General features: G+C 70.2%; 42 protein-coding genes, 2 tRNA genes, 2 pseudogenes and 1 riboswitch (2 of these 47 only partly in view). Of the genes and pseudogenes, 20 read left to right on the plus strand and 26 right to left on the minus strand.

The annotated features are described in order from the left end of the window. The 10 genes and pseudogenes from ABDJ40_RS10395 to ABDJ40_RS10440 all read right to left on the minus strand — a co-directional run. On the minus strand, nucleotides 1-65 hold the 5' portion of the coding sequence (locus tag ABDJ40_RS10395; RefSeq protein WP_347609375.1) for a TonB-dependent receptor domain-containing protein. It extends 1,879 nt beyond the left edge of the window; 65 of the gene's 1,944 nt are visible here — the first part of the coding sequence; its start codon is at nucleotides 63-65; its stop codon lies off the left edge, out of view. A gap of 76 nt (nucleotides 66-141) precedes the next feature. Next, a riboswitch (cobalamin riboswitch) is annotated at nucleotides 142-377 on the minus strand. 355 nt (nucleotides 378-732) lie between these two features. Continuing rightward, nucleotides 733-1,251, minus strand: coding sequence for a hypothetical protein (locus ABDJ40_RS10400; protein WP_347609377.1), 519 nt, complete (start codon nucleotides 1,249-1,251; stop codon nucleotides 733-735). A 337-nt stretch (nucleotides 1,252-1,588) separates the two neighbouring features. Further along, a pseudogene (pth, locus tag ABDJ40_RS10405) lies at nucleotides 1,589-2,212 on the minus strand (aminoacyl-tRNA hydrolase); the annotation flags it as partial. Nucleotides 2,213-2,261: 49 nt separating this feature from the next. Continuing rightward, a complete protein-coding gene (locus tag ABDJ40_RS10410) occupies nucleotides 2,262-2,627 on the minus strand; it encodes a carboxymuconolactone decarboxylase family protein (RefSeq protein WP_347609379.1) in 366 nt (121 codons plus the stop codon). 327 nt (nucleotides 2,628-2,954) lie between these two features. After that, entirely contained in the window at nucleotides 2,955-3,578 is a 624-nt protein-coding gene (locus tag ABDJ40_RS10415) for a 50S ribosomal protein L25/general stress protein Ctc (protein ID WP_347609381.1), read from the minus strand. Nucleotides 3,579-3,714: 136 nt separating this feature from the next. Then, entirely contained in the window at nucleotides 3,715-4,677 is a 963-nt protein-coding gene (locus tag ABDJ40_RS10420; RefSeq protein ID WP_269630218.1) for a ribose-phosphate pyrophosphokinase, read from the minus strand. A 66-nt stretch (nucleotides 4,678-4,743) separates the two neighbouring features. Continuing rightward, nucleotides 4,744-4,820 (minus strand) — tRNA-Gln (locus ABDJ40_RS10425). Nucleotides 4,821-4,858: 38 nt separating this feature from the next. Further along, entirely contained in the window at nucleotides 4,859-5,869 is a 1,011-nt protein-coding gene (gene ispE / locus ABDJ40_RS10430) for a 4-(cytidine 5'-diphospho)-2-C-methyl-D-erythritol kinase (RefSeq protein WP_347609384.1), read from the minus strand. A 70-nt stretch (nucleotides 5,870-5,939) separates the two neighbouring features. Then, a complete protein-coding gene (locus ABDJ40_RS10435) occupies nucleotides 5,940-6,557 on the minus strand; it encodes a lipoprotein insertase outer membrane protein LolB (RefSeq protein ID WP_347609386.1) in 618 nt (205 codons plus the stop codon). Further along, a complete protein-coding gene (locus ABDJ40_RS10440) occupies nucleotides 6,557-8,341 on the minus strand; it encodes a tetratricopeptide repeat protein (protein ID WP_347609388.1) in 1,785 nt (594 codons plus the stop codon). Before ABDJ40_RS10440 ends, ABDJ40_RS10435 begins: the two co-directional genes overlap by 1 nt. A gap of 160 nt (nucleotides 8,342-8,501) precedes the next feature. Here ABDJ40_RS10440 and mutM point away from each other — a divergent pair, with 160 nt between their 5' ends. The 3 genes from mutM (at nucleotide 8,502) to ABDJ40_RS10455 (ending at nucleotide 10,815) form a co-directional block, all read left to right on the plus strand. Then, the gene (gene mutM / locus ABDJ40_RS10445) at nucleotides 8,502-9,320 is read left to right on the plus strand and encodes a bifunctional DNA-formamidopyrimidine glycosylase/DNA-(apurinic or apyrimidinic site) lyase (protein ID WP_347609390.1); all 819 of its coding nucleotides are present in this window, start codon (nucleotides 8,502-8,504) and stop codon (nucleotides 9,318-9,320) included. A 4-nt stretch (nucleotides 9,321-9,324) separates the two neighbouring features. After that, entirely contained in the window at nucleotides 9,325-10,386 is a 1,062-nt protein-coding gene (gene mutY / locus ABDJ40_RS10450) for an A/G-specific adenine glycosylase (RefSeq protein WP_430765634.1), read from the plus strand. Nucleotides 10,387-10,488: 102 nt separating this feature from the next. Next, nucleotides 10,489-10,815: a hypothetical protein gene (locus ABDJ40_RS10455; RefSeq protein WP_347609394.1), complete on the plus strand. Its 327-nt coding sequence runs from the start codon at nucleotides 10,489-10,491 to the stop codon at nucleotides 10,813-10,815. Nucleotides 10,816-10,842: 27 nt separating this feature from the next. Here the strand turns inward: ABDJ40_RS10455 and ABDJ40_RS10460 are convergent, their stop codons facing one another. From ABDJ40_RS10460 to ABDJ40_RS10475, 4 genes are read right to left on the minus strand one after another with little or no spacing between them, the layout of a single operon-like run. After that, entirely contained in the window at nucleotides 10,843-11,196 is a 354-nt protein-coding gene (locus tag ABDJ40_RS10460) for a DUF3147 family protein (RefSeq protein WP_269630542.1), read from the minus strand. A gap of 34 nt (nucleotides 11,197-11,230) precedes the next feature. Then, nucleotides 11,231-12,148 (minus strand): RNase adapter RapZ, encoded by a 918-nt coding sequence (rapZ, locus tag ABDJ40_RS10465; RefSeq protein WP_347609396.1) that lies wholly within the window; start codon nucleotides 12,146-12,148, stop codon nucleotides 11,231-11,233. Continuing rightward, a complete protein-coding gene (gene recN / locus ABDJ40_RS10470) occupies nucleotides 12,145-13,842 on the minus strand; it encodes a DNA repair protein RecN (RefSeq protein WP_347609398.1) in 1,698 nt (565 codons plus the stop codon). Before recN ends, rapZ begins: the two co-directional genes overlap by 4 nt. A gap of 56 nt (nucleotides 13,843-13,898) precedes the next feature. Continuing rightward, nucleotides 13,899-14,774 carry an NAD kinase gene (locus tag ABDJ40_RS10475; protein WP_183103798.1) on the minus strand — a complete coding sequence of 292 codons (876 nt, stop codon included), beginning with the start codon at nucleotides 14,772-14,774 and terminating at the stop codon, nucleotides 13,899-13,901. Between the two features lie 68 nt (nucleotides 14,775-14,842). Here ABDJ40_RS10475 and hrcA point away from each other — a divergent pair, with 68 nt between their 5' ends. The 4 genes and pseudogenes from hrcA to ABDJ40_RS10495 form a co-directional block, all read left to right on the plus strand. Next, nucleotides 14,843-15,859 carry a heat-inducible transcriptional repressor HrcA gene (hrcA, locus tag ABDJ40_RS10480; protein ID WP_269630209.1) on the plus strand — a complete coding sequence of 339 codons (1,017 nt, stop codon included), beginning with the start codon at nucleotides 14,843-14,845 and terminating at the stop codon, nucleotides 15,857-15,859. Between the two features lie 88 nt (nucleotides 15,860-15,947). Further along, nucleotides 15,948-16,024 (plus strand) — tRNA-Ile (locus ABDJ40_RS10485). 968 nt (nucleotides 16,025-16,992) lie between these two features. Beyond that, nucleotides 16,993-17,334 carry a hypothetical protein gene (locus ABDJ40_RS10490; protein WP_347609401.1) on the plus strand — a complete coding sequence of 114 codons (342 nt, stop codon included), beginning with the start codon at nucleotides 16,993-16,995 and terminating at the stop codon, nucleotides 17,332-17,334. 92 nt (nucleotides 17,335-17,426) lie between these two features. After that, a pseudogene (locus ABDJ40_RS10495) lies at nucleotides 17,427-17,618 on the plus strand (class I SAM-dependent methyltransferase); the annotation flags it as partial. 98 nt (nucleotides 17,619-17,716) lie between these two features. On the opposite strand, the gene ABDJ40_RS10500 reads toward ABDJ40_RS10495, so the two are convergent. The 3 genes from ABDJ40_RS10500 to ABDJ40_RS10510 all read right to left on the minus strand — a co-directional run bounded on the left by ABDJ40_RS10500 (nucleotide 17,717) and on the right by ABDJ40_RS10510 (nucleotide 19,980). Next, a complete protein-coding gene (locus ABDJ40_RS10500; RefSeq protein WP_347609403.1) occupies nucleotides 17,717-18,427 on the minus strand; it encodes a diguanylate cyclase domain-containing protein in 711 nt (236 codons plus the stop codon). A 37-nt stretch (nucleotides 18,428-18,464) separates the two neighbouring features. Then, nucleotides 18,465-19,181 carry a Crp/Fnr family transcriptional regulator gene (locus ABDJ40_RS10505; protein ID WP_347609405.1) on the minus strand — a complete coding sequence of 239 codons (717 nt, stop codon included), beginning with the start codon at nucleotides 19,179-19,181 and terminating at the stop codon, nucleotides 18,465-18,467. A 64-nt stretch (nucleotides 19,182-19,245) separates the two neighbouring features. Continuing rightward, entirely contained in the window at nucleotides 19,246-19,980 is a 735-nt protein-coding gene (locus ABDJ40_RS10510; protein ID WP_347609407.1) for a Crp/Fnr family transcriptional regulator, read from the minus strand. Nucleotides 19,981-21,023: 1,043 nt separating this feature from the next. Here ABDJ40_RS10510 and ABDJ40_RS10515 point away from each other — a divergent pair. Genes ABDJ40_RS10515 through ABDJ40_RS10525 form a run of 3 tightly spaced genes read left to right on the plus strand, consistent with a single transcriptional unit; the run spans nucleotide 21,024 to nucleotide 29,698 of the window. After that, nucleotides 21,024-21,188 carry a DUF1328 domain-containing protein gene (locus ABDJ40_RS10515; RefSeq protein WP_347609409.1) on the plus strand — a complete coding sequence of 55 codons (165 nt, stop codon included), beginning with the start codon at nucleotides 21,024-21,026 and terminating at the stop codon, nucleotides 21,186-21,188. Between the two features lie 3 nt (nucleotides 21,189-21,191). Next, a complete protein-coding gene (locus ABDJ40_RS10520; protein ID WP_347609411.1) occupies nucleotides 21,192-21,383 on the plus strand; it encodes a hypothetical protein in 192 nt (63 codons plus the stop codon). A 41-nt stretch (nucleotides 21,384-21,424) separates the two neighbouring features. After that, complete coding sequence (locus ABDJ40_RS10525) at nucleotides 21,425-29,698, plus strand: GH36-type glycosyl hydrolase domain-containing protein (RefSeq protein WP_347609413.1); 8,274 nt, start codon at nucleotides 21,425-21,427, stop codon at nucleotides 29,696-29,698. Nucleotides 29,699-30,074: 376 nt separating this feature from the next. Here ABDJ40_RS10525 and ABDJ40_RS10530 read toward each other — a convergent pair whose 3' ends face one another. Next, complete coding sequence (locus ABDJ40_RS10530; protein WP_347609415.1) at nucleotides 30,075-31,289, minus strand: hypothetical protein; 1,215 nt, start codon at nucleotides 31,287-31,289, stop codon at nucleotides 30,075-30,077. A 158-nt stretch (nucleotides 31,290-31,447) separates the two neighbouring features. On the opposite strand from ABDJ40_RS10530, the gene ABDJ40_RS10535 reads away from it, so the two are divergent. After that, nucleotides 31,448-32,365 carry a helix-turn-helix domain-containing protein gene (locus ABDJ40_RS10535; protein WP_347609417.1) on the plus strand — a complete coding sequence of 306 codons (918 nt, stop codon included), beginning with the start codon at nucleotides 31,448-31,450 and terminating at the stop codon, nucleotides 32,363-32,365. Between the two features lie 272 nt (nucleotides 32,366-32,637). Continuing rightward, entirely contained in the window at nucleotides 32,638-35,358 is a 2,721-nt protein-coding gene (locus ABDJ40_RS10540) for a TonB-dependent receptor plug domain-containing protein (protein ID WP_347609419.1), read from the plus strand. Nucleotides 35,359-35,377: 19 nt separating this feature from the next. Here ABDJ40_RS10540 and ABDJ40_RS10545 read toward each other — a convergent pair whose 3' ends face one another. After that, on the minus strand, nucleotides 35,378-35,515 hold the full coding sequence (locus ABDJ40_RS10545) for a hypothetical protein (protein WP_347609421.1): 138 nt from the start codon (nucleotides 35,513-35,515) through the stop codon (nucleotides 35,378-35,380). A gap of 348 nt (nucleotides 35,516-35,863) precedes the next feature. On the opposite strand from ABDJ40_RS10545, the gene ABDJ40_RS10550 reads away from it, so the two are divergent. From ABDJ40_RS10550 to ABDJ40_RS10585, 8 genes are all read left to right on the plus strand, one after another. Next, nucleotides 35,864-36,097 carry a tetratricopeptide repeat protein gene (locus tag ABDJ40_RS10550; protein WP_347609423.1) on the plus strand — a complete coding sequence of 78 codons (234 nt, stop codon included), beginning with the start codon at nucleotides 35,864-35,866 and terminating at the stop codon, nucleotides 36,095-36,097. 243 nt (nucleotides 36,098-36,340) lie between these two features. Next, nucleotides 36,341-37,006 carry a response regulator gene (locus tag ABDJ40_RS10555; protein WP_347609425.1) on the plus strand — a complete coding sequence of 222 codons (666 nt, stop codon included), beginning with the start codon at nucleotides 36,341-36,343 and terminating at the stop codon, nucleotides 37,004-37,006. Beyond that, the gene (locus ABDJ40_RS10560; RefSeq protein ID WP_347609427.1) at nucleotides 37,003-38,442 is read left to right on the plus strand and encodes a sensor histidine kinase; all 1,440 of its coding nucleotides are present in this window, start codon (nucleotides 37,003-37,005) and stop codon (nucleotides 38,440-38,442) included. Before ABDJ40_RS10555 ends, ABDJ40_RS10560 begins: the two co-directional genes overlap by 4 nt. Before the next feature lie 109 nt (nucleotides 38,443-38,551). Then, on the plus strand, nucleotides 38,552-39,556 hold the full coding sequence (locus ABDJ40_RS10565; protein ID WP_347609429.1) for a tripartite tricarboxylate transporter substrate binding protein: 1,005 nt from the start codon (nucleotides 38,552-38,554) through the stop codon (nucleotides 39,554-39,556). Between the two features lie 189 nt (nucleotides 39,557-39,745). Then, entirely contained in the window at nucleotides 39,746-40,789 is a 1,044-nt protein-coding gene (locus ABDJ40_RS10570) for a porin (RefSeq protein WP_347609431.1), read from the plus strand. 24 nt (nucleotides 40,790-40,813) lie between these two features. Then, the gene (locus ABDJ40_RS10575) at nucleotides 40,814-41,908 is read left to right on the plus strand and encodes an ABC transporter substrate-binding protein (RefSeq protein WP_347609433.1); all 1,095 of its coding nucleotides are present in this window, start codon (nucleotides 40,814-40,816) and stop codon (nucleotides 41,906-41,908) included. A gap of 26 nt (nucleotides 41,909-41,934) precedes the next feature. Next, entirely contained in the window at nucleotides 41,935-43,677 is a 1,743-nt protein-coding gene (locus tag ABDJ40_RS10580) for an ABC transporter permease (protein WP_430765630.1), read from the plus strand. After that, nucleotides 43,670-44,734, plus strand: a complete 1,065-nt coding sequence (locus tag ABDJ40_RS10585; protein WP_347609435.1) for an ABC transporter ATP-binding protein — start codon at nucleotides 43,670-43,672, stop codon at nucleotides 44,732-44,734. The genes ABDJ40_RS10580 and ABDJ40_RS10585 overlap by 8 nt, the downstream gene beginning before the upstream one ends. A gap of 23 nt (nucleotides 44,735-44,757) precedes the next feature. On the opposite strand, the gene ABDJ40_RS10590 is transcribed toward ABDJ40_RS10585, so the two are convergent. From ABDJ40_RS10590 to ABDJ40_RS10620, 7 genes are all read right to left on the minus strand, one after another. Further along, the gene (locus ABDJ40_RS10590) at nucleotides 44,758-45,357 is read right to left on the minus strand and encodes an RBBP9/YdeN family alpha/beta hydrolase (protein WP_347609437.1); all 600 of its coding nucleotides are present in this window, start codon (nucleotides 45,355-45,357) and stop codon (nucleotides 44,758-44,760) included. Between the two features lie 10 nt (nucleotides 45,358-45,367). Continuing rightward, complete coding sequence (locus ABDJ40_RS10595; protein ID WP_269630158.1) at nucleotides 45,368-45,586, minus strand: TOBE domain-containing protein; 219 nt, start codon at nucleotides 45,584-45,586, stop codon at nucleotides 45,368-45,370. A gap of 162 nt (nucleotides 45,587-45,748) precedes the next feature. Next, a complete protein-coding gene (locus tag ABDJ40_RS10600) occupies nucleotides 45,749-46,696 on the minus strand; it encodes a CysB family HTH-type transcriptional regulator (RefSeq protein ID WP_347609440.1) in 948 nt (315 codons plus the stop codon). A 132-nt stretch (nucleotides 46,697-46,828) separates the two neighbouring features. After that, a complete protein-coding gene (locus tag ABDJ40_RS10605; RefSeq protein ID WP_347609442.1) occupies nucleotides 46,829-47,383 on the minus strand; it encodes a hypothetical protein in 555 nt (184 codons plus the stop codon). A gap of 31 nt (nucleotides 47,384-47,414) precedes the next feature. Next, nucleotides 47,415-48,176 carry a helix-turn-helix transcriptional regulator gene (locus tag ABDJ40_RS10610; protein WP_347609444.1) on the minus strand — a complete coding sequence of 254 codons (762 nt, stop codon included), beginning with the start codon at nucleotides 48,174-48,176 and terminating at the stop codon, nucleotides 47,415-47,417. A 358-nt stretch (nucleotides 48,177-48,534) separates the two neighbouring features. Continuing rightward, nucleotides 48,535-52,845, minus strand: a complete 4,311-nt coding sequence (locus tag ABDJ40_RS10615; protein ID WP_347609446.1) for a thioester reductase domain-containing protein — start codon at nucleotides 52,843-52,845, stop codon at nucleotides 48,535-48,537. A gap of 25 nt (nucleotides 52,846-52,870) precedes the next feature. Beyond that, nucleotides 52,871-57,186: the 3' portion of a condensation domain-containing protein gene (locus ABDJ40_RS10620; protein WP_347609448.1), read on the minus strand. Its footprint extends 265 nt past the window's final position; 4,316 of the gene's 4,581 nt are visible here — the last part of the coding sequence; its start codon lies beyond the right edge, outside the window; it ends in the stop codon at nucleotides 52,871-52,873.

Below are 57,186 nucleotides of genomic sequence, written 5' to 3' on the forward strand. Positions count from 1 at the left end.
CGGACGGAGGCAGGCAGGCGCGCAGGCGAAGGCTGGCGTGCAGCACGCAAGAAGGAAGCGGACATGAGAAAAACGGGACTACGAGGCGGTCCAGGTGCCAGCTTCCCCGCAGGCTCCTGTGAAAACGAGGCGCTGCTTGCGCAGGCACCTCACCCGTTGGCCGGTATCCGGGCTGGCGGATCGCGTCGCTGCATCCTTCCCAGTGCCGGGGCACCAGTGGATTCATGTGCAGCAACTGAAGGCCTTGCAGCCTTGTCCGCTTACCGTTGCGGGGACAGCTCAGGTTGGGGCGGCCTCGTGGAGGCGTTCCTTTCTGATTCCCGTTTAACTGCCCTGACCGATGGGTCGGGGCGAGCACCAACAGCGCGCATTCTAGTCCAGGCTGGCCGAGTGATCGCTGAAAGCGTGGCTTGACCGGGCTCAAGCCGCCCCGGCGCCACGGGCCGGGCGCCGTCAAGCCTTGCGGCGGGACCTCCGCAGCGGGCGCACCCGGGAGCACTCAGGAGCACTCGGGGGCGCCGGCGACGGTCGAGGCGTAGGGGCCGGTGTGTGACCCCGGGCAGGGGTGACGGAGCGCGATGAAGGGGGTGCATTGCGCATGCCGTGGGCATGCGCATGGGCAGCGCCCGGACGAAGGCCCGAGGCATGGGCATGGGCCTGCCCGTCTGCCCGTCTGCCCGTCTGCCCGTCTGCCCGTCTGCCCGTCGCCGCGGCCCCGGGCCGCGCAGGGCGCTAGGGCGTTTGCGCGGCAGGGCCTTGCGGTGCCGGCTCGACGCCCTTCTGCGGTGGTGGCAGCGGCTCCGGCTTGTGCTGCGTCTTGTTGGGCGTCTTGCCTAGCGGCCTGCCGTGGCGGGCCCCGGCCCGGCGTTGCGGGGCTGGCGGTGCCGGCGCCGCTGTGGCTGCGCCCAAGGGCTGAGCCTTGGACCCCATCGACACCCCTGGGTCTGCTCGCTCCACGGCGCGGCGCTCGGCACGGTCCCGCGCTTCGCGTTCGCGGGCCTGCCGCTCGATCAGCAGGCCTTCCCGGCGGATCCGCTCCTGCGCGGCCGCCGCGGCCTGCGCATCGCCAGGGTCGTAGTGCAGCACCTGGCTGGCGCCGGGCTCCTGAGGGCAGGGCGTGTTGCGCAGCTCGCGCCCCTGTGGCCCGCACCGGTAGAGGGTGAGCTGGCCGGGGCCAGCCTGGCTCACCGCCGCGAGGGGGGCCAACGCCAGCGTGCCGAGCAGCAGGGCCAGGATCGCGCGGGGCGGCATCGTCTGCATGGTGCGGCCCCGGCCAGCGGGGTCAGGTCTTGTTCCTGCCCAGGGCCGAAGCCAGGGCGGAGGACAAGGCGGAGGACAGCGCCCCCGCCGCCTTGGCCGGGGACGGGGCGGTGCGGGGGGCGGCCCCTGCGGCTGGCGCCTGCGTGCCTGTCGGCGCGGTCTGGGAAGACGTTGCGGGCGAAGCTGGCAGTGCCGTGGCCAGCGAAGGTGCCGCCGAAGCTGCGGGGGACGTCGGCTGTGGGCCTGGCTGCGGGCCGGCCACGACTGCCGATGAGGCTGCGGCCTTTGGCGCCGGACTGCCCGGCGCCGACAGTGCGCCGGACCCTGCGGGTGCGCCCTCGGCGGGGGCGGGGCGCGGTGGCTTGGGCCGGGGCGGCTTGGCATGGATCTGGGTCAGGGCCTTGGCCATGTCGCCCTTGAGCATGAGCTCCACGGCATCCAGGCTCTTGGCGATGCATTGCTCGACGCCGATGCGCTCATCAACCGGCGGCTTGCGCAGCACATAGGCGGCCACCTCGCCCTTGTGACCTGGATGGCCGATGCCCAGGCGCAGGCGCCAGAAATTGCCCGAGCCCAGCTGGGCCTGCATGTCCTTGAGACCGTTGTGGCCGCCGGTGCCGCCGCCCTGCTTCATCTTCATCTCGCCGGGGGGGAGGTCCAGCTCGTCGTGGATGGCCAGGATCTCCTCGGGCGTGATCTTGAAGAAGCGCGCCAGCGCCGCCACCGACTTGCCCGAGAGGTTCATGTAGGTGAGCGGCTGCAGCAGCCAGATGGGGCCGCTGGCACCGGGGGCGTTGTTGATGCGGGCCACCATGCCGTAGTAGCTCTTGTCGAGCTGCAGGCTGCCGCCCAGGCGCCGGGCCAGCTGGTCTATCCACCAGAAGCCGGCGTTGTGGCGGGTGTCCTCGTATTCAGGGCCTGGGTTGCCCAGGCCGACAAAGAGTCGAATCATGGGGCTGATTATCCCAGCCCCGATGTCCGCCCCGCATCCGCAGAGCTGCTCAGGCCTGCGGTGCCGCGCCTGCGGCAGGCGCGCCCAGGGACTCGTGCAGGCGCAGCGCCATGAGGCCGTGGGCGAGGGTGGCCCCTCCCTTGACGGCCGCGGCCACCGCGGCCACCTCAGCCAGCTCCTCGGCCGTGCTGCCCTGGCGCCGCGCGCCGCGCACATGCACGTCGATGCAGTAGGCGCACTGCGTGGCGAGGGCCACGCCCAGGGCGATCCATTCGCGCTCCTTCGCGCCGATGCGGCCGCCCTCGCGGAAGACGGCATGGTCGAAGGCCAGCCAGGCCTGCGACTCCAGGGGCACCTTCTCGGCGAGCTGGCGGGCCAGCAGCAGGTCTTCGGGGGTCTGGTAGCTCGAGCTCATCGGAGGTCTCCCTGTTGCGAATGCGTGTGCTGGCGCCGATGTTCGGCGATGCTGCCACGGTAGGACAAGACCTGACCCCGTGTACCGAACGGGTCATTGACACGGGCGTGCTGGGAGCCCAGCACCGGAAGGAAGAACATGGAAAGCTCCTTGGCTTGGACACCGGCGACATGCCGGCGCTCAGCCTCCAGAGGCCTGCCGGGGCCGCCAAGGATTCACGATGTCAGGACGACCGTGCGATGGGCGCTCACCACCCGTCGCAGCCCGGCCGTACAGACGAAAAAAAGCCCCGCCAGGGCGGGGCTTCTTGCGCAAGGCGGCGAAGAATTACTTCTTGCCCTTCTTGCCCTTCTTGTCGTCGGCGGCCGGAGCGGCAGCCACGACGATCTCTTCCACGACCGGGGCCACGGCGGTGGCGACCACGGGGTTCGGCTTGCCGTGGGTCACGATCTTGACGTGGGAAGCCACGACCAGGTCGTTCACGTGCACCGAGTGGCCCAGGGTCAGCTTGCTCAGGTCCACTTCGATGAACTCGGGCAGCTGCTCGGCCAGGCAGTTGATTTCCAGCTGGGTGATCACGTGGTTGACCGTGCACTTGTCGGTCTTGACGGCCGGGGACTCGGCTTCGCCCACGAAGTGCAGGGGCACCTTCTTGGAGATCTTGGTGGTGGCATCCACGCGCTGGAAGTCGATGTGCTGGACTTGCGGCTTGTAGGGGTGCATCTGGAAGTCACGCAGCAGGACCTTGGTCACGGTGCCGTTCAGTTCCATCTCGAGGATGGAGCTGTGGAAGGCTTCCTTCTTCAGGGCGTGATACAGGGCGTTGTGGTCCAGCTCGATGGTGGCGGGTTCGCCAGCGCCGTAGACGATGCCAGGCACCTTGCCAGCGATACGCAGGCGGCGGCTCGCTCCGGTCCCCTGCAGCTTGCGCTCAAAAGCGACGAATTTCATAGGTTTCTCCAAAAATGGATGGATGCCCGCGACCAGGCACCCGTGGATGCGACCCGAAGGCCGCTGACAAAAACCGGCCCGACGGGCCGGTCACAAACAAGCGGGCGCTCCCTTGCGAGGAGCGCCCGGCATCAGATCAGAAATTGTTGTTCTGCTCGGAGAACAGCGAGGTCACCGATTCGCCGTCGGAGATGCGACGGATGGTCTCGGCGAACAGGAAGGCGACCGACAGCTGTCGGATCTTGCCGCAGGCCTTGGCGGCCTCCGACAGCGGGATGGTGTTGGTGATGATCACTTCGTCCAGGGCCGAGGTCGTGATGCGATCGATGGCCGGGCCGGACAGGATGGGGTGGGTGCAGTAGGCAAACACGCGCTTGGCGCCGCGGTCCTTCAGCACCTCGGCGGCCTTCACCAGGGTGCCGGCGGTGTCGATCATGTCGTCCATGATCACGCAGTTGCGGCCGTCGATGTCACCGATGACGTGCATCACCTCGGAGACATTGGCGGCGGGGCGGCGCTTGTCGATGATGGCGAGGTCGCAGCCCAGCTGCTTGGCCAGGGCGCGGGCGCGGACCACACCGCCGACGTCCGGGCTCACCACCACCAGATTGCTGTAGTTGCGGGCCTTGAGGTCCGACAGCAGCACGGGGCTGGCGTAGATGTTGTCGACGGGGATGTCGAAGAAGCCCTGGATCTGGTCGGCGTGCAGGTCCATGGTCAGCACGCGCTCGACGCCCACGGTCTCCAGCAGATTGGCGACGACCTTGGCCGAGATGGGCACGCGGGTGGAACGCGGACGGCGGTCCTGGCGGGCATAGCCGAAGTAGGGGATGACGGCGGTGATGCGGCGGGCGCTGGCGCGCTTGAGCGCGTCGACCATCACCAGCAGTTCCATCAGGTTGTCGTTCGTGGGGGCGCAGGTGGGCTGGACCACGAAGACGTCGCGGGCGCGGACGTTTTGCTGGATCTCGACCGCGACTTCGCCATCAGAGAAACGGCCGACCGAAGCCTTGCCGAGTTCCAGACCCAGATGGGTGGCGATTTCTTGGGAGAGCACCGGGTTTGCGTTGCCGGTGAAGAGGACGGTATTCAGCAGCACAGGCCATCCTTTGAGTCAGTGGCCCCGTGGCCTACCCAGCGGGTCCGGGAGGTAAGCAATGAAATTTGGCAGGGGAGGAAGGACTCGAACCCTCGCATGTCGGAATCAAAATCCGATGCCTTAACCAACTTGGCGACTCCCCTACACAGGACGCTGCAGAGCTGCAACACCCTTGTACTCTTCAGTCTTCAGCCCATCCGCGAAGCGGGTGCTGGGCCAGACTGCGGCACACCTTGCCAACCCATCCCGGAGGCAGCTCCGGTAATGTCGCCATGGGCTGGTTCGACATGCCATCTTTCCCTTGAACAGTAGCGAACACCGCACTGCCTGAACCTGTCATCCGGCTGTTGCCGAATCTCGATTCGAGCAGGGCGAGGGCCTGCGTCACTTGACTGCTGTACTGCTCAGCGGGTTTCTGGAGATCATTTCGCAGCGCGTTGTTCAACTTGCTGTTGATTTCCAGAAAGCCTGCGATTCTAGCACAACTTTCAGCGTTCAGTTCCACTCGCGAAGCAGATTTTTGTGCATTTTGCGAAGTGCCGGCAACAAGCTTGCTGTTGCTCTCACTTGGCTCGGTGCCTTTTTTGCTGCCGTGCTCAGGAAAGACCGCAACTATAGCCAGACTTTCGGAGCGCTGCAAGAGGGGGCTCGAAAAAATATCCTTGGTCGGGATGCTGACGTCGGGCTTGACGATGGCGAAGGTCTGCTCCGGCAGCTCGATGGGGGTCAGGTCTTCACCGATGCCCTGTACGAAGGCATTGCGGCCGCCCAGGAAGAAGGGCACGTCGGCGCCCAGCTTCAGTCCCAGGGGCAGCAGGCGCGACAGCGGCCAGTGCAGGCCCCACAGCCGGTTCAGCGCCAGCAGGGTCGAGGCCGCGTCAGAGGAGCCGCCGCCCATGCCGGCGCCGCTGGGCAGGCGCTTCTCGATGTGGATGTCCGCTCCCAGTGTGCAGCTGCTCTCGGCCTGCAGCAGGCGGGCGGCGCGCAGGCACAGATCGTCTGCGGGCAGGGCGTCGCCGCGGTCATGGCGTTGCAGCAGGCCATCGCCGCGCCGCTCGAAATGCAGGGTGTCGGCCCAGTCCACCAAGGCGAAGACCGATTCCAGCAGGTGATAGCCATCCGGCCGCTTGCCCACCACATGGAGGAAGAGGTTGAGCTTGGCCGGGGCCGGGACGTCGTAGAGCGCTTGCATGGGGTCGGGAGCAGAAGGGGAGGCCAAGGAGGCCGCCAGGCGAGCAGTATGCCGGCTCGCCGATCAGCGATCAGTCTTCGCGAGCCAGTCTCACCCGCAGCGTGGCGGCGCGTCCGCCCTGCTGCTGGGCGACGAGCAGGCCCTCGGCCAGGCGGTCGGTCTCAACCCGCCAGCCCAGCTGCTCGAAGCCCTGCGCAGGCGCCGGCAGCGTCGCCGTGGCGGCGCCGGCCCAGGGGCGTCCGCGCAGCCAGTCGAAGAGGGCGGCCACGGGCACCGCTTCGCCCAGCAACTCCAGGGTCAGCGCATCCAGGCTGTCAAAGCTGCGCTGCTCCCTGGGCTGCTCCAGGCTGACGCTGGTGGGGCTCCAGCGCACGCGGGCCAGCAGCGAGCCGGTGGGGGTCGACAGCTCCAGCTGCCCCTCGCCGGCATCGCCCAGCAGCTCGAAGCTGCCGCTGCCGCCCTGGGCGACGCGCTGGCCCGGCTGCGCCGGCACCTGCACGCTGAGCTTGCCGCTGAAGCTGCGCGCCGGTACGGCGCCAGGGTCAGGTCTTGCCTGGGCCGGCGGAACGTCCGCGTGGCGCGGACCGTGAGCACAGGCGCCCAGCGCCGACACCAGCGCGGCGGCGAAGGCCGCCGGGGGCAGGGCACGCATCAGGGCATGCGACAAGGCACGCAGGCGAGCACGCATCAGGGTGCCGCCTGCAGCCGCTGGCGGGCCTCCTGGATGGCCTCATTGCCCGGCTCACGCTTGAGGCCCTCAGCCCACACCTGCCGCGCCTTGTCCTTCTGTCCGGCCTGCCACAGGACCTCGCCCAGGTGGGCGGCGATGTCGCCATCGGGGCGGCTGGCGTAGGCCTCGGCCAGCCAGCGCTCGGCCTCCTGCAGGCGGCCCAGGCGGTATTCCACCCAGCCCATGCTGTCGACGATGGCCGGCTCCTTGGGGGCCAGGCTCAGGGCCTTGACGATGAGCTCACGGGCTTCGTCCAGGCGCAGCTTGCGATCGGCCAGGGAATAGCCCAGCGCGTTGTAGGCATGGAAATGCTTGGGGCTGATCTCGATCGTGCGGCGCAGCTGCTGCTCCATCTCGTCCAGCCGGTTGAGCTTCTCGGCCATCATGGCCTGCTCGTACAGCAGGTCGGCGTCGGCCGGCAGGCGGGCGGTGGCCTGGCCCAGCAGCTCGTAGGCGGCGGGCCACTGCTGCAGGTCGCGCAGCAGCTGGGACTCGGCCATGAAGCGGGTGCGCAGTTGCTCGTCGGTCTCGCCGGGCAGCTCGTGGATCAGCTGGCGGGCCTGGTCCAGGCGCCCCTGCCGGGCCAGCAGCAGGGCCTTGCGGTAGCTGAGGTCGGCGCGCGGCGTGGCTACCTCGATGCGGTCCAGCCAGGCCTGCGCGGCCTTCCAGTCCTTGCGCTGTTCGGCCACGCGCGACAGCAGCAGCCAGGCCTGCTGGCGGGCCTCGCGGCCGGACTCGGTCAGCTCGCCGCTGCTGGCGGACTCCTCCAGACGCTTCAGGAAGGTCAGCAGCGCGGGTTCGGCGCGTTCGGGGTGGCGCAGCTCCAGCTCGAGGGAGCCCAGGGCATACCAGGGCGTGGGCTGATCCGGCTGCTCGACCGTCAGGCGGCGGAACTCGGCCGCGGCCTCGACCAGGCGCTGCGAGCGTGCCAGCGCGCGGGCGTAGGCCTGGCGCAGGCCGTGGTGATCAGGCCGGGCAGCCAGGGCGGCTCGCACCGGCGCTTCGGCCGCGGGCTGGCGGTCCATCAGGTCCAGGGCCAGGCCCAGGGCCTCTTCCTGGGCCGGCTCCTGCTGCAGCACCTGCTCGGTGAGCGTCCAGGCCGGTGCTGCATGGCCGGCGGCCAGCTGCAGCCGTGCCTCGCAGAGCTGCGCGCCCTGGCGCAGGGCCGGGTTGCGGGCGGCGGTCTGCAGCGTCGGCTGCAGGGCGTCCAGTACGCGCTGCGGCTCGGGCGCGCGGGTAAAGAGCCCCGGCAGCGTGCGCAGCAGATGTTGCGACTGCGACTCGCTGCCCAGCTTCAGCAGGCTCTGCACGGGGCCGGCCAGCTCCTGGGGCTTGTTCAGCAGGGCCAGCAGCTGCAGCGTGGTCTGGTGGGCTTCCAGAGAGCCCGGCACGCCGTCCCGCCAGGCCTTGGCGGCGACCAGCGCCTGCTCGCCGGCGCGTCCCTGCACGGCGATCTGCACGACGCGTTTGTAGAGGGTCTCGTCCTGTGAGCGCCGGGCCGCATCCAGCAGCACCTGGTAGGCCACGCCGACCTCGCCCGAGCGCAGCTCCATCTCGCCCACCAGCAGCTGGTAGAACATGGGGGCGTCCATGGTGGAGTTCTGGACCGGCAGGGCAGGGGCTGCGGGGGCCGTGGCCGCGGCTTCGTCGGCATGCGCCGACAGGGCGAGGGTGCCCAGGCTCAAGGCGCAAGCCAGGGCCAGCCGAGAAGGGCGAAGCAGCGGGAACAAGGAACGAGGCATGAAATCTCCAGAGGACGCAGGCCGCCCCGGGAAGGGCTGCCGACCCATTCTAGGCATGGCGGGGGGCCCATCCCTTAGGACACCCTGAGCGGCCCTGCCGCCCGGGCTCGTCCGGCGCCTGCGCCGGCGGGCACCGAGGCGGCTGCGTATCATGCCGGCCATGCCCGAGCTGCCCGAAGTCGAAGTCACACGCCGCAGTTTTGCCGACGCCATCCACGGGGCGACGGTGCTGGCCCTGCGCCTGGGCAAGCCCCTGCGCTGGCCTCTGGGCTGCGCCGTGGATCACCTGGTAGGGCGGCGCGCCGGCCTGGCCCAGCGCCGCGGCAAGTACCTCTGGCTGCCCGTGGGCGAGGAGGGCCTGCTGCTGCACCTGGGCATGTCCGGTTCGCTGGCCTTCGGTCGCGACCTCGGGCCCGCCGGGCCGCATGACCATTTCGAGCTGCAGACCGACCGCGGCCTGCTGCGCCTGCATGACCCGCGCCGCTTCGGTGCGGTGGTCTGGTCTACGGGGCTGGATGCGCCGCCCGTGTCCACGCTGCTGGCAGGCCTCGGCCTGGAGCCCTTCGATGCGCGCTTCACCGGCACCTACCTGCACGAACGCCTGCGGGGCCGGCGGGTGGCGATCAAGCAGGCGCTGCTGGTCGGGGACATCGTCGTCGGCGCCGGCAACATCTACGCCTGCGAGGCCTTGTTCCTGGCCGGCATCCACCCGGCGAGCCCGGCCGGCCGCATCAGCCGGCCCCGTGCGGAGCGCCTGGCCGGCAGCATTCGGCAGGTGCTGGCCCAGGCCCTGGAGGCGGGCGGCACTACGTTGCGCGACTTCAAGGACGCCCACGGCGTGGCCGGCAGCTTCCAGATGCAGGCGCAGGTCTACGGCCGCGAAGGCCAGGACTGCCGGCACTGCGGCACGGCCATCCGCCGCCTGGTCCAGGGCCAGCGCTCGACCTTCTTCTGCCCCCGTTGCCAGACCCGTTCCTGAGCCGATCTTGACGCCCACCCCCGACACCTCAGCCGCCACCGCCACCGCCCTGGCGCCCGACTTCGCCCTGCGCCTCGTGGCCTGGCAGCGCCAGCACGGCCGCCACGCCCTGCCCTGGCAGCAGACCCGCGACCCCTACCGCGTGTGGCTCTCCGAGATCATGCTGCAGCAGACCCAGGTGACGACGGTGCTGGGCTACTACCAGCGCTTCCTGGAGCGCTTCCCGACCGTGCGCGAGCTGGCCGATGCGCATCTCGACGAGGTGCTGGCGATGTGGCAGGGCCTGGGCTACTACAGCCGTGCGCGCAATCTGCACCGCTGCGCCCAGGCCGTGCGCGACCAGCACGGCGGTGCCTTCCCACCCTCGGCGGCGCAGCTGGCCGGGCTGCCCGGCATCGGCCGCTCCACGGCGGCGGCCATTGCCTCCTTCTGCTTTGACGAGCGTGCGGCCATCCTCGACGGCAATGTGAAGCGGGTGCTGGGCCGCCTGCTGGCCTTCGACGGCGACCTGGCCTCCAGCGCCCAGGAAAAGCGGCTCTGGCGTCATGCCGAGACCCTGCTGCCCGCCGCGGAGGCCGACATGGCGGCCTACACCCAGGGTCTGATGGACCTGGGCGCCAGCCTGTGCAGCACGCGCTCGCCGCAGTGCCTTCTGTGCCCCGTGCAGGACCTGTGCGAGGCCCGGCGGCGCGGCACGGCCGAGCAGTTCCCGGTGCGGACCCGCAAGCTCAAGCGCAGCCGCCGCGAGCACTGGTGGCTGTGGCTGGAGCACGAGGGCCGGATCTGGCTGGAACAGCGCCCGGCGCGCGGCGTCTGGGCCGGGCTGTGGACCCTGCCGCTGTTCGAGGACGAGGCTCAGCTGCTGAGCCAGGCCCGGCTGCTGTCGGCGCAGGCGCCGGAGCCGCTGCCCCGTATCGAGCACGCGCTGACGCATTTCGACTGGGTGCTGCACCCGCGCCGCCTGCCCCTGCAGCAGGCGGCCCGGCCGGGCGAGGGCGCCTGGGTGGCGCGCGAGGAGCTGCCGCGCTACGCCCTGCCCGCACCGCTGAAGAAGCTGCTGGGCTGATCAGGCCTTTCCCTAGGGCCAGGCGCGCCCAAACCTTTGATTGCGCCCGGCGAATGCGCGTATGCTTGCGCCCCGCCCGATCCGCAGGAAACGCCATCCACCATGAACGCCCAGGTCAAGAACGCCCTTGAGTCCGCCCTGCTGGCCGCACTGGTCTTTGCGGTGTGCCTGTGGCTGGTGCTGTCCGCCGAGGATTCGGGCAGCGCGGTGCGCGCCATCTTCGGCGGCATGGGCATGGGCGTGGGCTACATCGCCCATATCGCCTATGTGGGCGTGGGCCTTCACCGCGCCGGGCGTTCGGTCTGGCCCTGGACGGTGGCGATGGTGCTGATCCCGGGGGTGTCGGTGGTGGCGATGGTGCTGCTCAGCAGCGCCGCGGGCGAATCACCCGAATCGGCCGACGCCGGACAGCCGCCCCGCGCCCGCTGATCGGCGGCCTGGCGCCGGCCCGGGAGCTCAGTCCAGCAGGAGGATGCCCAGCGGCCGCACCGCCCAGGCCGTCAGCACGAAGCACAGCACGGTGAGCACGGCAGAGCCGGCCAGCGCGCCCCAGAAGCCCCAGCGCGAGAGCATCCAGGGGAAGGCCAGGAACATGGGCAAGGTGGGCAGCACGTACCAGAAGGTGTACCAGGCGTGGTTGGCGATGCGCTCGGCCGGCTGGCGCTCCACATAGAGCCAGACCAGGGTCAGCAGCGTCACCAGGGGCAGGGCCGCCACCAGGCCGCCCAGGCGGTCGCTGCGCTTGGCCAGCTCGGAGATGCCCACCACCAGGCCCGCGGTGATCAGGTACTTGGTGATCAGCCAGCTCAGGCTGCCCATGGCACTGGCGTCCCTTCGCGCGGGCTCACTTGGCGTCCAGCTCGCGGTGCCGCTTGAGCACCTGGCCGTGGTAGGCGAACTGCCTGCACAGGGTCTCGACGAGGTAGACCGAGCGGTGCTGCCCGCCCGTGCAGCCGATGGCCACGGTGAGGTAGCTGCGCTGGTCCGCCGAGAAGTTGGGCAGCCACTGGGCGATGAAGGCGCTGATCTGGCTGAGCATCAACCGCACCTCGGGCTGCGCTTCGAGGAAGCGGGCCACGGGCTCGTCGCGGCCGTTGAGCGGGCGCAGCTCGCGGTCGTAGTAGGGGTTGGGCAGGACCCGCACATCGAAGACGAAGTCGGCGTCGCTGGGCACGCCGTGCTTGAAGGCGAAGGACTCGAAGACCAGGGTCAGCGAATCGCCCGAGACCACGACGAGGTCCCGCACCCAGGCGCGCAGCTGGGCGGGGCGCAGCTGGCTGGTGTCGATCACGGTGGACTCGACCCGCACCGCCGCCAGCAGCTCACGCTCCAGGTGGATGGCGTCCAGCAGGGCGCGGTGCTCGTCCTCGCCGCTCTCGCCGGCCGGACCGGGCACGGCCGGGTGCTGGCGCAGCGGGTGCGGGCGGCGCGTCTCGGAGAAGCGCCGCATCAGTGTCTCAGTGTTGGCGTCCAGGAAGATGGAGCGCAGGGCCACGCCCTCGCTGCGCAGCTGCTTGATCAACGGCAGCAGATGGGGCAGGGAGCCCGCGCTGCGCACATCCACGGCGATGGCCACGCGGCGCTTGCCGCGCTGCTGCTCCAGTTTCAGGAAGTCCAGCAGCAGCTCGGGCGGGAGGTTGTCCACGCAGAAGAAACCGGCGTCCTCCAGCGCATGCATGGCGATGGACTTGCCGCCGCCGGACACGCCGGTGACCAGCACCACATCGCTCTGCTCGCGGGCCTCGGGCTTGGCTTTCTTCATGGCTTGGCCTTTCGTGGGCTGGCGGTGCCGGGCCGGGCGGCCTGGGCGGAGAGCTCCAGCATCTCCTGCGCATGGGCCAGGCTGGTGGACGAGAGCCGCTCGCCGCCCAGCATGCGGGCAATTTCGGCCACGCGCTGCTCGCCGGCCACGGGGCGGACGTCCGAGCAGGTGGCGCCGTCCTTCAGGGCCTTGGACACCACGAAATGCTGGTCCGCGCAGGCGGCCACCTGGGGCAGGTGGGTGACGGCCAGCACCTGGCGGTCGCGCCCCAGCTGCTTCATCAGGCGGCCCACGGTCTCGGCCACAGCGCCGCCCACGCCGGCATCGATTTCGTCAAAGATCAGCGTGCCCGCGCCGCCGCTGTGCTGGCAGGTGGTCACGGCAATGGCCAGGGCGATGCGCGAGAGCTCGCCGCCCGAGGCCACCTTGGCCAGCGGGCGCGGCGTGCTGCCGGCATGGCCCGCCACGAGGAACTCGGCGGACTCCAGCCCGAAGCTCTGCGGATCGACCTGAGGCAGCAGGGCGATCTCGAAGGCGCCGCCGGCCATGCCCAGCTGCTGCATGGCCTGGGTGACGGCCGCGGCCAGCTTGGGCGCAGCGGCCTTGCGTGTCTTGCTCAGCGCAGCGGCCTGGGCGTCGTAGGCCTTGCGGGCGGCGGCCAGCTGGCGCTCCAGGGCATCGAGGTCGGTCGCGGCGTCCAGGCGGGCCAGCTCGTCCTTCCATTCCCGCTGCAGGGCGGGCAGCTCGGCGGGCTGGCGGCGGTAGCGGCGCGCCAGCTGCACCCAGGCCGAGAGGCGCTCGTCCAGCTGCTGCAGACGTTCGGGCTCCAGCTCGGCGCCATGCAGATAGGTGCTGAGGGTATGGGCGGCGTCCTGCAGCTGGGCCTGTGCGCCCTGCAGGGCCTCGACGGCCGGGGCCAGGCTGGCGTCATAGCTCAGCACGTCCTGCAGACCGTCCAGAGCCTGCTGGGTGAGGGACTCCGCATTGATCTCTGCCTCGCCCAGGGCCTCCAGGGCCTGACGGGCGGCGTCCATCAGCGACTGCGAATGCGAGAGCCGCTGGTGCTCGCCGTTGAGGCCGTCCCATTCGTCCTCGCCGGGCGCCAGGCGCTCGATCTCGCCCAGCTGCCAGCTCAGGCGCTCGTGCTCGCTGGACAACTGGGCCTGCTGGCTGCGGGCGGTCTCCAGGGCCTCGTGGGCCTGGCGCCAGGCGGCGTAGGCCTGGGCCACGGCGCGGGTGTCGGCCTGGGCGTAGCCGTCCAGCAGCTCGCGCACGGACGCCGCACGGGTCAGGCCTTGCCAGGCGTGCTGGCCGTGGATGTCCAGCAGGTGGTCGGCCAGCTCGCGCAGCTGCGCCACAGTGGCGCTGCTGCCGTTGATCCAGGCGCGGCTCTTGCCCTGGGCGTCGATCACGCGGCGCAGCAGCAGGGTGTCGGACTCCGGCTCGAAGCCGCCTTCCTCCAGCCAGGCCATCAGCGTGGCGGGGCGGTCGAACTCGGCGCTGATCTCGGCGCGTGCGGCACCTTCACGCACCACACCGGCATCACCGCGCTGGCCCAGGGCCAGCTGCAGCGCATCAATGAGGATGGACTTGCCGGCGCCGGTCTCCCCGGTCAGGGCGGCGAAGCCGGTGCCGAAGTCCAGCTCCAGCGCGGGCACGATCACGAAATCTCGAAGGCTCAGGCGGCGCAGCATCGGGCGGGCTCAGTCGGTGGTGTCAGTCGGGGTGTCAGTCAATGAGGGAAGGGCGTTCAGCTCACGCCCTCGTACCAGCGCAGCTTGCGGCGCAGCGTGGCGTAGTAGCTCCAGCCCTTGGGGTGCAGGAAGGACACCTTGTGCGCCGAGCGCCGCACCGTGATGCGGTCGCCGTGCAGCAGGCTGGCGAGGCTTTGCATGTCGAAGTTCACGCTGGCGTCGCGGCCGGCCACGATCTCCAGGCTCACCTCGCCCAGGTCCGGCAGCACGATGGGCCGGTTGGAGAGCGTGTGCGAGGCGATGGGTACCAGCACCCAGCCGGCGATGCTGGGGTGCAGGATGGGGCCGCCGGCCGAGAGCGAGTAGGCCGTGGAGCCCGTGGGCGAGGCCACGATGACGCCGTCCGCCCGCATATTGGCCACGAACTCGTCGCCCACGTCCACCCTCAGCTCGACCATGGAGGCCGTGGCGCCGCGGCTCACCACCACGTCGTTGAGGGCCACGCCTTCGAAGATGATGGCGTTGTCCCGCCAGACCTCGCCTTCCAGCATGGCGCGCTGCTCGGCGTCGTAGTCGCCGGCCAGGATGGGGGAGAGCGCCTCGCGGAAGTGCTCGATGGAGATGTCGGTGATGAAGCCCAGGCGGCCCTGGTTGATGCCCACCAGCGGCGTGCCGTGGCGGGCCATCTCGCGGGCGAAGCCCAGCATGGTGCCGTCGCCCCCGACCACGATGGCCAGATCGCAGCGCTGGCCGAGTTCGTCGTTGTCCAGCGCGTCATAGGCGGTGATCCCCGTGTTGAGCGCCGTGTCGCGCTCCAGGGAAACCTCCAGGCCTTGACTGGCCACAAATTGGGCAATCTCCTCCAGGACCGGCCGGATGCCGCGTGCCTGGTGCTTGCCCACAATCGCCACATGTTGGAATCGTTTGGCCATGCGCAGAATTACACCACAGGGCTCCCGGGCCGAATGACGGGTTCGCCCATGTCCGTACAATGAAAACCATGCTCGACGAGCGATCCAAATCCCTGCTGAAAACCCTGGTCGAACGCTATATCGCGGACGGCCAGCCCGTGGGCTCCCGCACCCTGTCCAAGGCTTCGGGGCTGGAGCTGTCTCCGGCCACCATCCGCAATGTGATGGCGGACCTGGAAGAGCTGGGCCTCATCGCCAGCCCCCACACCAGCGCCGGGCGCATCCCCACGCCGCGCGGCTACCGCCTGTTCGTGGACACCATGCTCACGGCCAACCCCGGCCTGCTGGGCGCCGAGCCCATCGCCCTGGACGCCCACCTGCAACCCGACCAGCCCCAGCGCGTGATCACCAGCGCCGCCCAGCTGCTGTCCAATCTGTCCAGCTTCGTGGGCGTGGTGACCGCGCCGCGCAAGCCCAGCGTCTTTCACCACATCGAGTTCCTGAGGCTGGGCGAGCGCCGCGTGCTGGTCATCATGGTCTCCCCGGACGGCGACGTGCAGAATCGCGTGATTTTCACCGCCCAGGACCACAACCAGGGTGAGCTGGCCGAGGCCAGCAACCGCCTGAACGCGCAATACGCCGGCCTCAGTCTGGAGGCGGTGCGCGAGAAGCTCAAGACCGAGGTCGACGCCTTGCGCGGGGAGATCGCCCTCCTGATGAACGCGGCCGTGCAGGTCGGCACCGAGGCCAGCGCCCAGGAGGAGCAGGTCATCATCAGCGGCGAGCGCAACCTGCTGACCGTGCAGGATTTCAGCCAGGACATGAACAGCCTGCGTCGCCTCTTCGACCTCTTCGAGCAGAAGACCCAGCTGATGCGCCTGCTGGATGGTTCCAGCCGCGCCGAGGGCGTGCGCATCTTCATCGGCGGCGAGAGCCAGGTCGTGCCTTACGAGGAGCTCTCCATCGTGTCCGCGCCTTACGAGGTCGACGGCCAGGTGGTGGGCACCCTGGGCGTGATCGGCCCCACCCGCATGGCCTACGACCGCATGATCCAGATCGTGGACATCACCTCGCGCATGGTGTCCAACGCCTTGTCTCAGAAGTAGCCGGGCCTTCGAAATCCACCCCGTACAATCCGCGCTCCCGGCTCCCCGCCGGGTTGTCTGAAGGCGCCTCCCGGCGCTGAAAACACGGGGGCCGTTAGCTCAGTTGGTTAGAGCAGAGGACTCATAATCCTTTGGTCACAGGTTCAAGTCCTGTACGGCCTACCAATATCCATCGGGGTTCTCTCGATTTTTGGATTCCTCGGAAGCAGTTGGGAGCTGTCTACGCGGCGTAGACAGCGTGCGCTCGTTTCTGCATCGGAAAGCGGAGCGCCTTCCGTAGGGGGCTGCAGCGGTATGCGTATGCGCATATATGTTGTTGATTTATTCAGAGAAATTGTCCGCTAGTGGCCAGCATCGGCCGTAGTGACCCGGCAATTCCTGCGCCCAAGCCTGAGCGCCAAATCCGACTTGCACGGGAAGTCGCCGCCCTTGGACACAGCTGATGCCATTGCCGAATTCCGGAACGCCTGAGAGCCCTCCCGTTTTCTGAAAGCGGGCGACCCGCGCCCGGCGACGCGAGGCGCGGCGGGCGTCATACCGATTGTGCGGTGGCGCACTGTCAGGGGCTCCGGTCATTGGCAGGATCGGCGCCATGACAGCCCGCTACCCAGATGAACTGCACGCGACGGGCGCTCCACCGGATAACCCTGGCCATCCGAACCTCAGCGCTCCCGCGCAGGTGGCGCGCATGGGAACACGCCGGCATCGAGGCGAGGCCGCGGTAGCGACAGGGCGTTTGGGAACGCCAGTTGCCGGTCGGCGGTGAGGACAACGTTGGCGAAGCTCTACAGCCTCGTTCCCACCACGGAAACCAACGCGGCAGCGCCTCCGGACCAGATGCCGCGCCTGCACCTTGCCATCTTCCACGGAGGAGCCTTCCATGGTTACCTGCTGCCCCGCCCGCATCGCCCGTCCGATTCCCTACCTGGGTGACGACGGACGCCGCCGTGTCATTCCCTGCGGCCCTTGCCTGGTCGAGCCTCTGCCCGGCCACCGGGTTTCCATCATCTGGGGCGCCAGCGGCCAGCGCTGCACCGACCTGCGCTCAACAGACGTTCTGAACGCTCGTGCGGACGGCTGCCTGATTCTGCTGAGGTGAATCCAGGCTTCAGACGGATGCCAACGGCGGGCCCATGCTGGCCCAGCCCGACGCGAAGCCAGCCCTATCGCCCGCCCAAGGGGACGCCATAGACACGCCATCAAGCCCATCCTCGGCAAGGCCCGGCAAACTGGGCAGCCGGCCATCCGCCCTGCGAATCCTGGCCCGCCTGCTGCGGGACCTGCCTGTGCGTGCAGAAGTCAGGCAGCAAAGTGGACAGGCCCTGCGTGCAGGCTGCGGTGCCCCCATCTTTGCGCTGCTGCTGAAGGACACGGGACTGCTGCACCATCTGGTGACCACACGCCGTCCGCTGTCGCTGGTGGATGCGTACGTACTGGGTTCTCTTGATGTGGGCGGGGCCAGTATGTGGCGCTGACGCTCAAGGCGCACTTCGAACGGCTGACGATCCCCTGGCGAGACCGGCGGGCGCTCTTTGTTGGAACAGGCGCAACGGCAGAAGCTCGATCCACCAACCGCTACGTCTTCCCCGATGGCGAGTTCGACTGCCTCAGCAACCTCCAGCTCGGCATGGAGCGTGCCGGATTCGAGATCCACGATGTCGAGGCCTTGCGACGCCACTACGCACTGACCCTGCGTCACTGGGTCGCCCGGCTCGAATCCCGGCGCGAGCTCGCCGTTCGGGAGGTCGGCGAGACCTCTACGGCCCGGCGCACGATGGGGCCGCCACTGCACCCCAGCCTTGAGCGCAGTGGCAGCTCAGCAGGGGCACGCCGGACGCCCGGAGCCGCCGCCGTGACTCAGGGGCCGCCCGCCACGGGCGAGGAGGGCGCAGCGGGCTGTCCGCAGCTCAGCCGCGCCCGCTTGGCGAGATACATGGCCGCATCGGCGCGCGCCAGCAGCGTGTCCAGGTCTGCTCCGTCCTCAGGGCATCGTGCGAAGCCCAGACTGGCAGACGTGGTGATTCGATGTGCCGCCAGCTGCATGGGCGCCGCAAAGACCGCTCCGAGTTTGGCGTCGAGCACGGAAAGCTGCTGAGCGTCTGCGATACCCGTCAGCAGGCAGGCGAACTCATCTCCACCCAGGCGGCTGACCAGATCACCTGCCCTGAGCACATGCACCAGGCGCGCCGCCACGATACGCAACACATCATCTCCGGCGGCATGCCCGAGGCGGTCGTTGACCTGCTTGAAGTCGTCGATGTCCAACAGCAGGACGGCGTGTCCGCCCGGGGTCTGGAGCGCCCGGGTCGCACGCTCCCGGAACGCCGCCCGGTTCAGGAGGCCCGTCAGGTCGTCATGTTCGGCACGGTGCTTGTGCCGCTGCTCTCTGCGCAGACCATCGCGGAGCTGCAGCTCCAGACGATCGCAGTGGCGCTCAAGGACCCGCAGGTGCTGATGCGCCTCCTCCAGCTGCCGACGCAGGGAAGCCTCGGCTCCAGCCTCGGGCGGGAGGACGCCATGGCCAGCGGCGCCGTTCATGATCTTGCCGGAGTTCGAATCGATCATCATGCAGGCTCCTCCATCGAGTGGGCAAGCGGTACGAGGGTCACCCCTGGCGAGATCGTGCAGCGGGTGCAAAGCGCATGCCCTGTAGGTACATCTCACGGTCCTCCTCATAGCAGCTGCAGGACGCCTCCTGCAGGCCCCAACGATCCAGGACATCAACGCGACCACGCTGGTACTGAATCAGGCCGGCATCCTGCAGGCTGCCGGCCGCGACGGTCACGCCCACGCGACGAACGCCCAGCAACTGCGCCAGCAGCTCGTGTGTTGCCTGGAAACCGCGGCCATCTACCCGATCCAGGACCATGAGCAGACACCTGGCGAGCCGTGCCCGAAGCGAGTGGAAATGCAAGCAGGCCGCCATCGTGACCGTCGCCCTCATCTGAACCATCAGGTAACGCGACAGCAAGCGCCGCAGCCCGGGGTTCTCCAGCAGGGCTCTGCGCAGGGCTGTAGCTGGCAGGCGCCAGGCCTCTCCCCCTTCCTGCACCACAGCTCCCACAAGGCAGACTGCTTGGCCCAGAAGCAGGTGAGCCCCGACGGCCCCTTCTGCTCCAACCATGCCCAGCTGCAGCGATGCGTGGCATTCGAGTCTTGTGACCAGGCAGATGCAGCCTTGCAGGGGGAAGTGGATGCCACTGCACCGCTGGTTCTGAAGCGTGATGTCCTGGCCGGTGCGCAGTTGGACCGATGATCCGATGGGAAGCAATCGGCTCAGTTCCTGGGTGGGCAGGTGATCGAGCAGGTGGTTTGCATGCATGGCGCAGTGTGGTCCGAGTCGTGCAGCACCACTGTGCGCCAGCGCACGCATCACCTGGGCGTCGCTAGTTCCGTCCGGGCGGGCGCGGAGCCAGAAGCCGATCGTATTCGCGCTTGACCACGGCGTAGCATTCGCAGCTCCGACCCTCCAGACCTGGACGGTCGATCACCTTGATATGCCCTCGTGTGTACTCGATCAGGCCCTGCCGCTGCAGCTTCAGTGCCGCTTCCGTGACACCCTCCCGCCGAACACCCAGCATGTTGGCGATCAGCTCCTGCGTCATCACGAGCTCGTCCCCGGGAATGCGATCCAGGCTCAGCAGGAGCCAGCGACACAGCTGCTGCTCCAGGAGGTGGTGCCGATTGCAGACAGCGGTCTGGGCCATCTGCGTCAGCAGCGCCTGGGTGTAGCGCAGCAGCAGATGCATGCCCTCCGCGTACCGGTTGAACTCGGTCTTCAGCGCTGCTGCCCTCAGCCGGTGGCACCCCCCAGCGCTCTGCACCACGGCACGGCTGGGCGTAGTCTCACCCCCCATGAAAATGGCGACGCCGACCACGCCCTCGCATCCCACCACGGCGATCTCGGCCGATGCGCCATCCTCCATCACATAGAGCAAGGACACGATGGCGGTGGTGGGAAAGTACACGTGCGTCTGGGGGCGGCCGGACTCGTACAGGACTTGTCCCAGCTGAAGAGGGGTGTACTCCATCTGGGCGATCCAGCGCTCCTGCTCGCTGGGAGGAAGGGCGGCCAGCAGGTGATTCGCCAGTGGATCGCGGGGCTCTTGCGGTATCGCCATGGCGGCTCCTGAATCGCATGGATAGATGGGGCGGACACCCTCGCGCTTCGGAGCGCCGGCGTATGTGCGCATGCGAACATAGCACCGCAGCGGGCGCTCATGTCCCTGACCCGCTGAGACCGCCAACACGGCAAGCGTCGTGCCCGCCTGGTCTGCGACGCATGCCGCAAAGCCTCGATGCCTTGGGCTCCGGCATGTCGCATGGCATCGCCCGCCAGCACCAGGGGGCTCGGTTCGGTGCCACACCCAGGCGCCAGCGATCAGCGGGGCGCCGGCCCCTTGGTGCGGTGTCGAACAGACAGAACACGGCGGTATCCGCAGGCTGGGCGTTCGACAGCGGCAAGCGCTGCTGCCTGCACCTCCTCCTGCTCATGCGACATCCCCTCCCTCCCGCCCCTTCGACCTGCAGGTCTGCAAGCGCGCCCCGCCATGCGATTGCTGAACTTTGAGCCAGGGCCGGCGGTCTACCGCGCAGACTTCCTCCGCTATGCCACCACGCTGGCATTCCTGGGGCTGGCCCTGCTGACGCACCCGCTGGATGGCGCCCTGCTTGGCTGGATGGCGCCCTGCTTGGCTGGGTGGCGGCGGGCGTCGCAGCCTGGACGCTCCTGGAGTACCTGCTGCACCGCTTCGTGCTGCATGGCCTGAGCCCCTTCCGGGATTGGCATGCCGAGCACCACAGCCGGCCCGGCGCCCGCATTTCCGCCCCAACGCTGTTGACGGCCTGCCTGTTCACGCTTCTGCTGTTGCCCATGGGCTGGTGGCTGGGACGCTGTCCGGCCATGGCGCTCCCTGCTACTCCGGCAGCGCCGCTGGCACGCGCGGCACCACCAGCGGGTCTCGTCCGCCTGCAGCGATCCGCGCAGGCCCGGCCACTATGGGGTCACGAGTGCCCTCTGGGACCCCATCTTTCGTACCGGTGACCGGCGGTGGCCGCGCCCTCGACGCGGCGTCTGAGGCTGACTGTCTGATGGCGCACAGACGGGGCTGCCGCCGGCGCTGACCATGAGGCGACATCCCTGTGTCCAGCCATCGGAGTCTCCATGCTGCACTACGCCTTGCTCTTCTTTCTCGTGTCCCTCGTCGCTGGGGGACTCGGGCTCGTGGCCATGCCTGGTGAGGCGGGCAGCCTCGCCCGCCAGCTGGCCGTCGGGGCCAGCCTGCTGGCGCTCATGGCGCTGGCCCTGGGCCTGAGGTCGGGACGCTGAACCATGCGAACAAGCTGCAACCGCGTGGTCCCTGAGGCGCTGTGCGAGCATCTGCAGGCCTGCCGCCACACGCGAGGGGCCCGCCATCGGCTGGCCGGGGGCGCCCATGCCTGTCACGCCTTCCTCCGGCCGCGCCTGCATTCCTCGCTGCTGCTGCTCCTGCTGCTGGTCACGGCGGCCCTGTGGCTGGCCTGAGATCCCTGTTCCCCGGTCGAGCAGGTGCGCTCGACTGGCGATTGCTCGACCCCTCCGCCGGGCTCCTGGCCGAGCCCATCCGCGCGGAAGTCCTGGGCGGCGAAGGCTTCACGCAGCTTGGGCACCACCTCGCGCGCTCGCACGGCCCGCCGCATGAGCCGGGCTCCAGTTTCGCCTTCGTGCCCCGCCTGCAGGAGAACCTGCGCGTCCTGCGCCACGCGCAGCGTGTCCTCGCGATCCAGTCCGACGGACAAGCGGCAGAGGGGCCTGCCGCAGCCTGGCTACAAGACAACCTCCTGGATGTGATTGCCCAGACACAGGCGCTGCACATGGAGTTGCCGCGGAGCTACTACGAGGATCTGCCCGCGCTGCGGGTGGAGGGGCAGTCAGGGCTTCCGCGCATCTACGCCATCGCCTGGCACTACCTGGCCCATGCCGACGGAGAAGTCGACCTGTCCCTGCTGGGCGACTTGCTGAACGCCTATCAGCAGGTGCACCCCTTGCAGCTGGCCGAGCTGTGGGCGCTGCCCACGACCTTGCGCGTGCTGCTCACCGAGAACCTTAGGCGCCTCTCCGAACGGGTGGCTGCCGATGCCGCCGCCCGCCGTCTGGCGCATCGACTGTGCGATGTCCTCCGGCAGTCCGCCCCGGCCCAGGCACCGCTGGCCTGCTTCACCTGGATGAAGCAGCGCGGCACCGCCGACACCTTTGCGCTGCAGGTTCTGCAGCGGCTGCATGCAGACTCGGACACGGGCTCCGTGCAGGGGGCCGCGGGCCGGGAAGCCCTGCGCGCCTTGCTGGAGGCGGCATTGCCCGATCCCGCCGCGGCCCTGGAGTCCCTTCTGGCGCATGCAGCGGCTGACTCTCTCAGCGTGAGTCGCAGCATCGGTGCGCTGAACGAGCTGGCGAGAGCAGACTGGCGCACCATGATCACGCGGTGCAGCCCGCTGGTGCGGCAGCTGTCGGACTGGCCGCCCTTTGCCGCTGAGGACGTCCGGACACAGGATCGGACGCTTCACGAGATCGAGCGTCTGGCTCGGCGAAGCGCCTGCACGCAAGCGCAGGTCGCCGAGCAGCTGCTCGCACTGGCTACGCAAACGCCACCCGCACCCGACGGGGAACCGGTCGAGTCGCTGGGTTATTGGCTTGGAGGCCGAGGGGCCCCTCTCCTGCAGGCGCGCCTGGGCCTGCGGAGCCGTGCCGTGCGCCGCTCGCCGGCGATGCGCGTGGCGGCCCTTCTCACGGCCTTGGCCACACTGAGTCTCCTGCTCGCGCTGGGCTTCCTGCACGGCGCTCTCCAGGGCCCTGTGGGTCCCGGCCTGTGGCTGCTCCTGGCGGCGCTGGCCCTGTTCCCCGCCAGCGAGATCACGGGCGCCCTGGTCAACCGGGTGCTGAGCGAGTCCATCGTCCCGCAGCGTCTGCCGCGGCAGGCCTTCGAGACCGGCATCCCGGTCACCTGCCGTGTGCTCGTGGTGATGCCGGTCCTGCTGGACAGCCTCGACACGCTGGATGCACTTGTCCGGCAGCTGGAATGCCACCACTTGGCGAACCGTGAGGACTTTGCCCAGTTTGGACTCCTGGGGGACTTCGCCGATGCGACCTCAGCGGAGACCGGCGCTGACGCGGGGCTGCTCGCCCATGCGAAGGAGCGGATCCTGGCCCTCAACCAGCGACATCCCGGCGCCGCCGACGAGCCGCCGCGATTTCTCCTGCTGCAGCGCAAGCGACGCTGGAGCCCTGGAGAGGAGTGCTGGATGGGCTGGGAGCGCAAGCGCGGCAAGCTCGAAGCCCTGGTCTCGATGCTTGCCACGGGCGGCGCCTCCCCCTTCCTCGACCTCGGGGCGATGTCCCGATGTGCGGCAGGCACGCGCTATGTCGTCACCCTCGACGCAGACACCGTCATGCCGCCAGGCGCCCTGCGCGAGCTGGTAGCCGTGGCGGCCCATCCCCTGAACCGGCCCAGGCTGGGTCAGCGCCCCGGGGAGCCGGCTCGCGTGATGGCGGGTCACGCGATCCTGCAACCCCGGCTGCAGGCGCTGTGGCCTGCGGTGGCGGACGGCAGCCTGTTCCATCAGCTCTTCGCCGGCGCTCTCGCTGGCCACAACGCCTACGGCGGACTCGCCTCGGACGTCTACCAGGATCTTTTCCACGAGGGCAGCTTCTGCGGCAAAGGGCTGCTCGACGTGGCCGCCGTCCACCAGGTGCTCGGACAACGGCTGCCTGACGCCCAGATCCTGAGTCACGATCTGATTGAGGGCTGCATCGCGCGCTGCGGCAGCGTCAACGACGTGAGCTTCCTGGAGCCAGCGCCCCAGCATGCCGACGTCGCCAGCGCCCGTCTGCACCGCTGGACACGGGGCGACTGGCAATTGCTGCCCCTGATGCGCCAGCCCAGCCGCTACGGCCTGTCCCTGCTGGACCAGTGGAAGCTGATCGACAACCTCCGTCGCAGCCTGATTGCGCCGGCCAGTCTGATGCTGCTGCTGCTGGCACTGGGCGGCGCACCGCTGTCACCCTGGGCTGCCCTGGGCCTGGCCGCATGCGCCTTCGGTCTCGCCCCGCTGCTCGGTGCCGTCGCCGGACTGGCGCCGAGCCGGGATGACGTCGCCCTGGTCCCCTTCGGCCGGCAGGCGCTGCGGGAGCTGCTGCGTACTGCGCTGTCGGTCGCCTGGCACCTGGCCCTTTGGCTTCAGCAGGCCCAGCTCGCCCTCGATGCGATCGGGCGCACGCTCTGGCGCAACGGCGTCAGCCACAGGGGGCTGCTCGCCTGGACGACCGCTGCCGACGCCGAGCGGCGCGCCTCGCGCGCGCTGAGTGCTCAGCTCGCAGACAAGGCGCCCATCACGCTCCTGGCGGCCGGCCTGGGCGTCGCTCTGTGGGCGCTGGGAACGCCGGCGCCGGCGTTGAGCCTGGCGCTCTGCCTGAGCTGGGCCGCCACCCCGGTGTGGATCGCCCTGACCTCCCGCCTGCCAGCGCCCTCGCCAGCGCCACTCCACCCGGAGGATCGGCGCTACCTCCTGGCCGTCGCTCGGGAGACCTGGGCGTGGTTCGCCGACCAGGTCAACGAGCGCAGCCACCACCTGCCCCCGGACAACGTGCAGACCCTGCCGCGCGTCGTCGTAGCCCAGCGGACCTCGCCGACCAACATTGGCCTGTACCTGCTCTCTGCGACCTGTGCGCAGGCCTTCGGCTGGCTGACGCCACAAGAGCTGCTCTGCAGGCTGTGCGCGACGCTGGACACGCTCGAACGGCTGCCGATGGAGCGGGGCCACCTGATGAACTGGATCGCCACCGACACCCTCGAGCCGCTGATGCCGGCCTATGTCTCCACGGTCGACAGCGGCAATCTCTGCGGCCACCTGATTGCCGTGGCTGGTGCCTGCGAGGCGCTCGGCACGGCCCAGTGTCCCGAGGACCTGGAAGCAGAGGAGGATGGCGGGGAGCCGGCGGCACTGCGGCGAGGGTTTCTGGCGCAGGCCCGCCGCTGTCGGAATCTGGCCGAGGCGACCGACTTCGGCTTTCTGTATGACCCGAAGCGCCGCCTGCTGCACCTGGGCTGGCGAGTCGCCGAGCAGCGGCTGGACCCCGGTCACTACGACCTGCTGTCGAGCGAGTCCCGTCTTGCCAGCCTGTGGGCCATTGCGAAGGGTGACGTCCCGCCCGCACATTGGGCCGCGCTGGGGCGACCGTTCATGGCGGTGGGCTGCGACGTCGGCTTGCGATCCTGGTCGGGCTCGCTCTTCGAGTACCTCATGCCGCAGCTGGTGCTGGCCGAGCCGCCCGGGAGCGTGCTGGGATGCGCCGCCCGCCTGGCCATCGCCGAGCAGCGTCGCGATGCGCGGATGCGTGGCCAGCCCTGGGGTGTCAGTGAATCAGCCTATGCCGCCACCGATCGCACACTGGCCTACCAGTACGCCCCGCAGGGCATAGCCAGTCTGGCCCAGCGTCGCACCCCCGTGCAGGAGTCCGTGGTGGCCCCCTATGCCAGCGCGATGGCCGCCATGTGGGACGCAGCGGCCGCCACCCGCAACCTGGCCCGACTGCAGGCCCTGCACATGCGCACCTGCTGGGGCTTCTACGAGTCCCTGGACTTCACCCCCGGTCGCCAGCGAGGCGGCAACACCAGCACCCGCGTGCAGACCTACATGGCCCATCATCAGGGCATGACCCTCGTGGCCTTGGCACAGGTCCTGCTGGACGGCCAGCCCCGCCGGTGGGCGCTGTCGGATGCCCGACTGGCGGCCATGAAGGTGCTCCTGCAGGAGCCCGTGCCGCGGGAGGTGCCGCGGCGCCGGCGCGCCCCGCCGGACCTTCGGGTGCAGGACGAGGCGCCGGACACCGCACCGACGGAGCGCGCCGTCCGGCCCGGCGAGGAGGTGCTCGCGCGCACCCATCTCCTCAGCAACGCCGGCTATCGCGAGGCGGGCTCACCGGGATCTTCATGTCGCCCGGTCTACAGCGTGGCTTTGCGGGCCAACGGCGCGGGCTGGAGCCGCTACGGCGGCGTCGACATCAACCGCTGGCGGGACGATGCCCTGCGCGACTCGCAGGGGCACTTCCTCTACCTGCGCCGGCCGGGGGAGCCCGCGCCGGTGTCGCTGACACAACGTCCTGCGCCGTGCGCTCAGGCCGTCTACTCGGCGCGCTTTCTCCGCGATCGCGTGTGCTTTGACGCCCTCTGGCCCGATCTGCATGCGCGCTGCACCGTTTGGGTCTGCCCGGAAGATGACGTCGAGTTCCGTCGCGTCGAACTGTGGAACACCTCCAACCGCGCCCTCACGCTGTCGCTGATGTCGGCCTTCGACGCCAGCCTCAGCACCGCTCGCGCGGACGAGATGCACCCGGCGTTCGCCAAGCTGTTCGTGAATGCACGCTGGGACGCCGACGCTCAGGCACTCTACCTGGACAGGCGCCCGCGCACCGCTGACGAAGAGGCGCTGCACGTGGTTCACTTCATCGCGCAGACCGATGCCGCCGGGCCGGCAGGCGCGACCGTGCTCGCCGACCGGGCGCGCTGGCTGGGTCGACTGCATCCGGCCTGGGCTCCACGGGCCGCCTTCGATGACGCTCCCAGCCCCAGCGGTCCACTGGACACCGGTCTGGATCCCGTTGCCGCGATGAGCGTGCCGCTGACGCTCGCCGCGCACGGCACCGTTCAGTGCACCTGGGCCACGGCCGCGGCGACGGACATGGCCTCTTTGATCGCGCTGGTCGACCGACACCGCCAGCCCGGTGCCGTCGACCGGGCCTCGCAGCTGAGCGACACCCTGCACGGCCTGCGCCAGGGCGAGGCGCAGGGGGACGACGACGAACGGCGCGCGATCCAGGCGCTGACCAGCCTCCTGGTCCTGTTGCATTCCCGCCCCGTCCCTGCGGCGCAGGCCTGCGACCGTCGCAGCCTGTGGCGCCTGGGCTTGTCCGGCGAGCGGCCCCTGCTGGTGATCACGGTGTCCTCCCTGCCGGGCTTGCCCCTCGTGCAAACCCTGCTGAAGGCCCTGCGCAACTGGTCACAGGGGGGAATCGGCGTGGATCTCGTGCTGATCAACGGCGAACCCCTGTCCTACCTGAAGCCTGTGGCGCAGGCCCTGAGAGCGCTGACCGACGCCTCCGCGCTGGATCTGCTGCACGGGCCGGCGGCCAGCCGGGGCGGCGTGGTCCTGCTTGCCCTCGATGAGCTGGGGCCGGTCGAGAGAAGCACCTTGCACCTGCTGGCTCGCCTGAGATTGAACGCCGACGGGCGCCCGCTGGCCCGCCATGTGGCGGACATCCAGGCCTGGCATGAAAGCCTGCGCAACCCAGAGGTATCACGGATGGCTGCGCCACCATCCCCACCGCAGCGCCTATTGCCTCCACCGCGGCAGCGGCCCGATGAGGGCTTTCGCCAGAGCGATGGCGCCTATGCCTTCGCCACTTCCGACGACTCACCGCCCTGGCATCCCTGGGTGAACGTGCTGGCCAACGCCGATTTCGGCACGATGGTCTCTGAGCGAGGCGCCGGATGGACCTGGGCCGGGAACAGCAGGTTGAATCAGCTCAGCGCCTGGAGCAACGACCCGCTGACCGACGCCGCGCGCGAGCACTACGCGCTGCAGGACCTGGACACGGGCGAGGTCTGGCGGCTCGCCGGGGGTGATGGGCCGGACAGCGTCGAGCGCTACGTCCAGCACCAGCCCCAAGGCACCCGCATCGCCCTGGCCCTCGGCGACCTGGCGGTGGACATGGCGTGGCGGGTGGATGCCGTGTTGCCGCTGCGCCGCCTGCAGATCATCCTGAGCAACCACGGTGCCCATCCGAGGCGCTTGCGTCTGCTCGGGGCCATCGAATGGCTGATGGGGACCGTGCTGGTCGACCGACAGTCCGTGCTCACCACCCATGTCTCTCTGGTCACGCCCGACGCGCAGTCGCTCGACGCGTTGCTGGCGACACAGCTGGATGCCCATGACGGCGACGGCGGCAAGACAGCCTTCTGGGCCTTGCGTGCCTGCAGGCCCGTCGACGCAGGCCGGCCGCATGAGAGGGCGGAGAGCGCGGAGGGCGCGGGCGGGCCCGCGGGCGAGTTGGACTGGACCTGCGATCGCCGCGAGCTGATTGACCGGCAGGGGCGCCAGGCCTGGCCCTCGCGCTTCGAGGGGCGAGCCGGACTGGGCATCGATCCCTGCGCCGCGGCAGGACTGCGCCTGGCGTGCGCGGCCGGCAGCAGCTGCCATTTCGAGGTGCTGCTGGGGCACGGCGCCACGGCCGAGACGGCTCTGGCGCTGGCTTCGCACGCGCTGGCGGCGGCCCCCTCACCGCCGCACGCTGCTCTCGATGCGATCCAGGTGCACAGCCCCGACCCGCTCTTCGACGTACTCGTCAACCACTGGCTGCTGCACCAGGTCACCGCCAGCCGACTCTGGGGGCGGGCCGGGTTCTACCAGGCCGGGGGGGCGTTCGGCTTTCGTGACCAGCTGCAGGACGTCATGGCGCTGGTGGCCACGGCACCGCAGCTGGTGCGGGAGCACCTGCTCCGCGCCGCGGCGCGGCAATTCACGGCGGGGGATGTGCAGCACTGGTGGCATCCGCACAGCGGCGCCGGCGTGCGGACGCGATGCAGCGACGATCTGCTGTGGCTCCCTCATGCCACCTTGCACTACGTTGGCGCCACGCAGGACAGCGCGGTGCTGGAGGCACAGGTGCCCTTCCTCGAAGGGGCACCGCTGGCCCCAAGCGAGGACGACGCCTACACCACGCCGGAGCGCACCTCCGAAACCGCCACGCTGTACGAGCACTGCGCGCGCACCCTCGATGCCCGTCTGCAGGTGGGGGAGCACGGACTGCCGCTGATGGGCAGCGGTGACTGGAACGACGGCATGAACCGCGTGGGCGCCGGCGGACGCGGCGAATCCGTCTGGTTGGGCTGGTTCCTTTGCCGGATTGCCGCCGACATGACGCCGCTCGCCGCGCGGCGCGGCGAAATCGAGCGCGTGGCGCGATGGCAGGCGGCCGCGGAGGGCTGGCGTCTGGCGCTGGAAGGTCAGGCCTGGGCCGGCCATTGGTATGCGCGCGCCTTCTTCGATGACGGCACGGCGCTGGGCATGCCGACCGGCAGTGAATGCAGCATCGACCTGATCAGCCAGGCCTGGAGTGTTCTGTCCGGCGTCGCCCGCCCGGAGCGCCAGCGCCAGGCCATGGCGGCCGTGGAGCGCCTGCTGTGGGACCCCCAGTGGCAGCTGCTGCGCCTGCTGGACCCACCCCTGTCGCGGCAGCAGCCGGCGGCGGGCTACATCCAGGCCTATCCCCCTGGGGTTCGCGAGAACGGTGGCCAGTACGCCCATGCGGTCATCTGGGCGGGCATGGCCTGGGCGCGGCTGGGTTCGGCGGACGCGGTGTGGCGGGCCTGGCAGTGCTGCAGTCCGGCGCACCGAAGCGCCGACCCCGTGCTGGGGCCCCGCTTCGGCATGGAGCCCTATGCGGTGACGGCGGATGTCTGCAGCCAGCCGCCGCTGGCAGGACGCGGTGGGTGGAGCTGGTATAGCGGTTCGGCGGCGGGGATGTACCGGCTCGCCTTGGAGTCCCTCTGCGGCCTGGAGCTGAACGGCTCTCGCCTGCGCTTCGACCCGCTCTTGCCGAGCCACTGGCCAGCCGTTCACCTGCGCCTGCTGCGCCATGGACGGACCTGGCACTTCAGCCTGTGCCGCAGCGATGCCGCGCAGGCGATGGCCGAAGCCGCGTCCGAGGGGGCGAGGCCGCTGGCGGTGCGGGAATGGCTGGTCACCGAGGGGGCTGAGGGCGGCACGCGCTACCTCGTCGTGCTCCCGCCGCAAGGCCCTGCCTGAGCGGCCGTGGCCAGGAGCTGCTGCCATGTTCCTGCCCCTTGGGGCCGTGTTCGTCGGCGCTCTGCGCCTGTCTGTTGGCGCCAACAGAGCACGGGGCTCAAGCGAGGCAAGGACATTCCCACGGCCCGGCGTCGGCAGCAGCAGGGAAGGGCGCTGAGCCAGTACCTGGCCGAATCGGCCACGCGCGAGGAGGCGCTCTGGCTCGCGCACGCAAAGTCCGCCATGACCATGACCCAGATCGGACGCGAACTGGGGTTGACGACAGCGAGGGTGAGCCATTCGACATCAATATGGCTATGCCGAAGCTTGACGTTCAAGACGGTATCTGACCCCCCTGCTGTTTGATCCTCCTGTTTGCCCCCCTGTTTCGGACGCCTCACCCGCACACCCCCACCTTCCCCGTCCGCTCCCTCACCGCCTCACTCGTGTCCACCTCGCCAACCACCCCCTTGGCCTCGATCCGAAAGTTCCGGCGCTTGGGCGAGCGGGCCTGGTCCGTCGCGGGGGCGTCGCGGTCGCAGGCAATCACCCATCGCTCGCCCACGCGTGAGATGACGGTCACGTTCTCCAGCAGGCAGTGGCCGTCAGCGGGGCTGCTGGCTGCGGGGGCCGGGGTGGTGAGCACGCCCAGCATCTGCGCGGTGGCGCAGTTCTTGTCGTCCAGGGCGAGGGACACATTCGCCATCCGGATCGTGGACATCTGCATCACCCCGTTCAGCAGCTGATGCGATGAGCCCAGCGGCACGGCGATGCCCGCCAGGGTGAAGATGCCCACCCAGGCCAGCACGACGAAGGCGCGGGGCCGGCTGAGCTGCTGAAACGCACCCAGGCCCACGCCATTGGCTAGGGAGGCGAGCACGAAGCCGGCAGCGAGCAAGGCCCACAAGGCGGGCGCCTGGGTGTGCTGGGGAAGGTCCGACGCCGTCAGCAGCGTCAGGAACAGCAGCAGTGGGCCCACGCACATGCCGGCATAGGTGAGGACGAAGAGCAGCCGATTGAAGAAGGCCCCAAGCCGGCTTCCCGCCGGGGACTGAGCGTCCGATTCCGGCAAGGGATGGGTGGTGAACTTCCAGCACAGGATCCCTGCCGCGGCAGCGCTCACCGCGAGCGAGCCCCAGCGCAGCCACTCGCCGTTGAACAGGCCAGGCAGGGCCCTGGTGGCAAACCACATCCAGGCAACGGCCCCCATCACGAAGGAGAAGAGGAACACCCTGCGCCACTGTCGGGCCTTCGGCAACACCTGACCCTCGGCACTCCGCTGGAACCAGTGCTTGAGGTAGCCGTGGGGGTCTTCCGCCTGGAATGCCAGCGCCACGGCCGGCGGCATGACCCACAGCACCAGAAAGGCCAGCGCGGAAAACAGGGCAATCAGGGCGACGACGACGGCCAGGGCGCCCAGGCTCGACAGGCTGTCCAGGGGGATGGCGCCCGCCTTGATGAAGTACAGCGCGGTGATGAGCAGGCCCAGGAAGGTGCCGGCCTTTGCTGCCAGCTGCCCATGCGCTTCAAGCAGCTGCTGGGCCAGGCGAAGGCTCCGCAGCTCCGGCGTCTGCCCGGCTGGCGGGCCCGCCTGGGGGGACGATTCATCCATAGGCGCTGACTCCCTTGTGCAGTGAATGGTGGTGCGAGCGTAGCGCCGCCCGGGGCGCTCATCCAGCAGTGTCACCCGCCCCGCCGAACTGCTCCGCTGAATCCGCGCCCGCCGGCTTGGGTTAGCATCCCTCGCCATTCCCCAGCCCCCGCCCCGTCATGAGTTCCCCCGCCATCGACAGCAGCGCCGCCCTCCTGGACTGGTTCCGCCGCAGCGGCGTGACCGGGCCGCTGGATGCCTGCGAGGGGCCGTTTCCCGCGACGGGGGTGTCGCTGGCGCGGTGGTCCCGGCGGCAGGCGGACGGGGGCGTGAAGCCGGTCAGCCCGCATCCGGGCAGCTACCGGATCGCGGTGATGCTGGAGCCGCTGGAGTCGCAGATCTGGGTGGGTGACCAGGCCATCTGGGGTGGTGTGATCGGGGCCAATCGCTTCCGCATTTGCGCGCCGGGCTCGCCGGGCCGTTGGCGGCAGCTGAGTGGTTGCGACATCGTCAACCTCTTCGTACCGGTCCAGACGGTCGAGCGGCTCAGCCAGGCGGCCGGACTGCCCGAAGGCATGGGCCTGTGCGACACCCCCTTCTCGGCGGACCGCCAGGTGCTGGACCTCACCTGGAAGATGCTGGACGCCAAGGCCTCGGCCGGCGCGCTGGCCGCGCAGTACTGCGACGGCCTGGCTACGGCCCTGCTGTGCTATCTGCTGGAGCGCCATGGCGGTTCGCGCCAGGCGCCGGCCGGCAAGGGCGCGCTGGACGGCGCGCGTCTGCGCCGGGTGCTGGCCTTCATCGCGGACAACGTCACCCGGGAGATCCCCATCACCGAAATGGCCCGGCACTGCGGCATGAGCGAGGCGCACTTCTCGCGGGCCTTCCATGCGGCCGCCGGCCTTCCGCCCCACCAGTATGCGATGAAGCTGCGCCTGGAGCGCGCCTGCGAGGCGCTGACCGGCAGCGAGGACCGCATGGTGGACATCGCCCTGGAGCTGGGCTTCAGCAACCCCAGCCACTTCTCCCGGGCCTTTGCCCAGCGCTACGGCATGCCCCCGGCACGCTACCGGCAGTTGCATCGAAGCAAGACCTGACCCTGGGACTTTCCCTCGAAGCTGCTGGGAAGCAGCAGGACGGTGCAAGTTGCGCAGGAATTGAGGCGCCGCGCCGCGGCCGATTTCCAAGAATCGCACCGTGAGCGCCGTTGATGGCGACGGCCCGGCACCCCGGGCGCGTCTCGACGCGCGCTGGCCGCCGCCCGACCAGGGCGGCGCCGCAGCAGCCGCCCATCCAGCGGCTGCGCCCCGTCGCCGAGGCACAAGAAGGCCGCCCGGCGATGCCCATGCCAACACCGAGAGAGATCCTCATGCCCCCTATCCGCCCGATTGTCCGAGCCGCCGCCGTGGCCTGCGCCGCCACCGCCGCCTTGCCGCTGCTGGCCCAGGAGGCGCCGCCCGAGGCGTCGCAGAAACTGGAACGCGTCGAGGTGACAGGCTCCCGCATCAAACGCCTGGAAGCGGAGACGGCCTCGGCCATCCAGACGCTCACGCGCGACGACATCGCCAAATCCGGCGCCCTGACGGTGTCCGACGTGCTGCGCAATGTGGCCGCCGGCAATATGGGCGGCATCTCGAGCGACGGGCCCATTGACACCACCTTCGGTGCCGCCGGCATCTCCCTGCGCGGCCTGGGCGTGGGCTCGACCCTGGTGCTGATCAACGGCCGGCGCGTGGCGCCCTTCGGCTTCGGCACCGCCTCCTTCGTTGACACCAACTCCATCCCCGTCGACGCCATCGAGCGCATCGACGTGCTGCTGGACGGCGCCTCCGCCATCTACGGGGCGGATGCCATCGGCGGCGTGGTCAACATCATCCTGCGCAAGAACTTCGAAGGCCTGACGGGCAGCGTCGACGCGGGCGTCTCCAGCCATGGCGACGGCGGCAGCAGGAGCTTCGCCTTCACCTACGGCCGGGGTCAGCTGAGCCAGGACGGCTACAACGTCTTCGCCACGCTGTCGCACCGGCAGCAGGACCCCGTCCGCGCCACGGACCGCGAACGCACACGCGACGGTGACTTCACCCGCTTCGACCTGTACGACGCGCGCTCGCCCTACTACCGCAACGTCTACCGCCTGACGCCCACTTCGGGCCCCTACAACAGCAACGCCAACTTCATCGCGCCGCTCACCGGGCTCGACACCCCTTGCACCCCGGCTGTCAGCAGCAAGCCCAGCCTCAACGGCCGCTGCCTCAACGACAACACCGAGGCCGTGAACCTCGTGGCCGGCTGGCGCTCCGACAGCCTCTATGGCGCCGGCGTGCTGGCCCTGCCCAAGGGCTTCGAGCTCTTCGGGGACCTCTCGCTGACCCGCAGCCGCTACCACACTCGCAGCTTCAGCTACGGCTCCAATGCCTATGGCTACTACACCTACGACCTGGTGGACAAGCTGGGCGAGTACGGCAATGCACCGGGTGCCCAGGTGAACTACCTGATCCTGCCGGCGGGCCATCCGCAGAACCCGCTCAGCACCGGTGATGTGGGCGTGCACTACCTGTTCAACGACGTGCCCTCGACCATGGCCAGCGACACCCTCAATCAGCGCTACACCGCCGGTATCCGCGGCGAGTACGCGGGCTGGGACGTCGAGGCCGCGCTGATGCTGTCACGCGCCCGCACGAACACGACCCTGGTGGGTTTCCTGCAGGACGCGGTGCTGACCAACGAGGTGCTGGACGCCAAGGGCAAGGTCCGCAACAGCTTCATCCTGGGCAATGCGGCCGCCAACGATCCGGCGCTGATGGCCCGTCTGTATCCGCAGATGGTCAACAAGGGCACGAGCAGCACCGACACCCTGGACCTGCGCGCCAGCCGCGAGCTGTGGGCGCTGCCGGGCGGCAAGCTGGGGGTGTCCGTTGGCGCGGAGTACCGCCGCGAGAAGGTGGACGCGGTGCCGGACGCGCTGCTGTCCTCCGGGGCCATCTCCCTCTACAACTCGCAGGGCGCGACCGGCTCGCGCCGGGTGAGCGCGGTCTACGCGGAGGCCGTGGCGCCGTTGCTGAAGACCCTGGAGCTGTCCCTGGCGACGCGCATGGACGACAACAGCGACTTCGGCCGCTCCAGCACGCCCAAGCTCGGCTTGAAGTGGCAGGTGCTGCCCCAGCTGCTGCTGCGCGGGACCTACGCCGAAGGCTTCCGCGCGCCCACGCTGCCCGAGCAGCACATGGGCACGCAGACCTACTACATCAAGGTGCGTGATCCCAAGCGCTGCCCCAGCTACGACGCCGAGAACCCCGATTGCGTCCGCTACGTCGTCGGTGTCTACGGCACCTCGGGTGATCTGCGCGCCGAGACCTCCAAGAGCCACTCGCTGGGCCTGGTGCTGCAGCCCACGCGCAACAGCAGCCTGGCCATCGATGCCTTCGACATCCGGCGCAAGGGGGAGGTGACGTCCATGAGCACCGACTACCTGCTGGAGCACGAGGCCGAGTTCGCCGACAAGGTCGTCCGCGGCGCGGCCTCGGGTCAGATCGACAAGATCTTCCTGACGGCCACCAACCTGGCCGAGACCCGCGTGCGGGGCCTGGACGTGGAGGGCCGCATCCAGTGGGACCTGCCCGCCGACAGCGGTCGCATCACCTTCAGCGGGACCTACAACCGCCTGTCCAGCTACGAGCAGGCCCAGGCGCCGGGTGCCGAGCTGCGGGACAACGCCGGCTTCTACCTGATGCCCAAGGAGCGCATGCGCTTCGGCCTGGGCTGGAGCCGCGGCCCCTGGCAGCTGAACCTCAACTGGAACTACACAGGGGCCTATGCGCAGGTCGCGGACGCCACCGTGAACTGCAGCTATGCCTCGCAAGGCACGCCGCGCCCGGACTACTGCCGCATCAGCGCCTGGACGACCGCCGATGCCTATGTGTCCTACCGCGGCTTCAAGGACCTGGAGCTGAGCCTGTCGGTGCGCAACCTGGAGGACCGGGCCGCGCCCTTCGACGCCGACCGCATCGCCTACCTCCAGGGCTTCAACCCGGCCTATCACAACCAGCTGGGGCGCTTCTTCCAGCTGGCGGCGAAGTACCGCTTCTGGTGAGGCAAGCCGCCGCCGCGCCTCACTCGGCCACGCCGGTGGAGGCCGGCGGCGGGCGCTCCCAGCTGTACAGGCCGGCGGCCGTGCCCAGGGCCAGGGCCAGCACAAGAGGCAGCGCCTGGGCCAGGCGGTGCGTGGCCTCGCCGGTCTTGCGGGCCACGCCGGGTGAAGCCTCGTCAAGGCGGCCCCGGGACGGCCGCAGCCGGAACATGGGCCGGATCAGTACCGGCCGCGTCTGCAGGTCCGCACCGGCCTGCTGTGGTTCGGGCCGGCCCTGCTGCTGCTGGGCCGGCAGCTGCGCTCGCCGGTGAATGCGCGGGCGGACGTGACCGAGGACCAGCTCCCATGGGCGCCATCGGACCGCCGGCCTGGCGCCTGCCCGCGGCATTGCTGCTGGTTGCGACCCTCGCCACCCTGAGCCATCAGCAGACGGAGCAGAGCGCGCTGCTCTGGCGGGCCCGCGCCGTCGCGCCCAGGCCGCACCGCCAGCCGCCCCGACATCGAGGCCATGGTCCAGCGCCCGGCCGACCGCCTGGCCGCACAGCCGGCCGATGTGCAAGGCTGGCGCCGACTCGCCCGCGCCTATGAGACCCTGGAGCGCCACGAGGCCACCGTCCAAGCCTACCGCCAGCAGCCCGCCGATGCCGCCGCCCTGTGCGAGCTGGACCTGGTGCCGCCGGCCACGGCGCTGCATCGCGACATCCAGGCCAGCATCGAGAAGGCCGGCGCGCCGCGGCCCTGAGCGCGATGGTCATCCTGCGCCGACGGCATATGCATGCTCGGCCTGCTTCCTTCCCTCGCAGCCCCATCGCTTCCATCTTGCGGACCTTGCTCAAGCGGCACGGGCTCATCCGCGCGGAGGCCGGCGACACGGGCGCCGGCCTGGCCGCCCCGCAAGCCGGGCAGGGCACCGTACCCTCGGCCTGGCGCTGAAGATGCGGCCCCTGGCTTGGGCCGGCTCCACGCCTCGGCTAGCATTGCCGCCATGCGCCTGCTCCTTGCCGAAGACGAACGTGCCCTTGCCGACTGGCTGGTCCGCGCCCTGCGGCAGAGCGACTTCGTCGTGGACTGGGTCGACGACGGCCGCCTGGTGGCCGGCCAGCTGCAGGCCACGCGCTACGACGCCCTCATCCTGGACCTGGGCCTGCCGGGCCTGGGCGGTCATGAAGTCCTGAGCCAGCTGCGCAAGGCCGACTCGCGGGTGCCCGTGCTGGTGCTGACGGCGCGCGATTCGCTCGCCGAGCGCGTGAGCACCCTGCACGAGGGCGCGGACGACTTCCTCGCCAAGCCCTTCGAGATCCAGGAGCTGGAGGCCCGGCTCGTGGCCCTGATCCGCCGTTCGCGCGGGCGCGAGCAGCCGCGCTTCAGCTGCGGGCCGCTGAGCTATGACGCCGCGAGCAAGCAGTTCACGCTGGACGGCGAGGCCCTGGCCCTGTCCCCGCGCGAGCATGCGGTCCTGCGCACCCTCATCCAGCACAGCGGCGAGCCGCTCTCCAAGCAGGAGATCCTGGAGCGCCTGTTCTCGGACGAGCAGGACGTGCGGCCCGAGGCGGTCGAGGTGCTCGTGCACCGGCTGCGCAGGCGCCTGGAGTCGGGCAAGGTGCGCATCACCACGCTGCGCGGCCTGGGCTATGTCCTGGAGCCTGCATGAGCGTGCGCTGGCCGCTGACGCTGCCGCACCTGCCAACGGCCTGGCACCGGTTCAGCGTGCGGCGGACGCTGCTGACCCTCGCCCTGCCCATCATGCTGGTCATGGTCAGCATCGAGTCCGCCCTGACCTGGAAGACGGGCCTGCAGGCGGCCAACGCGGCCTATGACCGCTCGCTGCTGGGTGCCATCAAGGCCATCGACAGCAATGTGTCCACGGACACCGGCCTGTCGGTCGAGCTGCCCTACCGCCTGCTGGAGTTCTTCGAGCTGACGGCCAGCGGCCAGGTCTTCTTCCGGGTCAGCACGGACGACGGCCTGGTCGAGATCGGCAATGCGGGCCTGCCCCTGCCGGCCAAGGGCCTGGCCCTGGGCGTGCCGCAGTTCATCGACGCGGAGTACTTCGGCGAGCCGGTGCGCGTGGGGGCGCTGTCCCGCGAGCTGGACCCGGAACGCCCGGGGCGCCGGCTGGTGATCCAGGTGGCCGAGTCCACCACCTCGCGCAACGAGTTCTCGCGCGGCCTGCTCTTGCAGGCCATCGCCCGGGATGCGTTGACCATCGTGGTGGTGATGGCCACGCTGGCCCTGGTCATCGGCTGGGCCCTGCAGCCGCTGGAGCGGCTGCGGCGCGAGGTGGAGGCGCGTTCCGAGGACGATCTCTCCCCCGTCGACGAGACCCAGGTGCCCGCCGACGCCGCGCCCCTGGTCGCCGCCATCAACCACCATCTGCAGCGCCAGCGCGAGCTGATCGAGGGCCGGCGCCGTTTCGTGGACGACGCCTCGCACCAGCTGCGCACGCCGCTGGCCACGCTGTCCACCCTGGTGGGCTATGCCCTGCGCGAGCAGAACCCGGCGCGGGTCTCCGAGGCGCTGGCGGCGCTCAAGTCGCAGATCGAGGACACGGTGCGGCGCACCAACCAGATGCTGGCCCTGGCCCGCGCCGACACGGCCGAGGTGCAGATGGAACCGCTGGCGCTGAACGCCCTGGCCGAGCGCTGCGCGCGCGAGAGCTGGCCGGCGGCGCGGGCGGCCGGCGTCGACCTGGGCCTGGAGCCCTCGCCGGTGCCCGTCACGGTGCTGGGCCATGCCGGCCAGCTGCGCGAGGCCTTGCTGAACCTGCTGGATAACAGCCTGCGGTACGTGCAGCCCGGGGGCCAGGTGACGGTGCAGGTGTTCGCCGACGCCGAGGGCGCCTGCGTCCGCGTGGTCGACGACGGCCCCGGCATCCCCGCCGCCGAACGCCCCCGGGCCGGCGAGCGCTTCTTCCGCGGCAGCAATGTGGAGCAGCCGGGCTCGGGCCTGGGCCTGGCCATCGTCCGGGCCGTCATGCAGCGCCATCACGGCCGGCTGGAGATCTCAGCGGCCCAGCTCTCGCCGGACGGCGGCGAGCGGGGCACCGCGGTGTCCCTGCGGCTGCCGGTGCAGGCTGCCGGCCACTGAAAGGCGACTGAAAGGCGCGACTTCGTAGAGTGCAGCCATAGCAGGTGGCAGACCGTTCCCCATGGCCCCGGCCTCCGGGGGACGGCACAGATCACCGCATGGAGACGACATGCTCAAAGCCTTCCCATGGATGGCTGCCCTGGTCCTGGCGATCCTGGTGCTTGCGCCAGGAGCCCGGGCCCAGACGCAGACGCCCACGCCGACGCCGACGCCGGCACCCGAGTGCATCGCCCCCGCCAAGCCCGGCGGCGGCTTCGACCTGACCTGCAAGCTGGCGCGGGCGGCCTTCGGCCAGGCCGGCATGGGACTGGCGCCGCTGCACATCAGCTACATGCCCGGCGGCGTCGGGGCCATCGCCTTCGACACCATCACCGCCCGCCGCCCCGCCGAGGAGCAGACCCTGGTCGCCTTCTCCAGCGGCTCCCTGCTCAACCTGGTCCATGGCCGCTTCGGCCGGCACAGCCTGCGCGATGTGCGCTGGCTGGCCGCCATCGGGGCGGACTACGGCATCGTGCTGGTGAGCAGCCAGTCCCCGTGGAAGACCCTGCCGGAGCTGCTGGCGGCGCTGAAGGACAACCCGGCCCGGGTCACCTTCGCGGCTGGCGGCACCATCGGCAGCCAGGACTGGGTCAAGTCGGCCCTGGTGGCTGCGGCGGCCGGCGTGGATCACAAGGCCATGCGCTTCGTGGCCTTCGAGGGCGGCGGCGAGGCCACGGCGGCGCTGAAGGCCGGGCATGTGCAGGTCTATGCGGGCGATGCCTCCGAGGTTGCGGACAAGCTGCCGCCCAAGGGGCCCTTCCGGGTGCTGGCCGTGATGTCCGAGAAGCGCCTGCCGGGCCTGCTGGCTCAGGTCCCGACGGCCCGGGAGCAGGGCGTGGACATCGTCTGGCCCAGCGTGCGCGGCTTCTACATGGGGCCCAAGGTCCCGGATGCCGCCTTCCAGGCCTGGAGCCAGCGCTTCGAGCAGCTGATGGCCAGTGCGGCCTTCGAGAAGCTGCGGGCCGAGCATGGCCTGTTCCCCCTGGCCATGACCGGGCCCGCCCTGCAGGCCTACCTGGACGAGCAGAGCCGGCGCTTTGCCGACATCGCCGAGCGATTCGGGCTGCACCGATGACCGGCGGCTGAAGCCTCTCCCCCCGATCCATCGGACCTGCCCACACGGGGAGGCCGGGGACGGCTGTTGCCTGCCGATCCCTGGCCAGCCGTCGTCCTGACCCTTCCTGTTCTTCCCTTCATCTGCCCGCTGTCCTGCCTGAGTTTTCCCCTGACCCTTCGATAAGCACTGAAAGCACTGGAGATACCCATGAACAAGCCCTCCCTTCCCCTGGCGGCCGCCGGCCTGGCCACGCTGTTCCTCGCCGCGCCGCTGAGCGCCGCGGCCCAGAGCGCGGTCAGCATCTATGGCATTGCCGACGTGCTGGTCGAGCACCGCAACCACATGGCCGCCAGCGGGGGGAGCCGGACCTCGGTGACCTCGGGCGGGATGAACACCTCGCGCTGGGGCCTGCGTGGCAGCGAGGACCTGGGGGGCGGCCTGAGCGCCGTGTTCAACCTGGAGGCTGAGGTCGGCATGGACACCGGCGCGGCGGGCTCCAACTTCTGGGGCCGCCAGGCCAATGTGGGCCTGCAGGGCGCCTTCGGCCGCGTGGTCGCCGGCCGGTCCTACACGACGGCCTACGACTTCCTGCTGCCCTTCGACCCCATGGGCTATGCGCCCTTCTACTCCTGGGCCACCTCGGCCGGCGCCGCCGGCACGCGCAAGGACGGCATGATCACCGGCGCGCCCAACCTCATCAAGTACGAAGGCAAGTTCGGTCCCGTGAAGCTGGGTGCCACGGTGGCCGCGGGCGAGGGGGCCTCCACCGGCCGCTATGCCGCCCTCGGCGCCGTCTACGAGGCCAATGGCCTGGCCGCCGTGCTGGTGCTGGACCAGCGCGACCAGCAGACCGGTGCCACCAGCAAGGAGCAGACCGCCCACCTGGGTCTCAGCTACGACCTGAAGCCGGTCAAGTACTTCGTGGGCCTGCGCCAGTACAAGAAGACGCCCACCACCGGTGTCGAGCAGAAGAGCACGCTCGGCTGGGTCGGCGTCACCTGGGCCGTCACCCCGCAGCTGGACCTCACGCCGGCCTACTACTTCCAGTCCATCAAGAGCGGCCCCGCCACGCCGGAGAACCCGCACCTGCTGGCCCTGCGCGCCAAGTACGCGCTGTCCAAGCGCACCTGGCTGTATGCCGTGGCCGCCAGCGCCGGCGCCAAGAGCGGCGTGGTGAGCGTCTCGCGCGACGACCCGGCCTTCGCCGACACCCAGTCCAGCTTCGGCCTGGGCATCCAGCACCGCTTCTGAAGCCCGCCCTGCGAGGAGTCATTCATGAACAGCATCATCCGACGCACCTGCCTGGCCCTGGCCGCCACGGCCCTGTCCTGCGCTGCACTGGCCCAGGTGCCTGCCGGCTACCCGGCGAGCTACCAGGCCGTCATCGACGCGGCAAAGAAGGAGGGCAAGGTCACGATCTACACGCCCACCGACGCCGCTGCCGGCAAGCCCCTGGTCAAGGAGTTCGAGAGCCTCTACCCCGGTGTCAAGGTCGAGTACATGGACATGAACAGCGTGGAGCTGTTCAACCGCTTCATCAGCGAGACGGCGGCCGGCACCACCAGCGCCGACGTGGTCTGGAACTCCGCCATGGACCAGGCCGTCAAGCTGGTGGCCGACGGCTATGCGCAGCCGTATGAGTCCATCGAGAGCCGCGCGCTGCCGGCCTGGGCCGTCTACCAGAAGACGGCCTACGGCACGACCTTCGAGCCCCTGGGCCTGGTCTACAACAAGCGCCTGCTGCCCGCGGCCGACCTGCCCAAGACCCATGCCGATCTCGTCAAGCTGCTGGCCGACCCGCGCTTCCAGGGCAAGGTCACGACCTACGACATCGAGAAGGCCGGCGTGGGCTTCCTCTACCTGACGGCGGACGTGCATGTGAACGCGGCCCTGACCTGGGATGTGGTCAAGGCCATGGCCGGCGCAGGCGTGAAGCTGCAGTCCTCGAGCAGCACGATGATGGAGCGCATCTCCTCGGGCGAGCAGCTGCTGGGCTACAACATGATCACCTCCTACGCCCACGCCCGGGCCAAGAAGGACAGCAACATCGGCTACGTGCTGCTGAAGGACCACACCCTGGTGATGAGCCGCGTGGCCTTCATCGCCAAGGGCGCGAAGAACCCGAACGCGGCCAGGCTGTGGATGGACTACCTGCTCTCGCGGCGCGGCCAGACCACGCTGTCCACGGCCTCGGAGCTGTACTCGATCCGCTCGGACGTGGAAGGCGAGATGACCGCCCAGACGCTGCAGAAGGAGATGGGTCTGAGCCTGCGCCCCATCGGCATCGACCAGAGCCTGCTGACCTATCTGGAGCAGGGCAAGCGCCTGGAGTTCATCAAGACCTGGCGCTCCTACGTCGCCCGCAAGTGAAGACCTGACCCCCGGGAGTGACCGTGATGCCCATGACACAACCCTTGCCGCGCCAGCGGGCCCGATGGCCAGGACTCGCAGGACTCCCGGGATTCCCGGGCGGGCCGGCGATCCTGCGCGCCCTGGTGATCGGCATCACCGTGCTGGTGGTGCTGCTGCCGCTGGCCATGATCGCGTACCAGAGCCTGCTGTCCGCGCCCTTCTTCATGCCCCGTCATGAGGTCTCGCTGGACGCCTACCGCTTCGTCTTCGACGACCCGGACTTCTGGTACGCGCTGCGCAACTCGCTGCTGATCGCCGGCGGCATGGTGGGCATCGCGGTGCCCCTGGGCGCGCTGCTGGCCTTCCTGATGGTGCGCACGGACCTGCCGGGCCGGCGCTGGATCGAGCCGCTGCTGCTGACGCCCATCTTCGTCTCGGCCGTGGTGCTGGCCCTGGGCTATGTGGTGGCCGCCGGCCCCAGCGGCATCTACACGCTGTGGTGGCGCCAGGCCTTCGGGCCGGAGTGGTGGGACGTGTACTCCATCGGCGGCATCGCGGTCATCGCGGGGCTCACCCATGTGCCGCACGTCTACCTCTACGCCTCGGCCGCGCTGCGCAACCTGGGCAGCGACGTGGAGGAGGCCGCCCGCGTGGCCGGCGCCTCGCCGCTGCGGGTGGCTCGCGACGTGAGCCTGCCCATGGTCATGCCCTCCATCCTCTTCGCGGGGGTGCTGGTCTTTTTCCTGGGCTTCGAGGTCTTCGGCCTGCCCCTGGTGCTGGGCGATCCCAACGGCTACCTGGTGCTGACGACCTATATGTACAAGCTGGCCAGCAAGCTGGGCTCGCCGTCCTACCACCTGATGGCTGTGGTCGCGGTGCTGATCGTGCTCGTCACCTTCCCCCTGGTGCTGCTGCAGCGCCGCCTGCTGCGCAGCGCCAGCAAGTACGTGTCCATCAAGGGCAAGGGCGGCCGCCAGGTGCCGCTGCGCCTGGGCGGCTGGCGCTGGCTGGCGATCGGCATCGTCGGGCTGTGGCTGTTCCTCACGGTCCTCGTGCCGGTGTCGGGCGTGGTGCTGCGCTCACTGGTGTCGCAGTGGGGCGAGGGCATCTCGCTGGCCGAGGCCTTCACGCTGCAGCATTACGTGGATGTCTTCGAGCAGGACAACCTGGTGCGCGCCATCCTCAACACCCTGGGCATGGGCGTGATCGGCGGCGCGCTGGCGGTGGCCTGCTACACGGCCATCTCCTTTGCCGGCCACCGCCGCAATGACCTGGCCACCAAGCTGATGGACTACCTGGTGCTGGTGCCGCGCGCCGTGCCGGGCCTGCTGGCGGGCCTGGCCTTTCTGTGGGTCTTCCTCTTCGTGCCGGGCCTCAAGGAATGGCGCAACTCCATGTTCGCCATCTGGATCGCCTACACCGTGATCTGGCTGGCCTACGGGCAGCGCGTGGTGCAGAGCGCGCTGCTGCAGGTCGGTCCCGATCTCGAGGAAGCGGCCCGCACCGTGGGTGCCACGGCTTCGCAGGTGAGCCGGCACGTGACCCTGCCCCTGGTGCGCTTCGGCCTGCTGTCCAGCTGGCTGCTGGTCTTCCTGATCTTCGAGCGCGAGTACTCGACCGGCGTCTACCTGCTCTCGCCGGGCACCGAGGTCATCGGCGCGCTGCTGGTGTCCATGTGGGCCTCGGGCGCCACGGACCTGGTCGCCGCACTGTCTGTCATCAACATCGTCATGGTCAGCCTGGGTCTGGCCGTGGCACTGCGTTTCGGGGTGAAGCTCCATGACTAAGCTCGTCGTCAATGACATCCACCTGGGCTACGGCACCGTGCCGGTGCTGCAGGGCGTCTCCTTCAAGCTCAAGGCCGGCGAGGTGGTCTCGCTGCTGGGCGCCTCGGGCAGCGGCAAGACCACGCTGCTGCGCGCCGTGGCGGGCCTGGAGCACCCCTCCCAGGGCAACATCCTGCTGGACGGCGAGGCGCTCTACGACGCCGCCCGCGGCATCGACCAGCCGGCCGAGCGCCGCTCGCTGGGCCTGGTCTTCCAGTCCTATGCCCTGTGGCCGCACCGCACCGTGGCGCAGAACGTGGGCTACGGACTGGTGCTGCGCAAGGTGCCGGCGGCCGAGGTGAAGGCGCGCGTGCAGGCCGCACTGGACAACCTCGGCCTGGGCCACCTGGGCGAGCGCTATCCCTTCCAGCTCTCCGGAGGCCAGCAGCAGCGCGTGGCCATCGCGCGGGCCCTGGTCTACAACCCGCCGGTGATCCTGCTGGACGAGCCGCTGTCCAACCTCGATGCCAAGCTGCGCGAGGAGGCCCGGGCCTGGCTGCGCGCGCTGATCGTGCGGCTCAACCTTTCCGCCCTGTGCGTGACCCACGACCAGACCGAGGCCATGGCCATGAGCGACCGCATCCTGCTGCTGCGCAATGGCCGCATCGAGCAGGAGGGCACGCCGCAGGAGCTCTACGGCGCGCCGCAGACCCTCTACACGGCCGAGTTCATGGGCAGCAACAACCGCTTCGAGGCCACCGTGGACCAGGTCGGTGCCGACGAGGTCCGCCTGCAGGGGCCGGCCGGCTCGCTGCTGGCCCGCAGCCGCAGCCCGCTGCGGGTGGGCGACAAGGCGCAGGTGGTCATCCGCCTGGAGCGCGTGGGCGTGGCCGACGAGCCGGGGCCCAACCGCATGCAGGCCCGCCTAATCACGTCCATGTACCTGGGCGACCGCTGGGAGTACCTGCTCGAGAGCAGCGGCCTGCGCCTGCGCGCTTTCGGCCAGCAGCCTCGCGAGGCCGGCCGCGACTACTGGGTGGACCTGCCCGCCGAGGCCTGCTGGGCCTACGCGGCCTAGGCTGGCGTGCTTCGTCCGGGCGCTCAGACGGCGAAGCGCCACTCCTGGATCGCCGCATGCGCCGGCCGCTGCTCGCGGGCGGCACGGGCCCGTGCCGCCTCCACCCAGCGCCGGGCAAGCGGGAAGGGGCCGAAGCCGGACTCGGTGTTGATGTGTCCCACCGCGCCCAGGTTGCTGTAGCTGGCGCCCCAGCGGCTGGCCCAGCGCAGCGCGCTGGCGGCGCTCATCCAGGGGTCGTTCTGGCTGGCGACGAGGCTGCTGGGCACGGCCAGGCGGTGGTGGGGCAAGGCCTCGGCCAGGCCGAACTTGTCCGGCTCGGCCGGGGCCACGAAGAGCACCTGGCGGATGGGCGTGTCGGCATGGTCGGCCAGGTGGCGGGCCAGGGCCAGGCAGCCGAAGCTGTGGGCCACGGCGATCCACTCGCCGCCGGCCTGCTCGCGCGAGGCGCTCTCCAGCGTGCGCTGGATGCGCTCGGCCCAGCGCGGCAGGTCGGGCTGGCTGAAGTCGCGCTGCACGACGCGGCGCGAGTCCCGGTACTGCTGCTGCAGCCAGGTCTGCCAGTGGGCGGGGCCGCTGTCGTGCAGGCCGGGAATGATGAGCAGGCGGGGGGCGCGGTAGGCCATGGCGGTCTCCTCAGAGCGTGGCGATCGAGACCTCGGTCGACTTGACCAGGGCCACCACTTCCCGGCCCACGGCCAGGTCGAGGTCCTTGATCGAGCGCGTGGTGATGACGGAGGTGACGATCAGTCCGCCGGGCGTCAGCACATCCACCTCGGACACGACCGGCCCCTCGATGATCTCCTTGACGGTGCCGCGGAACTGGTTGCGCACATTGATGGCGGTGATGCTCATGGAAGCTCCTGTGTGGCGATGATGGGCGGTGAGCGGCTGCCGCGGGGCGATGGGCCCGGGAATCACGGCAGGACATGGGCTCCAGCTTAGGCAGCGCCGCGCAAGGGCGGAAGGAAGCAAAGCGCAGCAGCTCATGCGCGGCGCGCCGAAGGCTGCGGCCGCTCAGGTGGGCAAGACCTGACCCTCACGGACGCCTTGCACGGCCTCGCGGGTCCAGGGCGGCGCGAAGGTCTCGATGAAGGCGTAGGCGTAGTCGCGCAGGTAGGCGTCGCGCCGCAGGGCCAGGCGGGTCATGTTGTCGGCGAAGAGATGGCGGGCGTCGTGGGCGGCCAGGTGGCGGTCGCGCTCGTCGTCGTAGGCGATGGCCGCGACGATACCCACGCCCAGGCCCAGCTCCACGTAGGTCTTGATCACGTCGGCGTCCATGGCGGCCAGCACCACGTGCGGGGCCAGGCCCGCGGCCTTGAAGGCCTGGTCGATGTGGGAGCGGCCGGTGTAGCCGGTCTCGTAGGTCACGATGGGGTAGTCGGCCAGGCGCTGCAGCGTGAGCGTCTCGCCGCGGCGCCGGGCCTCGGCCAGCGGATGGTTGAGCGGCGTGACCACGGTATGGGTCCAGCGGTAGCAGGGCAGGGCGACCAGCTCCTCGTACTGGGCCAGGGCCTCGGTGGCGATGCCGATGTCGGCCTCGCCGTCCAGCAGCAGCCGGGCGACCTGCTGCGGCGAGCCCTGCTGCAGGGTCAGCTCCACCTCGGGATGGCTGAGGCGGAAGTCACGCACCACCGGGGGCAGGGCGTAGCGTGCCTGGCTGTGCGTGGCGGCAATGCGCAGCACGCCGCGGCCGGCGCGGGCGAAGTCGTCCCCGGCGCGGCGCAGGTTCTCGGCCTCCTGCAGCAGGCGCTCGACGATGGGCAGCACATTGCGGCCCGGGTCGGTGAGGCCCGTGAGGCGCTTGCCGGCGCGCATGAAGATCTCGATGCCCAGCTCGTCCTCCAGCTCCCGGATCTGGCGGCTGACGCCCGGCTGGGAGGTGTGCAGCGCGGCGGCCACCTCGGTGAGATTGAAGCCGCGGCGCTGGGCCTCGCGGACGGATCGGAGTTGCTGGAAATTCATGGAATGCCTTCTCGTTATGCGCTTTTCATTCTTGTGAGGGGCGCGGGCGCTGTCCTCCAAGAAAAAGTGCAAAGCATGTGAAGGCACCGCTGCAATGCGATGCGGCCCGCAGCCAGTCGCGGACCGGCTTGCTCAGGCCGTGGCTGGCCGGTAGCTCCACCGCGGTGTCAGCACCAGCACCAGCAGGGAGAGGGCGGCCAGGCCCACCGCCAAGGCGACGGACCAGGCCTGGCCCTGCAGGCGTTGGCCGTAGATGTCCAGCGCGGCGCCCAGGCCCGCGCCATTGCCGAAGGTGGCGAGCACCGCGGCGGTGTAGTCGTGGAAGCGGCGCGCGCGGTTGGCCCCGGCGGACCAGTGGGGGTCGGTGTTGTAGCTGGGCAGGCGCAGGTGGGCCTCGTCCAGCTGCTCCATCCGGGCCAGGAACTGGCGCAGATTCGTGATGGCGCGCTCGGCCTTGGCGTTGAGGAAGGCCAGGCACAGGGAGGCCACAGGGAAGCCCAGGATCAGCCACTCGACGGGGGCCGCGGTCTGCCCCGGCGCGGGCCGCAGCGCGACCAGGGCGGCCAGCAGACTCACGACGAGGCTGACGTACAGCGCCAGCACCTGCTGGCGCTGCGTCACGCGGGCATTGACTTCCTGGTAGGCCGCGATGAAGCGGTAATTGGCATCGACGTAAGACTTGCTCATGGGGGCGCAGCGTAGCGCATGCGCCCTTGAATCAAATGAGCCTCAGCCGATTGACCACGGCCACGGCCTGCGCCCGATTCGAGACATTGAGTTTCGCGTAAACGTTTTTCAGGTGGAATTTCACCGTCCGCTCCGAGGTGTAGAGGATGCGGCCGATTTCCCAGGAGGTTTTGCCCTCCACCACCCAGCGCAGGACGTCGCGCTCCTTGTTGGTCAGGTTGATGCCGAAGAAGTCGTCCTTCACCTGGTGGTCCACCGCGTGCAGGGTGAAGGTGGAGTGCAGGTAGAAGGCCACGAAGCTCAGCAGCAGCGGGTGCTGCACGCCGACCTCGTCGCATTCGAACTGCCAGAAGGTGTGGACGTCGTCCGTGCCCGAGATGGCCGAGCGCACGCTGGCGGCCAGGCCCGAGCGGCCCTGCATGCGGCCCAGCAGCTCATTGGAGCCCTCGGGCACGCCCAGGTCCAGGTGGTCCCGGCTGGCCCACTGGAAGGCGTGGTCGATCTGGTTGAATTTGGCAAAGCGCGCGCTGTAGGCCTCGATACCGATGGCACTGCTCAGCTTGGATTGCCCGACAAACCCTTCGTCCCGTCCTCCGTTGTAATAGGCAAAACCCCTGGAAAGAGACTTGCCCTCGCGCTCGTGGAGCAGCAGACAGCGCTTGAATGGAATCACCTCGTTGAGACGCTGGGTGAATTGGTCCAGCTGATCAATGAAATCTGCCGAAGGGCGGATTTCATTGATGATTTTCGAGAGGGTTTCCAGTTCTCCGGTCGTGGCGTGAATATTAGACATACCAATCTCTTAGAACAAATAACTCCCTATCTCAGCCCGGCAGCGGCGGGGCTGCGTCACGGCTGTGATCAGAAGGCTTTCCTGTGTCAACACGATGACCCGGGCTCCGTGGATGGCGGAGTGGGTCTCGGCGAAATATAGAGAAAACTATGCGGTTTTCTCTTTGGCGATAGAAACCTGCGCCCATCGCTTCGAATTGTGCTGACCATTGAAGGCAACAATGGCAGCCTCAGTGTTGAATAGGATAAGCGACGTTCCGGCGAGAAAATATCCCATGAACACACGCTCAGACCTGTAAGGACTGACACTGTTTGTAAACGGGCCTCAATGCTAATTTGCCCCGCGATTTGGGTAAATTTCACCCTCCTTGTTGAGTAATCGATTGAATAGCCGGCGCCACACCGCCGGCGGGGGGAAGGAAGCCACTGCGCTGGAAGTGCTCGAAGTAGCGGTCCAGCCATTCGGCGGCCGGACGCAGGCCTTCTGCGAGGGCCCGGGGCGCCCAGGCCTTCAGGTGGTCCAGCGCAATGGGCAGCCGGGCCCCCACGCTCGGGTCGGCCACCGGATTGAGCTTGTGCAGGACGGGAATCAGCATGGCCAGAGGATGGCTGCTGTCCTCGCGCACATGCGCGCTGAGTCGGGCCAGCCAGTCCTCGTAAGGCAGGCGCTCCAGCGCAAAGCCGCGGGCCTCGATCAGGTCCACCACCTCGTCCAGTGAGTTCCAGTCCGGGTTCAGCACATGCACGGCATGGCCCGGCGCGGCAGGATGCCGGGAGGCCTCCACGATCAGCCGCGCGGCCAGGTCCACGGGCAGGATGTTGTCGAAACCCACGTCCTGCGGCGCCTTGCCGAAGACGGCGATGCCCTTGATGAGGCGGCTGAAGAGGTCGTCTGTGTTCATGCGGCCGGTGACGGAATGCCCCACGATGCGTGAGGGCCGGTAGATGCACACCGGCAGGCCGCGGCGCCCGGCCTCGGCCACCAGCTGCTCGGCCACCCACTTGCTCTGCTCGTAGCCGCCTTGCAGCAGCTCGTGGAAGGGGACGTCCAGGTCTTCGCCGATCACCTCGGCCCGGCGGTTGAGAACGCCCACCGTGGAGATGTAGTGCACGGGCTTCGCGTGGTGCTCGCAGGCCAGGCGCAGGATGTCAGCCGTGGCGTCCACATTGGCCGGCTTGAGCATGGCGTAGGGGTAGACGAAATTCACCAGCGCGCCGTTGTGATAGATGGCGTCGAGCTGTTCGGCCATCTGCGCGTGCAGCGCGGGCGTCAGGCCCAGCTGCGGCGCGCCGAGGTCGCCGGGCAGGGCCACGATGCGCGCGGCGTGGCGCTCGTCCCACAGACCATGGGCCTGCAGGGCCTCGACCAGCCGCTGGTGGCCGCTCTGGGCGTCTCGCGCTCGCACCAGGCAGTGCACGCGCGCCTCGGTGCTGGCCAGCAGCTCGGCCAGCAGGTGGGCGCCCAGGAAGCCGGTGGCACCGGTCAGCAGGATCTCGCGGGCCTCGCCGCCGCGGGCGGGGGCGGCGGGGCGGATGGCGGCCTCCAGCACGGCTTCGCCGGGCAGGTCCAGGGGCGCCGGCTCCGGCGCCGTCTCGCCGCTGCGCAGGCGCTCGGCCATCTCGGCGATGGTGGGCCCGGCCATCAGCTGCTCCATCCCCAAACGTGCGCCCAGCTTTTCCTCGATCTGGAACAGCAGGACCGAGGCCAGCAGGGACTGGCCGCCGAGATCGAAATAGTTGGCATGCACGCTGATCTGCGGCCTCTTGAGCAGGGCGGCCCACAGATCGTGCAGCTGCTGTTCCAGCGCGTCCCGCGGGGCGACGTGGTCCTGCGCCTCGGCGGGCGCCTGCGTGAGCTGCAGCAGGGCGGCGCGATCGATCGCGCCCTCCCGCCGTGGCAGGGCCGGCAGCGGGCGCAGCAGGGGCTGGCCCAGCCCCAGGGCGGCCGCAGCCGCCAGCAGCGGAGCCTCCGGCACCGCCAGGCCCTCTTCGGGCACGACGAACAGCCAGCAGGCCCAGCGCCCGGCGTCGTCCACGCCTTCGAGCAAGGCCAGCTCGCGCACACCCGCCGTGCCTGCCAAGGCCTGTTCGAGCGCCGCGCTGCCGGGCAGGGGGTCGCGCGTGGGCGAGGCCAGCAGGGCCTGCGTCTCCAGGGCCAGGCCTTGCGGCCCCTGCCAGGCGGGCAGGCCGCTCAGCAGCCGGGGCTGCTGGCCGGCCAGCCAGGCGCTGGCGCCGGGGCCCTGGCCTTGCGTGCGCAGCAGGCTGGGCACGCTGGTGCCGGCCACCTGAAGCAGGCCCCGGGCGAAGGGCCCGGCCGCCTGCTGATGCAGGTCCCGCAGCTGCAGAACGGTGCCCGGTGCTGCCTCCAGGGCGAGGTGGGCGGCGGCCCCCAGCGCGCGGGCATGGGGCAGGGAATGGGCGGGCAGATGCCAGTGCCGCTGCACCTGTGCCCCGGGGGCGAGGCGCTGCAGGCGTTGCTGGCCGACCGGGCTCAGGGCGGCGGCGTCTACGGTCCAGCGGGCGAGCGCCAGGGGGGCCGGCAGGGCGGGCAGCTCGGGCAGCAGGTCGAGCCGGCGGGCTTCGCGCGGGCTCAGCAGCAGGGTATCGAAGGGCTGCGGCCCGGTGGACTGGCCCTGCAGGAGGGCGTCAAGCTCTGGCGCGGCCAGCGTGTGCAGCGTGCCGCCCTGCAGCAGGGTGACCAGCGCGGACCACAGGGCGCTCCCGGTGAGCCAGCGCGTGGCGGCCAGTGCCGGGGCGCCGGCGGCATCAGGGGCCAGGGCCTGGACGAGCTGTGCCTGACTGTAGCGGAGCAGGCGCAGGCCCGGCGATGCGGGCCCGGCGGGCGCGTCCAGCAGGCTGCAGGCGCCGGCTGCAGCGGCCGCCGACGGCGCCGGAGCGGGACGGGCCTGGCCCTCGGCCAGCAGGGCTGTCCAGGGGCGCAGCGGGCAGGCGGTCCACGCGGCGGCGGGCAGGGGCGCTCCCGCGCAGACGGCCAGACGTGGGGTCAGGTCTTGCGTCAGCTGGGGCGGCCAGGCCGGTGTCTCTTCGGCCGGCCACAGGCAGTCCAGGCCGGCGCCCAGGCCGGACAGCAGCATGGCCAGGCTCTGCACGGGGGCCTGCTCGTCGGGCCACAGCAGGACGCGGTCGCCCGGCTGCAGGCCCTGGGCCTGCCAGGCGGCCAGGCCTTGATGGCAGGCCTCCAGCAGTTCCGCATGGGTGCAGCGCAGGCCCTGGGCCAGCAGGGCCAGGTCTTGCGGCTGCTGCCGGGTGCGCGCCTCCAGCCGGGCCAGCAGCGTGGCCGTGTCCGGTACGGTGGCGGGCAGAGCGGCAGGCGAGGGCGCCGGCAACAGGCCGATGCTGCCCAGCGCTGCCTGCGGCTGGGCCACCAGGCGGCCCAGCAGGGCCTGGAACTGCTGCCCCAGGCTGGCGATGGCCTCGCGGCTGAAGAGCGCCTGGTCATGGCTGAGCGTGAACTGCAGGGACTCGCCCGGCAGCACGATCAGGGCCAGGCCGTAGCTGGTCTCCTCGACGGCGCGCACATCGTCCACCGCCAGGCCCTGGGCCGCCACCATGTCGCGGAAGGCGGCCTGGCCAGGGTAGTTCTCGAAGACGTAGATGGCGTCGAACAGGGCCTGCTGGCGCGGCAGCTCGCTGCAGGCCAGCACGTCGGACAGCGCACTGTAGGCCCGCGCCTCCACCTCTTGCGACTGCTGCTGCAGGCCCTGCAGCCAGTCCTGCACGGCAGCCTGGGGCTCGAGCCGCACCCGCATGGGCAGGGTGTTGATGAAGAGGCCCACCATGCGCTCGACACCGGCCAGCGCCGGGTTGCGGCCCGACACCACCATGCCGTAGCAGAGGTCGTCCTGCCCGCCGTGCAGGGCCAGCAGCAGAGCCCAGGCGGCCTGGCACAGGGTGTTGAGGGTGAGGCGGCTGCCGCGGCACAGCTGCTGGGCCTCCTGGACCCAGGCGGCCGGCATCGTGCCCTGCCAGTGGCCCAGGCGGCGCGGGCCTTGCGCGTCGGCATCGGCCGGCTGCACCGAGGGCGCCCAGCGCAGCGCCTGGCGGTAGCCCGCAAGCTGGGCCTTCCAGAAGTCCATCGCGGCGGGCACGTCCTGCTGGCGCAGCCAGGCGAGGTAGTGGCGGTAGTCCCGGGCCGGGCGCTGCTGGCCGGCCCCGCGGCCCGCGTAGTGTTCGAAGACTTCCGAGAGCACGATGGGCATGGACCAGCCGTCCAGGATGGCGTGGTGGTAGGTCCAGAGGAAGCGGGTCTGCTGCGCGCCCAGGCGCACCAGGTGCAGGCGCATCAGCGGCGGGCGGCCGGCGTCGAAGCCCTGCACGCGGTCGCTGTGCAGCAGGTCCTCGAAGCGCACCTGCTGCTGCAGCGGATCCAGTTCGGACCAGTCCAGCTGCGTGATGGGCAGCTGCACCGACTTCAGCACCACCTGCAGCGGCTGGGCCTCCTGCAGGCGCATGAACAGCGTCTTCAGCACATCATGGCGCTGGGCCACCGCCTGCCAGGCCTGGCAGAAGCGGTCCCAGTCCAGCGTGCCGCGCAGCAGGCAGGAGAACTGCTCGACGTAGACGCCCGAGCGCGGGTCCAGCCGCGAGTGGTGCAGCATGCCGTGCTGCAGGGGGCTGAGGTAGTGGATGGTGTCGACGTTGGGATTCATGATGCGGTGCTTGCGGTGCCAGGGCTCAGGCCGGCGTGGAGAGCAGGCCGTCCAGTTCCTGGAGCAGCGCGTCCAGCCCGTCCTGGCTGATGTCGATGGCGGGCACGTCGGAGGGCGTGAGGCCGCCGGCCTCGGCACTCCCGCAGTGGTCGAGCAGGGTGCCCAGGGCCTGTGCCATGTCAGTCATCAGGCAGCCCATGGTTTCCTCGACGGCGCTGGCGCCGGTGAAGGCGCACTCCAGCACCAGCTGGCCCTGGCTGATGTAGGCACAGACATCCAGCAGGTGGGTGCGTGCCTGGCGCGGGCTGCGGATGCCCGCGGCCGGTTCGGCCCGGCCGGTGAAGAGAGCGCTGCTGCCCACCATCTGCTCCACCACGCCCAGGTAGGTGAAGAGCACGGGCGAGGGCGGCATGGCCTCCAGCGCCTGGCGCAGGGGGTCGCCGGCGGGCGCGAGGTAGCGCAGGGCGCCGAAGCCGTCACCCTTGGCCGGCACCTCGCGCAGGCGCTGCTTGACGGTCTTGATCAGGCGGCCGGGGTCGCTGATGTCCGCCCCTTCCACCAGCACGGGGTAGATGGAGGTGAACCAGCCCACGCTGCGGCTGAGGTCCAGCTGCTCGGCCAGGGCCTCGCGGCCATGGCCCTCAAGATCCAGCAGCAGGGACTGGCAGCCGCCCCAGTGCTGGAAGCCGGCCAGCAGGGCAGCCACCAGGAGGTCGTTGGCATCGGTGCCATAGGCCTGGTGGGCCGGGCCGCGGAAGGCGGCGGTCTGCGCGGCGCTGAGCCGTACCTGGCAGCAGCCATGGGCCTCCTCGGCATGGCGAGGGGCGCGGGGCTTGAGGGCGTGACGCATCAGCGCGGGCCGCTCCTGGCCCTCGGCCATGCGGGCCTGCAGCTGGGTGGCGAACTGCTGCCAATGCGCGCGTTCGGCGGCCAGGGCCGTGTCCTGCGTGGCGGCCAGCCGGCCCTGCCAGGCCTGCACCCAGTCGCGCACCGAGCTGGTCTTCAGCGGCAGCGGCGAGCTGCTGCCGGACTTGAGCTGGGCATAGAGCTGGCCCAGGTCCTGCAGCAGGATGTTCCAGGAGACGCCGTCGACCAGCAGGTGGTGCATGACCACCAGCAGGCGGCTCTGCTGCAGGCTGCCGCCCTGCAGCCAGCGCAGGCGCCACAGCGGGCCCTGGCCAAGGTCCAGGCCGGTCTGGGCCTGGGCAATGGCCTCGCGCCACAGCGGCAGCGAGGTCTGGCCATTGGGTGCGCGGCAGTCCACCACCGCGAAGTCCGGCGTGTCCTCCGGCGCAGCGGCAATGCACTGCACCCAGCCGCCCTCACGCCGCTCGAAGCGAGAGCGCAGGCCGTCGTGATGCCGGGCCAGCTGCTGCAGGGCCTGCTGCATCAGCGCGGGGTCGGGCACCTCGTGCAGCTCCAGCAGCAGAGCCTGGTTGAAGTGGGCCAGGTCCTGGTCGACCTTGTCGAACATCCAGTGGGCGGCCGGGCCCAGGGGGAACTCGCCGCTGACCGGGCCCTGCTCCACCTCGATGCCCGGCGTGCTGCTCACGACGCGGGCGAGGCGGGCGATGCTGGGGTGCTCGAAGAGGTCCTTGGGCCGCAGGTAGAGGCCCTGCTGGCCGGCCTTGGAGACGATGACGGCGGCCAGGATGGAGTCGCCGCCCAGCTGGAAGAAGTCGTCGTCCACGGTGACGCTTTCCAGGCCCAGGACCTCGCACCACAGCGCTGCCAGCTGGGCCTCGACGGCGCCCTCGGCCGCGCGGCCGCCGGCCTGCAGATCGGGTGCGGGCAGGCGGGTGAGGTCGGGGCGCAGGGCAGCGTCCAGGGGCAACTGCTCCAGCAGCACCAGGGCCTGGGGCCACTGCAGCTCGGGCAGCTCGGCGCGCAGGCGGTCCTGCAGCGCTTGGGTCAGCGTGGCGTCGTCCAGCACCGCAGGGCCGGACTGGCGCAGCACATAGGCGGTGAGCGCCGGGCCTTGGGCCGTGGGGACCTCGGCCAGCAGGGCCAGGGCCACGCCGGCCTGGCCCATGAGGCAGCGCTCGACGGGGCCGGCCGCCAGCGGGCGGCCCGCGCGCATCAGCAGGCGTCCGCTGGCGTCCGGGCTCTGCAGGTCCATGCCCACGGCGCGCAGGCGCAGGGCCGTGCCGCCGCCGGCATCGGCCAGGGCCCATTGGCGCTGGGCGGGCGCTTCGCCCGAGGCCGAGCGCAGCAGCGGCGCACCGCAGCCCGCCAGGGGCAGCCAGCGCCAGCCCTGGGCCACGGGCTCGAAGACCCAGGGGCGAGACGCGGCGGCCTCCGGCGCGAGGCGCAGGAAGCGGGGCGAGGCCCCCGGCCAGCGTCGCACGGGCTCGGCCTGCTCGCCGTGGGCCAGCAGGCGGGGCAGGGGATGGTCAGCCGGCAGGGCGCGCAGGGCCTGGGCCAGCGCGGGCGTCAGCAGGGTCGGCAGCAGCAGGGCCGTGGGCGCGAAGGTGGCGACGCGTTCGGCCAGCTCGTCCGCCAGGGCCTGCGCCGTCTGGTCACCGGACAGCTTCGCCAGCTGCACGGTGCAGCCGCGCGACCAGGCCAGGGCCAGGGTCGCGCTGGCCAGGGCCAGCAGCCGCGGCGCCTGGGACCAGGGCAGCAGCAGGCGGTCATTGGCACTCAGCCGCAGGGCTTCGCCGGCGGCCAGGCCCAGCAGCGGATCCTCGGCGGGCGCGCGCTCGGTGGCGCCGTCGCCAGGCTGGCAGTCCAGGTCCGTCAGCAGCTGGGAGGACCCGGCCGGCACGCGCACCACCAGGTCCAGCCCCGGGGCGGTCTCGCCCGCTGCCAGCCAGCAGACCTGCGCGCCCTCGGCCAGCAGGGCCGGCCACAGCAGGGCGCCCTGCACGGGATGGCTGAGCGCGAGGCCGACGCGGCTGCCTTCGCGCAGGCCCTGGGCCTGCAGCGTTGCCAGCCAGGTGCGGGCCTGGCGGGCCAGGCGGGCCAGCGTGCAATCGGCCTCGCCCTCCTGCAGGGCGGGCAGCTGAGGCTGGGCCTGGGCCCGGTCCAGCAAGGCCTGGTGCCAGGTCTTGCCCAGCACGGCGGGCACCAGGGGCTGGGCCTCACTGGCCGGCGCGGCGGGCAGCCGGGCCTGATCCAGCTGCCCGTCCGGCTGCCGCAGGGACTGCGCGAGCAGCTGCTCGAACTGCGCGCCGAAGCCGGCGATGCTGGCCTCATCGAAGAGGTCGCAGTTGTAGGTCCAGGCGGCCACGTAGTCCTGGCCATCGTCCTGGATGTTGAGGGTCAGGTCATGCGTGGCGCCGCGGGTGCCGGTGCTGGAGGCGGCGAGCACGGGGCCGAACAGCGTCTCCTGGACGGCCTCCGTGCCCTTGCGCAGCTGGTTCCAGTTGTACATGACCTGGAACACCGGCGAGCGGCTGGCGTCGCGCGCGGGGCGCAGGCGCTCGACCAGCAGCGGGAAGGGATAGTCCTGGTGGTCCAGCACGCGCAGCATCATCTGGCGCGTCTGCTCCAGCAGCTGGTCGAAGCGCGCGAGCCCCTGCAGCCGGCAGCGCAGGGGGATGGTGTTGACGAAATGGCCCAGCACCTGCTCGCTGCCGGGCATGCTGCGGCCGGAGGTCGGCGCGCCGATCATCAGCTCGTCCTGGCCCGTGTGCTTGTGCAGCAGCAGCTGGTAGACGGCCAGCAGCCACATATAGGGCGTCACCCGCCGTTCGCGGGCGGCCTGGCGCAGCGCGCCGGAGATCTCTGGGTCCAGCGTGCGGCTGTAGACGCGGCCGGCCTCGGTCTTGAGGGGCGGGCGCGGGCGGTCGCCTTCCAGGGCCAGCGTCGGCAGCTCGCCCTGCAGCTCCTGCGCCCAGAAGGCGGCCAGCACCGCGCCTTCGGGGCCAGCCAGGCGCTGGGCCTCGTGCTGCACGAAGTCCTTGTACTGGTGCTGCAGGGCCGGCAGGCGCAGGGGCTGCCCGGCGCTGCCCAGGGCGTAGAGCGCGGAAAGCTCGCGCACCATGATCTCCAGGGACCAGAAGTCCGCCGCCACGTGGTGCACATTGAGCAGCAGGGCGTGGCGCGGCGCCGCGTCGGCCCGCTCGCCCTCGTTGACGAGCAGCTTCAGCCGGATGGGCGAGACCTTCAGGTCGAAGGGCTTGTTGGCCTCCTCGTCCACCCAGTGAAGCACCTGCGCCAGCGTGTGGCCCTGCACGCGGCTGATGTCCAGGCGCGCCGCGGCGTCCAGGCTCACCTGCTGGCGGGGCTGGCCCTCGGCGATTTCATAGCGGGTGCGCAGGATGGGATGGCGGGCGATGAGGTAGTCCACGCAGCGCGCCAGCAGGGGGAGGTTCAGATCGTCGAGCAGCTGGCAGG

Source organism: Roseateles flavus (assembly GCF_039872765.1).
In the GTDB taxonomy this organism is placed as follows: Bacteria; Pseudomonadota; Gammaproteobacteria; order Burkholderiales; family Burkholderiaceae_C; genus Roseateles_B; species Roseateles_B flavus.

Coding starts and splice junctions, on each gene's coding strand:
- ABDJ40_RS10590 (WP_347609437.1), bottom strand. CDS start 45,357: ATGGCCTACCGCGCCCCCCGCCTGCTCATCATTCCCGGCCTGCACGAC.
- ABDJ40_RS10510 (WP_347609407.1), bottom strand. CDS start 19,980: ATGGCGATACCGCAAGAGCCCCGCGATCCACTGGCGAATCACCTGCTG.
- ABDJ40_RS10410 (WP_347609379.1), bottom strand. CDS start 2,627: ATGAGCTCGAGCTACCAGACCCCCGAAGACCTGCTGCTGGCCCGCCAG.
- ABDJ40_RS10615 (WP_347609446.1), bottom strand. CDS start 52,845: ATGAATCCCAACGTCGACACCATCCACTACCTCAGCCCCCTGCAGCAC.
- recN (WP_347609398.1), bottom strand. CDS start 13,842: ATGCTGCGCCGCCTGAGCCTTCGAGATTTCGTGATCGTGCCCGCGCTG.
- ABDJ40_RS10400 (WP_347609377.1), bottom strand. CDS start 1,251: ATGCCGCCCCGCGCGATCCTGGCCCTGCTGCTCGGCACGCTGGCGTTG.
- ABDJ40_RS10540 (WP_347609419.1), top strand. CDS start 32,638: ATGCCCCCTATCCGCCCGATTGTCCGAGCCGCCGCCGTGGCCTGCGCC.
- rapZ (WP_347609396.1), bottom strand. CDS start 12,148: ATGAAGAAAGCCAAGCCCGAGGCCCGCGAGCAGAGCGATGTGGTGCTG.
- ABDJ40_RS10455 (WP_347609394.1), top strand. CDS start 10,489: ATGAACGCCCAGGTCAAGAACGCCCTTGAGTCCGCCCTGCTGGCCGCA.
- ABDJ40_RS10595 (WP_269630158.1), bottom strand. CDS start 45,586: ATGAGCATCACCGCCATCAATGTGCGCAACCAGTTCCGCGGCACCGTC.
- ABDJ40_RS10535 (WP_347609417.1), top strand. CDS start 31,448: ATGAGTTCCCCCGCCATCGACAGCAGCGCCGCCCTCCTGGACTGGTTC.
- ABDJ40_RS10600 (WP_347609440.1), bottom strand. CDS start 46,696: ATGAATTTCCAGCAACTCCGATCCGTCCGCGAGGCCCAGCGCCGCGGC.
- ABDJ40_RS10440 (WP_347609388.1), bottom strand. CDS start 8,341: ATGCCTCGTTCCTTGTTCCCGCTGCTTCGCCCTTCTCGGCTGGCCCTG.
- ABDJ40_RS10515 (WP_347609409.1), top strand. CDS start 21,024: ATGCTGCACTACGCCTTGCTCTTCTTTCTCGTGTCCCTCGTCGCTGGG.
- ABDJ40_RS10570 (WP_347609431.1), top strand. CDS start 39,746: ATGAACAAGCCCTCCCTTCCCCTGGCGGCCGCCGGCCTGGCCACGCTG.
- ABDJ40_RS10605 (WP_347609442.1), bottom strand. CDS start 47,383: ATGAGCAAGTCTTACGTCGATGCCAATTACCGCTTCATCGCGGCCTAC.
- ispE (WP_347609384.1), bottom strand. CDS start 5,869: ATGCAAGCGCTCTACGACGTCCCGGCCCCGGCCAAGCTCAACCTCTTC.
- ABDJ40_RS10415 (WP_347609381.1), bottom strand. CDS start 3,578: ATGAAATTCGTCGCTTTTGAGCGCAAGCTGCAGGGGACCGGAGCGAGC.
- ABDJ40_RS10610 (WP_347609444.1), bottom strand. CDS start 48,176: ATGTCTAATATTCACGCCACGACCGGAGAACTGGAAACCCTCTCGAAA.
- ABDJ40_RS10490 (WP_347609401.1), top strand. CDS start 16,993: ATGCTGGCCCAGCCCGACGCGAAGCCAGCCCTATCGCCCGCCCAAGGG.
- ABDJ40_RS10550 (WP_347609423.1), top strand. CDS start 35,864: ATGGTCCAGCGCCCGGCCGACCGCCTGGCCGCACAGCCGGCCGATGTG.
- ABDJ40_RS10580 (WP_430765630.1), top strand. CDS start 41,935: ATGCCCATGACACAACCCTTGCCGCGCCAGCGGGCCCGATGGCCAGGA.
- ABDJ40_RS10530 (WP_347609415.1), bottom strand. CDS start 31,289: ATGGATGAATCGTCCCCCCAGGCGGGCCCGCCAGCCGGGCAGACGCCG.
- ABDJ40_RS10500 (WP_347609403.1), bottom strand. CDS start 18,427: ATGATGATCGATTCGAACTCCGGCAAGATCATGAACGGCGCCGCTGGC.
- hrcA (WP_269630209.1), top strand. CDS start 14,843: ATGCTCGACGAGCGATCCAAATCCCTGCTGAAAACCCTGGTCGAACGC.
- ABDJ40_RS10435 (WP_347609386.1), bottom strand. CDS start 6,557: ATGCGTGCTCGCCTGCGTGCCTTGTCGCATGCCCTGATGCGTGCCCTG.
- ABDJ40_RS10505 (WP_347609405.1), bottom strand. CDS start 19,181: ATGCATGCAAACCACCTGCTCGATCACCTGCCCACCCAGGAACTGAGC.
- ABDJ40_RS10520 (WP_347609411.1), top strand. CDS start 21,192: ATGCGAACAAGCTGCAACCGCGTGGTCCCTGAGGCGCTGTGCGAGCAT.
- ABDJ40_RS10560 (WP_347609427.1), top strand. CDS start 37,003: ATGAGCGTGCGCTGGCCGCTGACGCTGCCGCACCTGCCAACGGCCTGG.
- ABDJ40_RS10565 (WP_347609429.1), top strand. CDS start 38,552: ATGCTCAAAGCCTTCCCATGGATGGCTGCCCTGGTCCTGGCGATCCTG.
- ABDJ40_RS10555 (WP_347609425.1), top strand. CDS start 36,341: ATGCGCCTGCTCCTTGCCGAAGACGAACGTGCCCTTGCCGACTGGCTG.
- ABDJ40_RS10585 (WP_347609435.1), top strand. CDS start 43,670: ATGACTAAGCTCGTCGTCAATGACATCCACCTGGGCTACGGCACCGTG.
- mutM (WP_347609390.1), top strand. CDS start 8,502: ATGCCCGAGCTGCCCGAAGTCGAAGTCACACGCCGCAGTTTTGCCGAC.
- ABDJ40_RS10575 (WP_347609433.1), top strand. CDS start 40,814: ATGAACAGCATCATCCGACGCACCTGCCTGGCCCTGGCCGCCACGGCC.
- ABDJ40_RS10475 (WP_183103798.1), bottom strand. CDS start 14,774: ATGGCCAAACGATTCCAACATGTGGCGATTGTGGGCAAGCACCAGGCA.